The sequence below is a fragment of the Bradyrhizobium sp. S3.3.6 genome (assembly GCF_040546905.1).
Classification (GTDB): domain Bacteria; phylum Pseudomonadota; class Alphaproteobacteria; order Rhizobiales; family Xanthobacteraceae; genus Bradyrhizobium; species Bradyrhizobium cytisi.
Map to the genome: position 1 here is coordinate 1 of NZ_JBEPOT010000016.1, position 55,909 is coordinate 55,909.

Below are 55,909 nucleotides of genomic sequence, written 5' to 3' on the forward strand. Positions count from 1 at the left end.
CCGGTTTTTTCGTGCAGCTGCTGCCCCCCGCCGCGGGGCTTCGGGCGGGTGTGTGGGGGGCGCCCGGGGGGGCCCCCCCCGCCCCCCCCCCCCCCCCCCCCCCCCCCCCCCCCCCGCGCTGCTTGCCTGGGCCGGATCGTACTGGCCGGTGTCGCTCTACATCATCGCCCTGTCGATCATCACGATCGTCGCGACCTTGATTGCGCCGGAGACCGCGCGCAACTCGCTGAGATCCTGAGAGCGGCTAACGGCAGGCGGGATTCGCGGCTGCTGGAAATACCAGGAAGGTGATGGTCGCCGGCGCAAGCCGGATCGCGCCCGCCGATGCTGCGCGCGGCTCAAGCCCGGGCAGTTCATCATCGGCACTCAGCGCGAGCGTCTTGCCGTTCAGCTGCACGGTCGCGCCTTGCAGCTGTGTCGCATGCAACGTGTAACGCTCGGCCGGATGCGACAGCGTCAGGGCGAATGATGCATGCCGCGATGCGTTGATCGCGAGCACGGACACCGCGCCCCGCAGGCCCGGATGGCAATGCGCATAGAGATGGAGATCCGGCGCTGCGACCGAGCTCGCGTCGAGCACGATCGTTCCCATCAGCCGGTGCCAGAGCAGCGCAGCCCAGTAGTTCGGTCGCGGACGGAACGTCGCTTCGTCGAGCAGGCCGTAGTCGCTGGCGGCCAGCGTGTTGTGCATCACCACCTGGACTCCGGCTCTTGCCAGCCGCCCGAGCTGGTCGAGATAGCGGAATGCGTCGAGAAACGTCTTGTCCCAGCGATTGCCGCCGCAGGCGGCATCCGCGGTCTCGGTTAGCCAGATCGGCTTGCCCGGCTCGAATCTGTCGCGCAGCGCACTGTAGATTGCGAGAGTCGCGTCGGTGCGCGCCAGCCATTGCTCGGAAAGCGCCTGCGCCGGATCGTCGCGGCCACCGCAGCGCGGCGAGAGCGTATTGTAGTGATGATAGGAGAAGCGATCGAGGCCAGGGCCGGACGCGGCAAGCAGGTCGCGCGTGGTGAGGCCCGACCCGGATGGCGATGGCGCGTCGCCGATCGAACCCGGACCCACGATCAGCGTCTCGGGCGCCGGGCGCCGCATCCATTCGCGAAAGGTCCTGAAGTCGCGGCCATAGGCCTTCGCGTCATATCCGGGCGGTGCACCGTTCGTCGCGGCGAGTGTTGGCTCGTTCATGAACTCCACCGCCGCGATGTGGCCACCGAGCGACCGCGTCGTGTCGATCAGGCGCTCGGCCTGATCGGTCTTCCATGCGCCATCCGCCGCGCGGCTGCCCGGACTGATCGCAAAGGATGTCACGATCTCCGCATCGACCGCGCGCGCAAAGTCGATGACGCCGCGCCATTGGTTGCGGCCGAGCACGGAATCGAATCCCGGCGGGGGCTTGGCCGGCGCAGGATCCATGTCGGCAAAGAACGTCGCATTGGCCCAGCTGCCGCTGACGCGCAGATAGGCCGGCGCCAAGGCGGCGGCGAGCTTGCGCAGCCGCGCATTGGCAAGATCGATCGGCGGCCGCGTGCCGTAACGATCCCGCGCATCAAGCGCGCGCATTGTTGGCGGATAGGGCTTCCAGAACCGCCCGCCGGTCACTTCCGTCATCTCGATGTTGTAGGATTGAAAGCGCGCATCGATCGTGCCGATCGCTTTCAGCTTTGTCGGCGCAACGGACACATCGCCGGCGCGCGCCGCGCACAATGTTGCGGCACTCAATAGCGCAATCGTTGTTGCGCCTGTTGCGCCAACGAGCCCGCCCGATCGAAGCCATCGCCTTGTATGCACGTTCTGACGCCTTCTTATGCGCCGCTGCCAAAACCAAATGCAGCAGCCTGATCCATTAGCCGCATTTATACGGCGAATTTTTACTTCCAATTTTACTTCGCAAAGTTCCGCCCCTAGCCTTGCGCGTAATGATCACATCCGCAGCCGATCAATGGCGATCGGTGCGAGCGTTCACTGTAACCAACGAGGGTTGCCATGTCTGACGGGACTAAGGGGACGTTCACTTCCGATCCGGCGGGAACGGGGGCCAGAACGGACGTCAAGTCGACGAAAAAGCTGAGCCGGCGCACACTCTTGAAGGGTGCGGCGGCCGTTGCGGGCGCAGCCGCAGGATCGGATGCGATCCGCGGATTCCCGACCATCTGGGCGCAGGAGATCAAGGACATCGAGCTGCGCCATGTCGGCGTCTCCTATTCCGTGGTGAAGGCGATCGGCGACCAGGCCGCCAAGGATCTCGGCTTCAAGGTGACGATGCAGAACCTCGACACCTCTGCCGCCATCAACCGCTTCATAAGCCAGCCTAATACGGTCGATATCGCCGATCTCGAGGGCTGGCAGGCCAAGCTCGCCGCCAAGCGCAGCGTGATCCAGGGCATTGAGGTCAAGAAGATCAAGGAGTTCGACAACATCCTGCCGATCTTCACCAAAGGCGAGATCGACGGCCACAAGATCCCGCGCCAGGGCATCTCGCCCTACGAAGCCATGTACATCGCGAAGCCCGACTCGACCGATCTGAACGACGGCGTCACCGAATGGGCGACCTTCCTGCCGCAGGTCTACAACGCCGATTCCATCGGTTACCGCCCCGATCTCGTCGGCCACGAAGTGACCGAATGGAAGGATCTGATCGATCCCAAGTTCAAGGGCAAGGCCGCGATCCTCGACGTGCCCGCGATCGGCATCATGGATGCCGCACTCTGCTTCGAAAGTGCCGGACTGATCAAGTACGGCAACAAGGGCAACATGACCAAGGAGGAGATCGACTTCACCTGCAACAAGCTGATCGAGCTGAAGAAGCAGGGCCAGTTCCGCGCGACCTGGACCACTTTCGACCAGTCCGTGCAGCTGATGGCCGCAGGCGAAGTGGTGATCCAGTCGATGTGGTCGCCGGCAGTGGCCGCGGTCCGCGTCAAGGAAATCCCCTGCGTCTATGCGCCTGTCAACGTCAAGAACGGCAAGGAAGGCTATCGCGGCTGGTGCAATGGCATGGGCCTGATGAAGCACCTCTCCGGCAAGAAGCTCGACGCCGCCTATGAATATCTCAACTGGTATCTCTCGGGCTGGCAGGGCGGCTTCGTCGGCCGCTACGGCTACTACAGTCCGGTGCCGTCGACCGCGAAGAAGTTCCTGACCGCTGCCGAATGGGACTTCTGGTACGACGGCAAGCCGGCGCCGGAAGTGATTAACGATCCCTACGGCGTTGCGATGGAGAAGGCCGGCACCAAGCGTGACGGCGGCTCGTTCCTCGACCGCGTCAAGAACATCTCGTGCTGGAACACGCTGATGGACGAGGCGGCCTACATGAACAAGCGCTGGAACGACTTCAAGGTGGCCTGAAACCTGCTTTCCCTACCTGAAGAAGCACCGGCGCCGTCACGCGCCGGTGCGACAAGACCGACTTCGAGGCATTTGCTGATATGCAGCCAAGTTCGAGCTCAGCTCAAGCTCCATCGCGTTCCAATCTCGCCGGCTGGCTCTATGTCTCGCCGCTGGTCCTGGTGCTGGTGCCGTTCTTCGTGGCGCCGATCCTGGTCGTGCTGGCCGCAAGCTTCTTCGCCACTGACGGCTTTGGCGGGCTGACGCCGGGCTTCACGCTCGCAAGCTATGTCGAGGTGCTGCATTCGGCGCTGACGCTGAAGCTGTATCTCGCGACCATCAAGTTCACCGTGCTGACCTGGGTCTTCACCCTGATCATCGGCTTCTTCGTCGCCTACTTCCTGGTGTTTCACGTCCGCAACCAGTTGCTGGCGATCGGCCTGTTCCTGCTCTGCACGGTGCCATTCTGGACCTCGAACATCATCCGGATGATTTCCTGGATCCCGCTGCTCGGCAAGGAAGGCCTGATCAACCAGGCGCTGCTGGCATTGGGCGTGATCCATCAGCCGCTGGAGGTGCTGCTGTTCTCCGATCTCGCGGTGGTCATTGCCTATGTCCACCAGCTCACGATCTTCATGATCGTGCCGATCTTCAATTCCATGGCGCGGATCGACAAGAAGCTGATCGAGGCCGCGATCGATGCCGGCGCCAGCCGTTTCGACATCATGCGCCTGATCGTCGTGCCGATGTCCAAGAGCGGCATCGCGCTCGGCACCATCTTCGTGGTGTCAATCGTGATGGGCGACTTCTTCGTGGTCAAGGTGATGTCCGGCGGCGGCTCGGCCTCGGTGGTCAGCGCCTTCTACGAGGATGTTGGCGTGCTGCAATATCCGACCGCGGCGGCGAGCGCCGTGCTGCTGACGCTGGTGCTGGTCGCGATCGTCTCGCTGATCCTGCGCACCGTCGATATCAGGCAGGAGATCACGCGATGAGCGCTGTTCTCGCCGACATGCCCGAGAGGGTCGCACCCGCGACGACCAAGGCGATCGCGCCGAGCAAGGGCGGGCGTCCCTGGACGTTCTACGTGCTGGCGACGCTGTTCGGGCTCTACGTGATCGCGCTCTACGGCCCGATGTTCTGCATCTATGTCCTGTCGTTCCAGGACATTCGCGGCGGCCTCGTGTTTCCGATGAAGGGCCATTCGCTGCACTGGTTTGTCGACCTCTTCACTCAGGTCCGGACCGGTGACGTCAAGGGCTCGTTCGACCGCTCGATCAAGCTCGCCGTCATCGTCACTGTCATCACGGTGGTGGTCTCGTTTCTCGCCGGGCTCGGCTTCCGCAAGCGCTTTCGCGGCGACACCTTTGTCTTCTACATGATGATCGGCAGCCTGGTGGCCCCCGGCCTGGTGCTCGGCCTCGGCACCGGTCTGCTGTTCCAGGCGCTCGGGCTGAATGCGAGCTGGTACACCTCGGCGCTCGGTGCGCAGCTGTCCTGGACGCTGCCGTTCGGCGTGCTGGTGATGTTCGCGGTGATGTCGCGCTTCGATCACGTCTGGGAGGAGGCGGCTTACGATCTCGGGGCCAGCCGCTGGCAGTCGATCCGGCTGGTGATGATCCCGGTATTGGCGCCCGGCCTCGTCGCGGTCGCGCTGTTCGGGTTCACGCTCTCCTACGACGAGTTCGCGCGCAGCCTCCAGACCGCGGGCTCGCTCAACACGCTGCCATTGGAGATCTGGAGCATGACATTGAACGTCACCTCGCCCTCGCTTTATGCGCTGGGCACGGTGACGACCATCGTCTCCTTTATCGTCATCGGTGCGAGCCTCGGCAGCATCGTGCTGATTCAAAAGAGGCGCGGTAGCAGTGCAAAGGGTTGATTTGGGAATGAAGAACGATCGCGGCGATATTGAACTGGCAGGCGTCTGCAAGAGCTTTGACGGCGTGACCAACGTGGTCGACGGCGTCAATCTCAGGATCGCAGACGGCGCCTATTGCTGCTTCATCGGTCCCTCCGGCTGCGGCAAGACCACGATCCTGCGCATGATCGCGGGCCACGAGGACCCGACCGCGGGCGAGATCGTGATTGGCGGCCAGAACGTCGTCGGCCTCGCGCCGGTGCAGCGGCGCACCGCAATGATGTTCCAGTCCTACGCGCTGTTCCCGCATTTGACGGTCCGCGAGAACATCGCTTTTGCGTTGCGCGTGCGAGGCCAGTCCAAAACCGACCGCCTGCGTGCCGCCGACGCCATGATCGAGAAGGTGCGGCTGACGCAATTCGCAGATCGCCTGCCGGCGCAGCTCTCCGGCGGCCAGCAGCAGCGCGTGGCGTTGGCGCGCGCCGCGATCACCGAGCCGCGCGTGCTGCTGCTCGACGAGCCGCTGTCGGCGCTCGACGAGCAGCTCCGCGTGCAGATGCGCCAGGAATTGCGGCGGATGCAGCAGGAGCTCGGCATCACCTTCATCCACGTCACCCACACCCAGCTCGAGGCGATCGCGCTTGCCGATCTCGTGGTGGTGATGGAGCAGGGCAAGATCAAACAGGCGGGTGCCGCGCGCGACGTCTACGCCCATCCGCACGATCGTTATGTCGCCGAGTTCATGGGCGGCCAGAACGTGCTCTCCGGCCGGGTCGAAAAGGTCAACGGTGCAAGCTTTACGCTGGCACAGGCCGCGCCTGATGGCATCGAGGTGCCGCTTCAGGCGCGCCCGGCCGTCAGCGTCGGCGACAAGGTCGATATCGCCGTGCGCCGCGACGACGTCGCGCTGGTCAGGCCGGGCAGGGATCTGCCGCCGGGCTGCACCACTTCGCTGCCGAGCCGGGTGCTCGCGATCGAGTACCAGGGCTATTTCGTCAAGGTCATGCTCGACACCGTGCCGGACGACGAGTTCGTCGCCTATGTGCCGGAAAAGACCTTCTTCGCAGATCCCTTCACCGTCGGCGACGTCGTCATGGCCACATGGGCCACCGGCAGCGCGCTTCCACTCGCCTAAAGACCCGTCGCGCAGGAGCATGACCTTGCAGATATCCTTCACACTCAACGGCCGGCCCACCACCGTGGACGTCGAACCGGCGACGCTTGTCGCCGAGCTCTTGCGCGAGCAGCTCAATCTCACCGGCACCCATATCGGCTGCGACACCAGCCAGTGCGGCGCCTGCGTCGTCCATCTCGATGGCCTGCCCGTGAAGAGCTGCACGCTGTTGGCGCCTGCGCTCGATGGCGCGACGCTGCTCACCATCGAAGGTCTGCAAGGAGCGCCCGGCTCGAACCAGATGCATCCAATGCAGGAGGCGTTTCGCGAGCATCACGGCCTGCAATGCGGCTTCTGCACGCCCGGCATGCTGATGACGGCGATCGCGCTCGCCACCGGGAAACCGGATCTGACCGAGGCCGATGTCCGCCATGGCCTCGAAGGCAATATCTGCCGCTGCACCGGCTACCAGAACATCGTCATCTCGGTGTTGGCCGGCGCCGCCGCCATGAACGCCGCCAAGGGAGAGTGACCATGGGCAATGTGATCGGCATCGGCGCCTCACCGAAGCGGAAGGAAGACCAGCGCTTCCTCACCGGCCGCGGCAATTACGTCTCCGACATCAAGCGTCCGGCCATGACGGCCGGCGTGTTCGTGCGTTCTCCGCATGGCCATGCCGTGTTGCGGGGCATCGACAAGAGCGCGGCGCTGGCGTCGCCCGGCGTCATCGCCGTTCTGACCGGCGACGACGTCAAGGCCGACAGCCTCGGCTCTCTGCCCTGCGGCTGGGGCATCTCGGACGCCAAGGGCGTGCCGATGAAGGAGCCGCCATTCCCGATGCTGGCGCAGGGCAAGGTGCGCTTCGTCGGCGACATGGTGGCCTTCGTCATCGCCGAGACGCCGGGGCAGGCCAATGCCGCGGCCGAGCTGCTGACGGTCGATTACGAGGTGCTGCCCTCCGTGGTCGGCGTGCTCGAAGCCGTCAGGCCCGGCGCGCCGCAACTGTTCGACGACGTGCCGAACAACATCTGCTGCGACTGGGAGCTCGGTGACAAGGCCGCGGTCGAAACCGCGTTCCGCAAGGCTGCGCATGTCGCCAAGCTCAGCCTCGTCAACAACCGCCTGATCGGCAACCCGATGGAGCCGCGCGCGGCGATCGCCGAATACGAGCCGGGCACCGATCGCTTCACACTGTGGACCACCAGCCAGTTCCCGCACGTCGTGCGCTTCCTGATGGGCGCGCTGGTGCTGAACATCCCGCAGCACAAGCTGCGCGTCGTCGCACCCGATGTCGGCGGCGGCTTTGGCGTCAAGCAATTCCACTACGGCGAGGAGGCCGTGATCACCTGGGCCGCCAAGCGCGTGATGCGGCCGATCAAATGGGTCGCAAGCCGCTCGGAAGGCTACGTCTCCGATCGTCACGGCCGCGATCACGTCACCGAGGCCGAGCTGGCGCTGGATGAACACGGAAAGTTCCTGGCGTTCCGCGTCAATACGCTCGCCAATATGGGCGGTTATCTCTCGACTTTCGGACCGAACATCCCGACCAATCTCTATGGTCCGCTGCTCGGCGGCGTCTACACCACGCCCGCAATTTACTGCAACGTGAAGGTGGTCTTCACCAACACCGTGCCGGTCGATGCCTACCGCGGCGCGGGCCGGCCCGAGGCGACCTTCGTGCTGGAGCGCATCGTCGATGTCGCAGCCAGCGAGATGGGCATCGACCGCGTCGAGATTCGCCGGCGCAACATGATCCCGAAGGAGGCCTATCCGTATCAGACGCCGGTGCTGGTGCAGTACGATTCCGGCGATCCGATGGGATGCCTCGACGGCGCGCTCGTCGCCGCCGACGTCAAGAATTTCGGCGTGCGCAAGGCAGCGTCTGCCAGCAAGGGCAAATTCCGCGGGCTCGGCTATTCCACCTATGTCGAGGCGTGCGGCCTTGCGCCGTCGCGCTTCGCAGGAAGGCTCGGCGCACGCGGCGGTCTCTACGAGAGCGCCACGGTGCGCGTGCATCCGACCGGCCAGGTCACGGTCATGATCGGTACGCACAATCACGGCCAGGGCCACGAGACGACGTTTGCGCAGATCGTCTCGGAAAAGCTTGGCGTGTCCTTTGAGAATGTCGACATCGTGTTCGGCGATACCGATCGCGTGCAGTTCGGCATGGGCACCTATGGCTCGCGTTCCCTCGTGGTGGGCGGAGCAGCGTTGTCGAAGGCGACCGACAAGGTGATCGCCAAGGGCAAGAAGATCGCGGCGCATCTGCTGGAGGCCGCTGAAGTCGATATCCAGTTCGAGGCCGGAAACTTCTCAGTCGCGGGTACGGACCGCATCAAGTCGTTCGAGGAGATCGCGGGCGCCGCTTATGTGCCTCACAACTATCCGCTCGAGGTGCTGGAGCCGGGGCTGGAAGAGCAGGCCTATTACGACCCCGTCAACTTCACCTATCCCGGCGGCTGCCACATCGCCGAGGTCGAGGTCGATCCGGAGACGGGCACGGTGACGCTGGTCAATTACACCGCGGTCGACGACGTCGGCACGGTCATCAATCCGATGATCGTCGAGGGCCAGTTGCACGGCGGCATCGTGCAGGGCGTCGGCCAGGCGTTGTTCGAGAACGCGGTCTACGACGAAGGCTCGGGCCAGCTGCTGTCGGGCTCGTTGATGGACTACTGCATGCCGCGAGCCGATCACATGCCGATGATGAAGGTTGCGACCCATTCCACGCTCTGCACGCACACCCCGATGGGCGTGAAGGGCTGCGGCGAGGTCGGCACCATCGGCTCGCCGGCCGCCGTCATCAACGCGGTGGTCGACGCGCTCGCGCATCTCGGCGTCACCCATGTCGACATGCCGGCAACGCCGAACCGGATCTGGCGCCTGCTGCAAAACGCGTCGCTGCCGGTCGCCGCGGAATAGGGAGGACATCAACAATGAAACCATTTGCCTATCACCAGCCCGGCCAAATCCCGGATGCAGCCAAGCTGCTGACCTCGATCGAGGACAGCAAGCTCGTCGCCGGCGGCATGACGCTGATCCCGACGATAAAGCAGCGGCTGGCGAGCCCCGTCGCATTGGTCGATCTGTCAAAGCTCGGGTCTCTCAAAGGCATCACCGACGACGGCGCCACCATCACCATCGGCGCGATGACGCCGCATGCCGTGGTGGCTGCCTCCAGGCTTGTGCAGACGAAAATCCCCGGGCTCGCGGCACTGGCCTCGATGATCGGCGATCCCGCCGTACGCAACCGCGGCACAATTGGCGGCTCGGTCGCCAACAATGATCCTGCGGCGGATTATCCGGCCGGCGTGCTCGGTCTCGGCGCCACCATCGTCTCCAGCACGCGCGAGATCGCAGCCGACAAGTTCTTCCTCGGCCTGTTCGAGACTGCGCTCGAAGTAGGCGAGATCATCACTGCGATCCGTTTTCCCGTGCCGCTCAAGGCAGGTTACTCGAAGTTCAAGGCGCCGGCGTCGCGTTATGCGCTGGTCGGCGTATTCGTCGCGAAATTCGCCGATGGTGTCCGCGTCGCCGTAACCGGCGCGGGTCCCGGCGTGTTCCGCGTGCCGCCGATGGAGGTGGCGCTGTCGGAGAATTTTGATCCGTCCGCAATTGCGGCGATCAAGATCGACAACGACGGTCTCACCTCCGATATCCACGCCGAAGCCGATTACCGTGCGCATCTCGTCACGGTGATGGCCAAGCGCGCCGTCGACGCGGCGCTCAGCTAGCTCTTAGGGTTGATGATGACTGATGGTTCCGGCCGAGCGGCCTCCCCGCCGGCGCCGACTGGCCTTGGCGCGCTTTCTGCTAACGAGATCATGGCCGGCTACCGCCGCAAGGCGTTCACCCCGCGCGATGTCGTCGACGACACCATTGCCGCGCTCGAAGCCACGAATGAAGCCTGCAATGCGGTGGTGACACCGATGTACGAGCAGGCGAGGACGGAGGCCGACCGTCTCACCAGGGAGATGCGCGCGGGCGAGGCGAAGGGATCGCTCGCCGGCGTGCCTGTCACGATCAAGGATCTCGTGTTTGTCGCGGGCGTGCCGGCCTATGCCGGCTCACCGATGAACAAGGCGTTCGTACCCGATGTCGATGCTGCCGTGGTGTCGGCGCTGAAAGCGTCCGGCGCGATCATCACCTGCAAGACCACGACTTGCGAGTCCGGCTACAAGCTGACGGCGGACAGCCCCGTCACCGGCACCACGCGCAACCCCTGGAATCCCGGCCGAACCAGCGGCGGCTCGAGCGGTGGCGCGGCTGCGGGTGTGGCCGCGGGCTGCGGCCCGATCGCGATCGGCACCGATGGCGTCGGCTCGATCCGCGTACCGTCATCGTTCTGCGGCGTGTTCGGGCTGAAGCCGACCTTCGGCCTGGTGCCGCGCTCGCCCGGCTTCTCGCCGCCGTCCTGGGCCTCGCTCGCGCACACCGGCCCGATCACGCGGACGGTCGCGGATGCCGCGCTGGTGCTGGAGATCATCGCTGCTTACGATCCACGCGATCCCGCGAGCCTGCCGGTGTCGCCGCGCTGCTTCGATACGAACGCGGCCTCATTGAACGGCCTCCGCATCGGTGCGAGCGCCGATCTCGGCTACGCCCCGATCAACGCTGACGTCCGCGCGGCGTTCGGCAAGGCGCTTGCCATTCTCGATTCCTGCGGCGCGCAGGTCACCATGGATGGCCCGGGTCTCGACCCTGGCATTCTCGAGCACACGCTGAAGCCGATCGCCTTCACCGAGCAGGCGGCGGCGGTGGCGACCAGAAGCACGGCCGATCTCGCCAGCTCCGAAGCTGACTATCGCGACGTCGTCAGCGCCGGCCGCCACTACAGCGGCACGGATTATATCGAAGCCAGCTACCGGCGCGGCCAGGCCCGCAATGCGTTCTTGAAATTGTTCGAGCGCGTCGATGCGCTGGTGACTCCGACGGTCGCGGTGACCGCATTCGAGGCCGGCCGGATCGGCGTCGACACGATCGACGGCAGCAAGATCGATCCGCATCTCGGCTGGTCGCCCTTTACCTGGCCGATCAATCTTGCTGGTCTTCCGGCGGCGACGCTACCCTGCGGCTTCGATCGCGACGGTTTGCCGATCGGCCTTCAGATCGTTGCGCCATGGCTCGACGAGCCAACCATCTTCCGCATTGCGGCGGCGTTCGAGGCGGCGCAGCCTTGGGCTAAGTTCTGGCCCCCGCTGGCCTTGCGCGAACCGGACCGTGCCCACGCGAAGGCTTGAGGCAAATCCGGCCTGGAACTGACCGGCCGTCGTCTTGCCAGCACGTCCCCCCGCGCGCTCGAAATTTTTTCGACCGCCCTCTTGAAACCGACATCCCTTCTTCTAAGTCATTTTTCGCCGCGAGAGCGGTGTGCCGGGTGCCCGAGAGGGCCCGGCGCGGGCGCTGGGCCGGTGTCTTCGGATCCCGTCTGAAAACCCTGTCCCGCGTTCCTTCGTATCCATCTTGCTCTTTGGAGGACTTGGTTATGAGGACCAGCTTTGACTTCGCGCCCCTGTGGCGCTCCACCATCGGCTTCGATCACCTAGCCGACCTCGTCGACAGCACGCTGCGCCAGACGACCGAGGACAACTACCCCCCTTATAACATCGAGCGGTCCGGCGAAGACCACTACCGGATCAGCCTCGCCGTGGCCGGCTTCGGCGTCAACGACATCACAGTGACGGCCGAACAGAACGCGCTCACAATCGAAGGTCGGAAGCCCGACGACGCTGCGCGCGAATATCTCTATCACGGCATCGCTGCGCGTCCATTCCGGCGCGTGTTCAACCTCGCCGACTACGTCCAGGTGAAGCAGGCGTCTTTCCAGGACGGCCTCTTGATCGTCGATCTGGTCCGTGAGGTCCCCGAAGCCATGAGGCCGCGCCGGATCCAGATCGCGGGTGCGGCCCCTCCTGCATCTCAGATCGAGCAGAAGGAAGCAGCCTAACGCGCGGTCGAGGGATTGGCGGAACGCGGCGCTCAGATGCGCGCCGCGCTCCCAGATGCATGAAGGAGAGAACCATGGCTTTTCGTGATCTCATTCCCTGGTCAAAGAGCCAGGAGCTTGCGCCGGTCCGCGACAGCTTCGATCCGTTCCTGACGCTTCATCGCGAGATGAACCGTCTGTTTGACGACGTGTTTCGCGGTTTTGCCGGGAGCAACCTGTCGCCCATTATGGAAGGCCGTTTCGGCTGGCCCAAGGTCGAACTCAGCGAGACCGACAATATGCTGACCGTCACGGCCGAACTTCCGGGACTGACGGAGAAGGACGTCGAGGTCGAAATCGCCCACGGCGTCCTCACTCTCCGTGGCGAGAAGAAGGCCGAGCGCAACGGCGAAGGCAGGTACTTCACCGAGCGTTACTACGGCGCCTTCGAGCGGCAAGTCCCGCTCGAAGACGTCGAGGAAGACAAGGCCGAGGCGTCGTTCAAGAACGGCGTCCTGACCGTCTCGTTGCCCAAATCCGAGAAGGCGCGGGAAGGCATCAAGCGTATCGCGATCAACACGCATTAGCTTGAACGCGGATGGCGGCGGTGCCCGCCGCCATCCCATCATCAACCTACCATCCCTTCGAAAGGAGCGTAAAGGGAGGCACAACCGATGACCAACGTGAACACGAATTCGGACAATCTCAACCTACTGTTTCACCCGGCGGCGCACTACGGCTCGCCCGCTGATGTCCTGAACGCAGAAGAGCTATCTGCACCGGAGAAACGGATCATACTGTCGTCCTGGGCGTCCGATATGTACGCGGTCGAATCCTGTCCGGCCTTGCGCGAAGTCCCCGGCATGAGCCACACCGTCCGGCTCGCCGATATTCTCGCGGCCCTGCGCCGGCTCGACAGCGACAATGACGACGACGACCCGCCGCGTGGCGGCGGTGTCCCGATGCGTCTACGGCGGCCTTGGGCCGCCGCAGAGCGGCACGGCGCATGATGCCCGCCTCGTTCGCTAAGTCGATTGCCGGAGACCTGACCTTCAGCAACCGCCGACGGCGGAGCCTCACCACCGGACAGCTCATGCCGTCCGGCGATCGAGCTCGCCCTGGAAATCCCTGATCAACCGCCGCTCGCGCTCTATCCGTTGCCGATAGAGTTCGCGCTCATGCTCGGTCTTCGCGCTGGCAGGAAGAAGTTCGTCGTGCCCGATCACCTTCTCGCTGCCTCGAATGAGCAGGTCCCGGGCGACGTTCATTGCGCCGCTCCCGTATCGATCGGTGCCTTCGAGGCGAAGATGGAAACCGGAAAGGCCGCGGCGGCGAGGCTATCAAGGGCTGACTGCTCTTCTGCCAGGCGTCTCTCGATGTACTGGCGTTCTATCTCTGTCAGCCTGGTCTTCAGCAGTCGCCGATAACGGTGGATGTTATTCCTGTGCACGCGAATTTGAGGCAGAGATTCGTTGAGCATCATCGTCTCCGACGGTCGCATTGGGTCCTTGAATTTCGAGGGTGAGAGAGAGATCTCTAGATCTCTCGGCGCAAAAAATATGCAGCTGAAAGTCGCTGTCAAGACGTTCGTGATATTGCTGCGCTTGCGAACTTCGCGTGGCGGTTCAAGACAACTCGATCGGAGCACCGCGGCCGCTGAGCTCTTCGTCGAGGCGCAGATAATGCGCGAGATAGTCGTGCAGCGCAGTCGCCGCCTTCGAGGTGGCGCCGCTCGACTTGTAGAGCAGGAGCTCGATCTTCGGCAGCGGGGGCAGGCCCTCGTTCGGGCCGATCTCGCGCATCGCGGGCACCAGTGCGCTGCGGCCGAGCACCGTGACGGCCATGCCGGCAAAGGCTGCAGCCTGCAGGCCGCCGACGCTTTCGCTGACGCAGGCGATGCGCCAACGCAAATTGGCGCGCTCCAGCGTATCGATGGCGTAGTCGCGATAGATGTTGCCCGGTGGCAGCAGCGCGAGCGGGATCGGGCGCTCCTGATGCGCGGCGGATTGCTCGCCGGTCATCCAGACAAGCTGCTCGCGCCGCACCACCTGCCCGCCGGTGAAATCGTTCATGCGGGTGACGAGTGCTATGTCGACGTCGCCGCGCTTGACGAGACCGACCAGCGGCGTCGACAGCGCGCAATTGAGCTCGACCTGCACGCGCGGAAACGATTTGCGAAATACGCTGAGGATCGACGGCAGCATGAAGGCCGCGTAGAGGTCGGGCGTGCCGAGCACGACCTGGCCCTCGATCTCCTGTGACGCCAGCTGCGAAATCAACTCGTCATGCAGCCGCAGGATGGACTTGGCGTAGGTGAGAACCGTCGTGCCGTCGTCGGTCAGCATCAGCCGCCGGCCCACATGCTCGAACAATTGCTTGCCGGTGAGCTCCTCCAGCCGCTGCAATTGCAGCGTGATCGCCGGCTGGGTGCGGCCCAGCCGGCGCGCGGTCTCGGTGATGCTGCCGGTCTCGACCACCGAGATGAGCGACCGGAGCATGCGGATATCGAGACTGATGAGGTTCATGCGGCGTCCCTGTCGCCCAGAATTTATGCAAGTTCCATGCTAGGGCTCACTTGCCAGGGCTCGCTTGCCAGGGCTCACCTGCTAGGGCTCACTTGGCCCGAGACGCAGATGCGGCGGATTTCACGCCCGGCCGGCCCTTGCGCACCGAATTCCAGAAATTCTCGGCCGCCCGGGTCATGCGGGCGCGGGTGCGAAACAGCGACACGTTGATCGGAATGTCCCATTCGCCGCCGCCCGCACGCAGCAGGCGGCCGGTGTCGAGATCGGCGCAGACGAGGCTCATCGGCGCCCATGTCACGCCGCGTCCCTCGCGCGCCATGTCGATCAGCAGCATGACTGGCGCGGCGAAACCGGGAACGAGCCAGGCCACCGGATCCTTTGCCGCCAGGAACGATGTGACAAGCCGTCCCACACCCGAGCCCGGGTGATAGGCGAGATAGGGCAGCGGCGCGCCGGATGCGCCGGGCAGGGCGTAGCGCGGCTGCGTGCTCTTGCTGCGCCGTCCGCCGCGGCCCGGCTTTGCCGCCGGCGCGCTGATCGGGATCAGCACGTCGGTTGCGAGATCGATGCGCTGGAAGCGGTCCATGTCGAGCCGGCTCACCAATGACGGATGGTAATGCGCCAGCATGAAGTGGGCCTGCGCGTCCAGCAGCAGCTTCTCGCAGCCGGCGAAATTCGAAGCGACGAGCTGCACGGCCGAGCCGTCGCGCGCGCCGTCCGAGTTGCGGATCCATTCCGGGAAGAAGGTCTGCGACAGCGAATGCGTGGCGACGAAGGTGATGGTCTCGGCCTTCAGCCGTGCGACCTCGAGCGCTTCCTCGCGACCGACCAGGATCCGGCGCAGCACGTCCTCCGCGACGGGACGAAAGCTCTCGCCGGCGGCCGTCAGCGTGATGGTGTGGGTCGAGCGTTCGAACAGCTGCGTCCCCAGCCAGTCCTCGAGCGACTTGATGCGGCGGCTCAGCGCCGGCTGGGTCACGTGCCGTCGCTCGGCGGCGCGGGAGAACCCGCCCTCCTCGGCGATGGCAAGGAAGTCCTCCAGCCAGACCAGGTCCATAATAACGTTTTGTCCTCAAATCATACCGATACGGCATTAGCGCCTGACACGCCGCTGGTCCAATGTAAACGCCATCGAAAGACAAGAACGAAGCGCCCTCAACGCATGGCGCCAACGACGTTGGAGGAAAATACATTGCAGATTGCCGCGACGCCGCTGTCTGAACCCATATCGAGCTCCACGTCCGGCCGCCGCCGCAAGCCGCTCTGGCGCGAGCAGTATGTCCTGGTGGTTGCCGGTGCTGCGCTCGGGGCTCTGCTCGGCGCTCTGTTTCCGAATTTTGCGGTGGAGCTCAAGCCGCTCGGCGATGTCTTTATTTCCTTGATCAAGATGACGATCGCGCCGCTGATCTTCCTGGTCGTGGTCACCGGTATCGCGCAGGTCGGCGACATGAAGGCGGTCGGCCGCATCGGGCTCAAGGCTTTCGCCTATTTCGAGGTGGTGACGACGATTTGCCTCACGATCAGCTTCGTCGTGGTGCGCTGGGTCCAGCCCGGTGCCGGCGTGGCGCATGCCACCGCGCAGCAGGCCGAGACGGTCGCGCGCTATCAGCAGGCTCATGTCGGATCATTGTCCGCCTACATCCAGCACATGGTGCCGGAGAGCTTTGTCGGTGCGTTCGCGGCCGGCGACGTGCTTCAGGTACTGGTGCTGGCGCTGCTCTGCGGCATCGGCCTGTTGCTGCTCGGCGACAAGGCCGGTCCGTTGCGGACCGGCCTGGAGCGGGTGACCGAGCTCGTCTTCAGTGTCGTCCATGTCGTGGTGGCGCTGGCGCCGATCGGTGCGTTCGGCGCCATGGCGTTCACGGTGGCGAAGTTCGGTGCCGCGACGCTCTATGCGCTGGCGCTTCTGGTCGGCACTGCCTGGGCGATGATGGCGTTCTTCATCTTCGTCATCCTCGGCACCATCTGCCGCCTGGTCGGCATTCGCCTGATGGACCTCTTGCGCCTGCTGCGCACCGAGCTGCTCGTGGTGCTCGGCACTTCGTCGTCGGAGACCGCCATCCCCGGCATGATGGAAAAGTTGCCGAAGGCGGGCGTAGGGCGTGCTGTCGCGGGCCTCGTCATTCCCTCCGGCTATTCCTTCAATCTCGACGGTGTCGCGCTGACATTGCCGCTCTCGACCATCTTCATCGCCCAGGTCTATGGCGTCGAGCTGTCGGCCGCGCAGCAGCTCAGCCTGTTCGTGGTGATGCTGTTCACCAGCAAGGGCGCGGCCGGCGTCACCGGCGGCGCGTTCGCGGCACTTGCTGCGACCGTCGTCGCCGCAGGGCTGCCGGCGGAAGGACTGGCACTGCTGCTCGGCATCGACCGTTTCATGTCGCTGGCGCGCGCCATCACCAACACCATCGGCAACGCGGTCGCCGCGATCGTGGTCGCCAAATGGGACGGCGAATTCAATCGCGAGGACTGGGCGCAGTCCGCCGCACAAATCCAGCAAGCGAAGTAAGGATCCAAGGTCTCCAATATGGCTACCAGCACCAACGAACTTCCCGTCATCGCGCTGACTCCCGGTGACTGCACCGGCATCGGTCCCGAACAGGTCGCGCGCATCCTCTCCGACGACCGCCTCGCCGACGTCGCGCGCCTCGTCGTGGTCGGCGATGCCCGCGTGCTCGACATGGGCATGGATCATGCCGGCGTGAAGCTGAAGGTCGAGCGGATTGCCTCGCCCAAGGCCGCCAAATGGGGCCGCGGCACGGTGCAGCTCGTCGATCTCGGCAACACCGATCCCGCCAAAATCCCGCTCGGCAAGGCCAGCGCCGAGTCCGGCCGGTTGACCGGCGAGACGCTGTCGCGCGCGATCGATTTCTCCAGGGACGGCGAGGTCGACGCCATCACCTTCGCGCCGCTGAACAAGCGCGCAATGTTCGACGGCGGCTGGAAGTTTCCCGACGAGCACAAGATGTTCGCGAGCCTGCTCGGGCACAAGACCTATTTCTCCGAGATGAACGTGCTCGATGGCCAGTGGATGTCGCGCGTCACCGGGCATCAGTCGCTGCGTGAAGCGCTCGACGGCATCAATCCGGAGAGCATCACCGATGCGATCGAGCTGGTCGACCGCATGATGCGGCGAGCCGGCGTTGCCAAGCCGCGCATTGCGGTTGCGGCGCTCAATCCGCATGCCGGTGAGAACGGCCTGTTCGGCCGCGACGAGATCGAGATGATCCGCCCGACGGTCGAAGCCGCCGCCCAGACCGGCATCGCCTGCACCGGACCTTATCCCGCCGACACAGTCTATATCCGCGCCTTCGCCGGCGAGTTCGACAGCGTGGTCGCGATGTATCACGACCAGGGCCAGATCGCGACCAAGCTGCGCGGTTTCAACCGCGGCGTCACCGTCACCGCCGGGCTCGAGACCGTCTTCACCACGCCGTCACACGGCACCGCGTTCGATATCGCAGGCCAAGGCGTCGCCAACACCGGCGCGCTGGAGAGCGCGGTACGTCTGGCCGCCAAGCTGGTGTCGATCAAGGTCAAGGAGGCCGCCTATGCACACTGATCGCAGAACCCTGCTCCAGGCGGCAGCCGCGCTGCCCTTCGCAACTGTCGCCACCAACACGGCCTTTGCGCAAGCCTCGCCTGCGGCTCCTGCCGCGGCGCCGCCGAAGGACGTCACGCGCGCGCTCGCGCATTATCTCGTCACCGCAAGCTATGACGACCTGCCGGCCAATGTCCGGAAAGAGGGCATCCGCACGCTCCTGAACTGGGTCGGCGTCGCCATCGGCGGCTCGCATCACGAGACGGTCGATATCGCGGTGTCCGCGCTCGGCCCGTTCTCCGGGCCGCAGCAGGCTTCCCTGTTTGGGCGGCGCGAGCGGTTCGACATCATGAACGCCGCCTTCATCAACGGCGTGTCGAGCCACATCTTCGACTACGACGACACGCATCTGAAGACGATCATCCATCCGGCCGGTCCCGTAGCCTCGGCGATCCTCGCGCTGTCGGAAATGCAGCCGATCTCCGGCAAGGAGTTCTTGAACGCACTGGTGCTCGGCGTCGAGACCGAGTGCCGGATCGGTAACTCGGTCTACCCGAACCATTACGATGTCGGTTGGCACATCACCGGCACCGCCGGCGTGTTCGGCTCGGCCGCGGCCGTAGGCAAGCTGCTGAAATTGAACGAGCAGCAGATGACCTGGGCGCTGGGTCTTGCGGCGTCGCAGCCGGTGGGCTTGCGCGAATCCTTCGGCTCGATGAACAAGAGCTTCAATCCGGGCCGCGCGGCTTCCAGCGGCATCTTCGCCGCGATCCTGGCATCGAGGAACTTCACCTCGTCCGACGCGATGATCGAGGCCAAGCGTGGCTGGGCCAACGCGATCAGCACCAAGCAGGACTACAACGAGATCCTGGGTGACCTCGGCAAGCGTTATGAGGCGGCGCTCAACACCTACAAGCCGTTCGCCTGCGGTATCGTCATTCATCCCGCGATCGATGCGGCGATCCAGCTCCGCAACGAGAACAGGCTGACCGCCGACCAGATCGAGCGGGTCGATCTCAAGGTCCACCCGCTGGTACTGGAGCTGACGGGCAAGAGGACGCCAAGCCAGGGCCTCGAAGGCAAGTTCAGCATCTACCATGCGGTGGCGGTGGCCATTGTCGAGGGCGCTGGCGGCGAGAAGCAGTTCAGCGACCGCGCGGTGACCGACCCGACCATCGTTGCGCTCCGCGGCAAGGTCAATCCGATCATAACATCAGGCATCAAGCCGGAGCAGGTCGATCTCACCATCGTGCTCAAGGACGGCCGCAAGCTGAACCGCTACATCGAGCACGCGATCGGCAGCGTCGAGGTGCCGATGACCGACAAGCAGCTCGAAACCAAGTTCTCCGATCTTGCCGACGGCATCATTCCCGCTGCGACGATCCGGCGCGTGATGGACGCCTGCTGGAATATCGAGAACCTGCCGAGTGCGGCGGAGATCGCCAAGATGTCGGTCGCGGTCTGATCGCGAAGGAGGGAAGCATGCCATCGCGCCGCCATTTCCTGCGGTCCGCCGGCTCGGTTGCCGCTCTGGCCGCCACCGGCGGCCGCATGGCCGTCGCAGCCGGCCCGGGCGTGACGGAGCGTCTCGCCCGCTACATGGTCGCCGCACGCGATCAAGAGTTGCCCGAGCAGGTGCTGCGCGAATGCAAGCACCGCATCCTCGATACGCTCGGCGCGATGATCTCGGGCTCGCGGATGAAGCCGGGCGAGATGGCGTTGAAATATGTGCGCACACTCGGCGGTGACGCCCAGGCCTCCGTGGTCGGCTCCGACTTCCGCTCCACGGCGGTCAACGCAGCGCTGGCCAATGCGATGTGCGCCCATGCCGACGAGACCGACGATTTCGAGCCTGTCACCAAGGCGCATCCGGGATGCTCGGTCGTGCCGGCCGCGCTCGCTATCGGCGAGCGGGAACATCGCAGCGGACAGGATGTCATTCGGGCCGTCGCGCTGGGCTACGATTTGACCTGCCGCCTGCTGATGGCACTGGGCCCCGATCTCGTGCGTGGCGCCCACCGGAGCGCCGAAGGAACGTCATCGACCTTCGGCGCGCTCGGTGCGGCTGCATCACTGGCGCGGCTTGACGAGAAGGGGATGCGCTATGCGATCTCCTATTCGTCGCAACAGGTCTCCGGCCTATGGAGCTGGGTCAAGGACCACGATCACATCGAGAAGGCTTTTGACTTCGCCGGCATGGGAGCCCGCAATGGCGTCATGGCTGTTGACATGGTGCTCAGCGGCCTGACCGGCGTCGACGACGTGCTCGACGGCACCCATAATCTCTTCATCGCACTCTCGACCGATCCGAAGCCGGAGGAGATGGTGAAGGATCTCGGCAAGCTCTTCTATGTCACGGAAACCGCGATCAAGACATTCTCGGTCGGCTATCCCATCCAGTCGCCGCTGGATGCGATGCTGACGCTGCGCAAGCAGTATAGCCTCACGCCGGATAGCGTCCGTAGCATCCTGGTCAGGTTGCCGACCGATGCGATGGGGATCGTGGGCGAAAGCGCGATGCCTGATGTCAATTGCCAGCACCTTGTGGCGGTCGCGCTGGTCAAGGGCGGGGTGTCGTTCAACGACAGCCACGATGTCGCGCTGATGCGTGATCCGAAGATCCTGGAGCAGCGTGCCAAGGTGACGCTGGCCGGTGACAAGACGCTGATGGATCCGGTCGCGCCGCGCGGCGCTGTCGTCGAGGTGACATTGACCGATGGCAAGAAGATCGAGCACTTCACGAAATATCCGCCGGGCACCAAGGAGAATCCGCTCAGCACGGAAGCCGTCGCGGCGAAGACGCGGGATCTGATTGCGCCGGTGCTGGGCAGTGACAGGGCCGAGAAGCTGATCGACCAGATCGGCAATCTCGAACGGCTTGATGACGCTGCGAGGTTGGGACCATTGCTCAGCGCGTAATGCAAGGCTAACAATAAGGTAAAATCGTCGTGCCGTTCCCGTCCGGCGGCTCAAACGAAATCATCGCCCGCATCGTCGCGACGCAATATAACGAATGGGAGGAATGATGCGCTTGAAGCGAATGCTTGCTGGCTATCTCGGCGCGATGGCGCTGTTGTATGCCGGCGTCGCGATGGCGGCGAGTGTCGAAATATCCGCCAGTGATATTGGCGGACAGGTGACCAGCGACAAGGGCGCCGAGGCGGGCGTCTGGGTGATCGCCGAAACCAAGGATCTCCCCACCAAATACGCCAAGGTGGTGGTGACCGACGATCAGGGTCGGTTCGTCATCCCGGATCTTCCCGCAGCCGGCTACAAGGTCTGGGTGCGCGGCTATGGCTTGCAGGACACGGCGCAACAGGACGCACGTCCGGGCAAGATCCTCGACTTCAAAGCGGCCCAGGCCTCGCCGAAGAAAGACGCTCAGAACTATCCGGGCATGTATTGGTATTCGATGCTCGACATCCCCAGACCTGAGGAGTTTCCCGGCACCGGCGACAAGGGCAACAAGATGCCGGATACCATGAAGTCGCAGGCCCAGTGGGTCGATACGGTCAAGAACATGTGCCAGTCCTGCCACGCGCTCGGCACGCGCGGCATCCGCGAGATCCCGAAGGTGTTCACCGATGGGTACGATTCCCACACGGCATGGGCCGTCCGCACCCAGGCCGGACAGGCCCAGGAATACATGGCGACGGTGCTGGCCAGCATGGGTCCGGAAAAGGTCTATGACCTGTTCTCGAAATGGACCGATCGTATCGCAGCCGGCGAGTTACCGTTCGCCAAGCCCGAGCGGCCCAAGGGCATCGAGCGCAACGTCGTCTTCACGATGTGGGATTGGGCGACGCCGACGCACTATCAGCACGATGCGATCTCGACCGACAAGCGTAACCCGCGGGTCAACGCCAACGGCCTGATCTACGGATCGTCGGAGGAGAGTTCGGATCTCGTGCCGACGCTCGACCCGGTCAGGAATGTCGCCGGGACCATCAAGCATCCCTATCTCGATCCTAACACGCCATCCTCGACCGACGCGCCGCGCGGACCGTCGGCCTATTGGGGCGACGAACCGATCTGGGATGGCCACACCAGTATCCACAACGTCATGATGGACGAGCAGGGCAAGGTCTGGTTCACGGCGCGGCTGCGCCCGCCGGCCAACCCTGACTACTGCAAGCAGGGCTCGGATCTGCCGTCGGCGAAGGTGGCGCCGCAGGCGACCTCGCTGCGCCAATTGTCGCGCTACGATCCCGCGACCGGCAAATGGGACCTGATCAACACCTGCTTCACGACCCATCATCTCTACTTCGACGACGATGCCAACCAAACGCTGTGGACCAGCTCCGGTGGTCCGGGCCTCGGCGGCGGCATTGTCGGCTGGCTCAACACCAAGCAGTATCGCGAGACTCTCGACAACGTAAAATCGCAGGGCTGGACGCCGCTGATCATCGACACCAACGGCAACGGCAAGCGCGATGCCTATGTCGAGCACAAGGATCCCGTCGATCCGGCCAAGGACAAGCGCATCGCCGCGTCCTTCTACGGCATCATGCCGAGTCCGGTCGACGACACGATCTGGGGCCAGGCGATGGATCGAGGCTTCTCCCGCATCGATCAGCCCGGCTACATCGTGCGCGTGGTGCCGGGACCAGATCCCGCCAATACCGCGCTCGCCGAAGTCTATCAGCCGCCGGAGGGCACGTTCGGCCCGCGCGGTCTCGACATCGGGCTTGATGGTGTGGTGTGGACGGTCTTGTCCAGTGGTCATCTCGCAAGCTTCGATCGCAAGCTCTGCAAGGGCCCGCTGAACGGCCCGACCACGGCGGAGGGCAAGCAGTGTCCCGAGGGATGGAAGACCTGGCGCATGCCCGGGCCGCAGTTCAGGGGGCTCGACGCCAGCGGCAGCGCCAATCATGCCTATTATGTCTGGGTGGACCGCTACAACACGTTCGGCCTCGGCGCGAACGTGCCGATCGCGAGCGCCAATGGCAGCGAGTCCCTGCTGGCCCTTGTCAACGGCGAGCTGGTGAATCTGCGCAATCCATACCCGCTCGGCTTCTTTACCAAGAATGTCGACGGGCGGATCGACGACCCCGATACCGGTTGGAAAGGTCGTGGCCTGTGGAGCACGACCGGAACGCGGGCGAGCTTCCATGGGGAAGGCGGCAAGGAGGCTTCACCTAAGGTCTACAAAGTGCAGATGCGGCCTGATCCATTAGCCCATTGACCCTTTCGCCCCAAGAATAGCGCCGCTGCAAACCAGCGGATAAGCCAGGGAACAGAATCATGACGAAAACTTCTCGACGTGACGTGCTCACCGCCGCAGCCGCGATGACCGCGGCGGGCCTTGCCGATACGGCGCCGGCCGCAGCGCAGGCCGCACCCAAGCCGATCTTCCCGGTGCCGATGGTCGCGATCCCGATCGTTGGCGAGACTCAGGTGTTCCAGGTCCGCCGCATCTATTGTATCGGTCGCAACTACGCCGCGCATGCGATCGAGCGCGGCTCGGATCCGAATCGCGAGCCGCCATTCTTCTTCCAGAAGCCGACGGACGCGATCCAGAACGTCGCGATCGGTGAGGTCGCCGATCATCCCTATCCGTCGCTGACCAAGAACTACCACCACGAGGTCGAGCTGGTCGCCGCATTGAAATCCGGCGGCGCCAACATCCCGGCCGAGAAGGCGCTCGACCACGTCTATGGTTACGCGCTCGGCCTCGACATGACCCGGCGCGATCTCCAGAACGGCATGGCCGCGGAGAAGAAGCCGTGGGAGATCGGCAAGAGCTTTGACCATGCGGCGGTGCTCGGTCCGATCCATCCCGCGAGCAAGACCGGCCATTTCGAGAGGGGCGCCATTTCGCTCGCGATCAACGACACCGTGAAGCAGAGCTCGGATCTCAGCAAGATGATCTGGAGCGTTGCCGAGCAGATCGCAAAGCTCTCGGAAGCGTTCGAGTTGAAGGCCGGCGACATCATCTATTCCGGAACGCCGGAGAATGTCGGGCCGGTCGTGAAGGGCGACGTGCTGTTGTGCAAGCTCGAGGGCCTCCCGGATATGTCGATCAAGATCGTCTAATGGCGGCAGTACGGGTGAGGGGGACTCTCCGCGAGTCCAGTCCTCACCGTGATTGCGGATGCAGCCCCTCACCCCAACCCTCTCCCCGTAAGAACGGGGCGAGGGAGAAGACTGCAGCTTGTCGGTGAGGCGTCCGAGGGGCCGAGCGACATCGCACCATGATGGCGGCGAAGGTCTTTGAATTGCCGGAGTTCCATCGGCCATTGCCCTCCGTTGGGCAACGAACAAACCTCGTGCGGCCATATTTGAGTAAGAGTGATCTCCCCTGAGGGAGGCGCTACAATGAAGAAAGCTCTGATCACTGCCGTCGTCATGCTGGCTGGCGTGCCCGCAAGTGCCGTTGCGCAGGAGCGCGCTGGCGCTGCGGCGCTCGGCGCCGTGTCCGGCGCCGTCGTGCTGGGCCCGATCGGTGCGGTCGCAGGCGCAGTTGTCGGCTACACCGCCGGACCTTCGATCGCGAGGTCATGGGGCGTGAGAGGTTCGCGGTCGGCACGATACCGGCAGCCGCAGCGACGTCAGGCGAACCGCTTGGCCACTACCAGCGCTCCACAGTCCACGCGCGCGGCGATCGAATCCAACGGCCAGATGAGAGCTGCCAGCAATCCGCCGGTTCAAGCCGTGCCTGCGGTGCAGGCCGTTCAAGCCGCTCCGGCGGCGCCGGCAGAGACCTCGACGCCGCCCGTTCAGGGATTCGACTGAGGCTGTGGCTTACGCCGCAGACTTCGGTCGCAGCCGGTCGACCGTCCGCGCGATCAGCGACGCGACGTCTGCCACCTTCGGCCCAATCCGAAACTCCGGCCCTGCGACGACAACCGACAGGCGGCGGTCGCCGATCGGCAGCGGGATCGCGGCGCCGGCGAGGTCGCGGCTGTAGTCGGCAAAGCTCTGGCAGTAGCCGCGCTCGATCGAATTGCGCAGCTCGGCTTCCACCGCCTCGATGCTGATCGGCGTCGACGGGCCGTATTGCTTGAATTCGATCTTGCGATAGACGGAGTCGCGCTCCTCCGGCGAATATTGCAGCAGCAGCGCGCGGCCGCTGGCAGTGGCGTGAATCGGCACGCGGTGCCCGATGGTCGCGAAATAGCGGATCGCGGCTTGGGACTCGACGACGTCGATGAACACCGCCATCACGCCCGCCGGCGCCACGATCGACGCGGTCTCGCCGGTCTCGGCGGAGAGATCGGCGATCAGCGTATGCGTCCAGGGCGGCAGCGGTTCGACCTCGGAGATCATCCGCGCCATCGCGAGCCATCGCGGCGTCGGATAGAATCCGGCGCGCGGACGCGGTTCGTAGAGATAGCCCTTCTCCGACAGCGTCGCGAGCAGGTTGAAGGTCGACGAGCGCGGCCAGCCGAAATGATCGGCGATTTCGGCAAGCGTCGCCGGCTTCCTCGTTTGCGCGAAGAATTCCATGATCTCCAGGACGTTTGCGGCTTGGCGAACGATCATGGCGGGGCTTTGCGTCCTAATTTAGGGCTGGCCGAGGATCTTCTTCGCGGCGCGAAGATGCGGCTTGTCGATCATCTGGCCGTCGAGCCGCAGCGTGCCGGAATTTGGATTGCTCGCGAACGCCGCGATCACCTTCTCCGCCCATGCGCGCTCGGCGTCCGTCGGCGCGAACGCCGCGTTGACGACGTCGACATGTTTCGGATGGATCAGCGCCTTCGCTGAAAACCCGTCGCGCCGCGCCGCGCGCGTTTCCTGCTCGAGGCCTGCGAGATTGTCGATGTCGGTATAGACCGTGTCGATCGGCGCCACTTCCGCCGCGGCCGCCGCCATCAGACAGAGATCGCGCGCGAGGCGATAGGGGCTGTGGAACACACCGCCCGAACCCTTCTCGGTCGCGCCGAGCGAAGCCGAGAGATCTTCCGCGCCCCACATCAATCCGGCGAGGCGAGGGGAGCAGCCCTTGTAGCTGCCGAGGCCGAAGATCGAGCCGGCGGTCTCCGTTGCGACGCAGACGATGCGCGTCGTGCCGACCGCGATGCCGGCCGCTGCTTCCAAAGCTTCCAGCCAGGTCGCGACCTGCCGCACGTCGTCGCCACCTTGCGATTTAGGCAGTACGATACCATCGGGCTTGCCCGGCATCACCGCGGCGAGATCGGTCAGCGTCACGCCGGTGTCGAGCGCATTGACGCGGACATAGAGCTGATGCGGGCCGCGAGAGCCTTTCAGCATCGCCAGCGTCAGCCCGCGTGCCTCCGGCTTCTTGTCGGTGACGACGGAATCCTCGAGATCGATGATCAGCGCGTCGGCCTTGCCTTCGCTCGCCTTCTCAAATTTGCGCGGGGAATCGCCCGGCACGAACAGCATCGAACGCATCAGACCGGCCTCTTGTGCATCATCGCCATGCGGCGGCATTTGCCGACGATCTCGTTGTTCTGGTTCAGTGCGTGGTGCTCGAACTCGACGATGCCCGCTCTCGGGCGCGATTTGGATTCTCTCAACGAAAGCACCTTCGTCGTCGCCCGCAGGGTGTCGCCATGGAAGACCGGTTTTGGAAAAGTCACGTCGGTCATGCCGAGATTGGCAACGGTGGTGCCCATGGTCGTATCATAGACCGTCATGCCGATCATGATGCCGAGGGTGTAAAGGCTGTTGAAAATGCGCTGGCCGAACTCGGTCTTTTCGGAGAAATGCGCGTCGATGTGCAGCGGCTGCGGATTGAGCGTCAGCAGGCTGAACATGGTATTGTCCATCTCCGTGACGGTCCGGGTCAGCGGATGCCTGAACTCCTGGCCCACGGAAAAGTCTTCGAAATAAAGTCCGGCCATCGCGGTTTCCTCCCGGTATTGTTGCGATTTGGCCAGCGCCTGCCGCTAGGGCGGCGGCGCCAGGTGAACTGCCTTCTGCTCTGCGAGCCGCTCGATCTCGTCGGCCGAGAAGCCGGCCTCGCGCAGTATGTCGCGGCCATGTTGGCCGAGTGTCGGTGCCGGGCCAGCAGCCTCCGGCTGGGTCACGCTCCAGGTCGAGGGTACGCGCATCTGGCGGATGCGGCCTTCCACGGGGTGGTCCACCGTCCTGAAGAAGTCGATGGCTTTGAGATGCGGGTCATCGAGGATCGTCTCCAGCGTATGCATCGGCATCACCGGAATGTCGGCGCTCTCCAGCAACTCGCGCCATTCGGCAGTGGTGCGGGTGAGGAAAATGTGCCCGATCTCCTCGTAGATCTCGTCGATGTGTTTTGTGCGCGCGGCGTGGTTGGCAAAGCGCGGCTGCTCGAGGAAATGCGGCTGCCCGATTGCCTCGAAGAAGCTGCGCCAGTGCTTGTCGTTGTAGATGAGGACGCAGAGATAGCCGTCGCTGGTCTTGTAGGGACGGCGATAGCGCGACAGCAGGCGGGCATAGCCGCCATGGTCGAGCGGCGGATCGTAGGTGAGGCCGCCCAGATGATCGACCAGCACGAACTCCGTCATCGATTCGAACATCGGCACGTCGATGCGCTGGCCCACACCGGTGCGCTGCTGGTGCATCAATCCGCCCATGATCGCATTGACCATCATCAGCCCGACGATGCGGTCGGCAATGGTGACGGGAACGTAGCGCGGCGTGCCGTCGCCGGCGGCCGCAAGCAGCGTCGGAATCGTGGCGGCGCCCTGGATCAGATCGTCATAGGCGGGCTTGGCGGCGTAGGGGCCTGACTGGCCGTAGCCGAACGCGCCGACATAGACCAGCGACGGATTGATCGAGCGAAGCGTCTCGTAATCGAGGCCGAGCCGCGCCATCGCCTGCGGGCGCACATTATAGACAAGCGCGTTGGCGCTTTTCGCCAGCCGCAGCAGCGTATCGCGTCCTTCGGGCGTCTTGAGGTCGAGCACGATGCTGCGCTTGCCGCGATTGGCATTGTGGAACATCCCGCCCATGCCGGGTGTGCGCCCGGGGCCGATCTGGCGAACGATGTCGCCTTCGGGGCTTTCGACCTTGATGACGTCAGCGCCCATGTCCGCCAGCACCTGGGTGCCATAGGGGCCCATCAGCACCGAAGTCAGGTCGAGAATGGTGAAGCCGGCGAGCGGTCCCATGGGGCCTCGTGGGATTAATTCATATATGTGGAGTTAGAATTCATAAACCGGCGATGTCAATCGGCTGGGCCCGGCGAGCAACGCATAGCTCCATGCATAGTTCATATACTTGACAGATAAATTCACATATATGTACTTTTTCCTCAAGCAAGAAATGGAGCGTGGGGCCGAACGGCTTGGCAGCAAACGGCTGCCGCCTTCGGCGTGGGACGCGTCAGGGAGAATGAAATGAAGACAAATCTGGTCCGGGCTGCAGCCGTGCTCGCTTTGTCGCTGCCGGTCTCGACACTGTCGGCGCAGGCGCTTGAGCTCAAAGTCGCCGACAGCTTCCCCGCCGGACATTATCTCGTCCGTCTGATGCTCAAGCCCTGGATGGACGACGTCACCAAGCGCACCAACGGCGCGGTGACCTTCACCTATTACCCGAACCAGCAGATCGGCAAAGCCGCCGACATGCTGCGGCTAACCCAATCGGGCGTGGTCGATATCGGCTACATCGGGCCGTCGTATGTTTCGGACAAGATGCCGCTATCGGAAGTCGCGCAGTTGCCGGGTGCGTTCGCGACCAGCTGCCAGGGCACGCTTGCTTATTGGAAGTCCGCGCGCGAAGGCGTGCTGGCCAAGCAGGAATACGCGCCGAACAAGATCAAGCTGCTGATGGCCGTGGTGCTGCCGCCCTACCAGGTGTGGACCGTCAAGTCGAAGGTCGAGACCACCAAGGACATGCAAGGCCTGAAGCTGCGCACCACCGGCGGCGCGCAGGATCTCACGCTGCGGGCGCTCAACGCCGTGCCGGTGCGCATGGCCGCGCCCGATGCCTATGAGTCGCTGTCGCGCGGCACGATGGACGGGCTGCTGTTCCCGCTCGACAGCGTCGTCGCCTATGGCCTCGACAAGCTGGTCAAGCACGCGACCGAAGGCGTCAGCTTCGGCAGCTTCATCGTCGCCTATTCCATCAGCCAGTCGGTCTGGGACAAGCTGCCCGACGACGTGAAGACCGCGATGAACGAGGCCTCGGATGCCATCACGCCGAAGGCTTGCGCCGATGTCGACAAGGAAGGCGAAGTCACCAAGAAGCACATGCAGGACGAAGGCGTCAGCTTCGATCCGCTGCCGGAAGCGACGCGCGCCGAGATGAAGGACAAGCTCAAAGGCGTCGGTCATGAATGGGCAGCCGGTCTCGACAGCCGTGGCAAGCAGGCGTCTGCCGCGCTGAAGGAATTCGAAGATCTGCTTGCCGCCGGCAGCAAGTAATCCGCAAATCGAACAGGGAGGCGCGAAATGATCGAACGAGCAGGCCATATGCTCGGCGCGCTGGAGCGCGCGCTGACGGTGATCGCGGTGCTATTCATGTTTGTGATCATGGTGCTGGTCGTGACCGACGTGTTCATGCGCTACGCGCTGAACAGCCCATTCTCCTTCACCTATGATCTGATCGGGCTCTATCTGCTCGCGGGCGTGTTCTTCTTCACGCTGTCGGATGCCTTGCGCGAGCATGTCCATGTCGGCGTCGACATCCTGTTGTCGCGCTTCTCGCCGGCGGGGCGGCGGCTGTCCGAGATCGTCACCGCGCTGGCAGGCCTGTTCGTGTTCGTCCTGATCTGCAAGGTCGGGTTCGCGCGCGCGCTGGAGAATTACGAGCAGCATGACGTGCTGTCAGGCGCTATTCCCTGGCCGACCTGGATTTCGGCGGCGCTGGTGCCGTTCGGCTGCGGCGTGCTGGTGCTGCGGCTGGCGCTGCAGCTGGTCGGCAATGTGCTGAGCCTCGTCAGCGGACGCGACCTCTATCCGCTGCCGCCGGTCACCGGCGTCGGCGAAGCGCGCGGCTTCGAGTAACGGCGGATATCCATGACACCTCTCATCGTTCTCGCTCTGCTGTTCGGCCTGCTTGCGCTCGGCACGCCGGTCGGTTTTGCCATGGCCTTTTCCGGCTCGGTCGGCCTCGTGATGGTCGGCGGCTTTCCGACCTTGTTCGGCATCCTGGAGACCGCGCCGCTCTCGACCGTTTCCTCCTACGAGCTGATCACCATTCCGATGTTCCTCCTGATGGCGGACCTCGTGCTGCTGTCCGGCGTTGCGGATGATCTGTTCAAGACAGCCTCTGCTTGGGTCGGGCGTGTTCCTGGCGGCCTTGGCATGGCGACAGCGCTTGCCGGCGCAGGCTTCGGCGCGATCTGCGGCACCTCGACGGCATCGGCTGCGACGCTGTCCTCGACCAGCCTTCCCGCGATGATCCGCCAGGGTTATGAGCCGAAGATGGCTGCCGGCGTGGTCGCGATCTCGGGCACGCTGTCGATGCTGCTGCCGACCAGCGTCGCGCTCGTCATCTTCGGCCTGCTCGCCGAGGTGAACATCGGCAAGCTCCTGATCAGCGGCATCATCCCCGCGATCCTCGTCACCTTCACCATCATGGCCACGATCTACTTCTTGGTCTGGCAGGATCCCTCGCGCGCGCCGGCCGCGAAATCGGTGCCGTGGCGCGAGAAATTCGCGCTGCTGTGGCAGGTCTCGCCGATGGTGGTGCTGTTCTCGATCGTGACGGGCACGATCTATCTCGGCGTCGCGACGCCGACGGAGGCATCCGCCTTCGGTGCGTTCGGCGCCTTCCTGCTCGCGATCGTCAAGGGCAAGATCACGCCGTCCTCGCTCTACAAGACGCTGCTGCGCGCCTGCCATGGCACCTGCATGATCATCATGATTCTGGTTGGCGCCTCGATCTTCGGCTATTTCTTCACGCTCACTCATGTGACGCAGGACCTCGTCGCCTGGATCGGCTCGCTGCCGGCCTCGCGCTGGGTCATCATTACGTTGATCCTGTGCGGGTACATCGTGCTCGGCTCGTTCATGGACCAGATCGCGATCCTGGTGCTGACCGTGCCGATCGTGCTGCCGCTGATCAAGACGCTCGGCTTCGATCCGATCTGGTTCGGCGTCATCAAGATCGTCACCGCCGAGGTCGGCATGATCACGCCGCCGGTCGGGCTGAATTGCTTCATCGTCGCACGCTACGCCAAGCGGCCGGTGGCGGAGGTGTTCCACGGCACCTTTCCGCACTTCATCGCCCACCTGATTGCGATCGCGATTCTGGTGGCGTTTCCGTCTATCATCCTCTGGCTGCCGTCGCAGATGGGGCGCTAGGCACAACGAGCCTCCACAAGGAGACCACCATGGATTTCGCGCTAACCGATCAGCAGGAAGCCATTCGCGACGCCATCGCCAAGATCTGCGAAGGCTTTCCCGATGCCTATTGGCTGAAAAAGGACCACGACGGCGGTTTCCCGCATGACTTCCACAAGGCGCTGGCTGACGCCGGCTGGCTCGGCATCTGTGTGCCGGAGGCCTATGGCGGCTCGGGGCTCGGCATCACCGAAGCCGCGATCATGATGCGCACGATCGCGGAGTCGGGCGCCGGCATGTCGGGCGCCTCCGCGGTGCACATCAACGTGTTCGGTCTCAATCCCGTCGTCGTGTTCGGCACCGAGGAGCAGCGCAAGCGCATGCTGCCGCCGATGGTCGAAGGCCGCGAGAAGGCCTGCTTCGCCGTCACCGAGCCCAACACCGGCCTCAACACCACCCAGCTCAAGACCCGCGCGGTCGCCAAGAACGATCGCTACATCGTCAACGGCCAGAAAGTGTGGATCTCGACCGCACAGGTCGCGCACAAGATATTGCTGCTGGCGCGCACCACGCCGCTGGAGGAGGTGCGCTCGCCGACCCATGGTCTCAGCCTGTTCTACACGGATTTCGATCGCAAGAAGATCAAGGTCCATGAGATCGAGAAGATGGGCCGCAAGGTCGTCGATTCCAACGAGCTGTTCTTCGAGGATTTCGAGATCCCGATGGAGGACCGCATCGGCGAAGAGGGCAAGGGCTTCCAGTACATCCTCGAAGGCATGAACCCCGAGCGCATCCTGATCGCGGCGGAAGCCGTCGGCCTCGGCAAGCTCGCGCTGTCGCGCGCGACCGAATACGCCAAGACGCGCGTCGTCTTCAATCGTCCGATCGGCAAAAATCAGGGCATCCAGCATCCGCTCGCGGTGAATTGGGTCGAGCTCGAGGCGGCCTGGCTGATGGTGATGCAGGCGGCCTGGCAATACGACAAGGGCTTGCCGTGCGGCGCCGGCGCGAATGCTGCGAAATATTTTGCAGGTGAAGCCGGTTACCATGCCTGCGAGCAGGCGGTAATGACTCATGGCGGTTTCGGCTACGCCAAGGAGTTCCACGTCGAGCGTTATTTGCGCGAGGTGCTGATCCCGCGCATCGCGCCGGTCAGCCCGCAGCTCGCGCTCAGCTTCATTGCGGAAAAGGTGCTGGGCCTCGCGAAGTCGTATTGAGGCGGCAATGCCCGGGGACACCGCGCCAATCGGCTTCTCCGGCTTGGTCCGTGAGGGCGATCTCGTGGTGTGCGGCCAGGCGACGGCAGAGCCGGTCACCTTGACTGAAGCGCTGATGGCGCAGGCCGGAAATCTGCCGGCATTCCGGATGATGGTCGGGCCGATCTTCTCGGAAACGTTCTTCGCGGCCTGCGCGCCCAACGTGTCGTTTAAGAGTTATGGCGTGATCGGCAATACGCGGCGGCTCGCCAGGGCTGGGCGGCTCGAAACGATCCCGAGCAACTACAGCGCCTTCTGTGCCGACTTCGCCTCGCGGCGCCATCAGGCCGATGTCGTCCTGGTGCAGCTCGCCGAGTCCGGGGGGCGGCTCAGTGCCAGCCTCTCCAACGATTACGTCATCGATGCCGCGCGTGGTGCGCGCCTCGTGATCGCGGAGATCAACCGGGATGGACCTTTCACATTCGGAGCCGAATGGCCGGGCGACGTGCCGATCCACATCCGGGTGGCGGCCCTACGCCCGCCGGTCGAATTGGTGTCACCGCCGCTCGATGATATTTCACGGCGCATCGCCGCGCACGCGGCGAGCCTGATCGTAGATGGCAGCACGCTCCAGTTCGGTGTGGGGCGCATTCCGGACGCGATCCTCTCGTCGCTCTCCCACGCACGCAATCTCGGCATTCACTCCGGCCTGATCAACGATGCCGTGGTCGACCTGATCGAGCGCGGCGCGGTCACGAATGCGGAGAAGGGAATCGATGCGGGGGTCACGGTCACCAACCAGGTGATCGGCACGAAGCGGCTCTATCGTTTCGTGCACGAGAACAAGGCGGTCGCAGTGCGGCCGACGTCCTACACGCACGGCCACGGTGTGCTGGCGCGGATCAACCGGCTGGTCGCGATCAATTCGGCGCTTCAGGTCGGGCTCGACGGCAGCGTGAACTCCGAGACGCTGAATGGCATTGCGATCGGGGCGATCGGCGGGCAGCTCGATTTCGTGCGTGGGGCCAATGCGTCTCCCGGCGGGCGGGCGATCATCGCGCTGCCGGCGACGGCATCGGATGGCACCAGCCGGATCGTCGCCCATGTCGAGACGGTGACGACGCCCCGCGCCGATGTCGATGCCATCGTCACCGAATGGGGCATCGCCGAGCTACGCGGCTGCAGTCTCGCCGAGCGCGCGCGGCGGATGATCGCGATCGCGGCACCGGAGCAGCGCGATGTGTTGTCGGAGCAGCTCCGCAGCCCTGTGCGCTAGCTCAGTTCATCATGGCCAGCGTCGGCCGCTCGCTCTCCGCAGATCCGATGATCCCGGGGAGATCGGTCACTTCGCCCGCGATCATGATCGACATCCGCCAGAACAAATGGGCCAGGCGCGAGAACACCAGCCGCTCGCGCTCGGCGGCAACGGTGCCGTCCGGGATCGTCACGGTCTCCAGTCCGACCACTTTCTTAAAGTCGGGCCAGATCATCATCGATTGCGCGATGACGGAGTAGCAGTGCGGATTCTCGTCGCTTTCGTCGGGCGCAGGCGGCAGCCCCGGATATTGCGTCGCCGCGGCGTAGAACTTGTAGGCACCGTAGCCGAGCTGCAGCAGGAATCTTTCGGGGACCGCAACGTCGGCGGCGAAAGACACCAGACGTGCCTCGCTCAGGATCTCCGGCTCGATGGCTCTGAGGTCCTGGGCGCGGAGCGCGGAGCAGAACGCGAGCTCGCGATTGTGCTCGCGCAGCAGGTTGGCCAGCGGTTGCTGCTGTTGCACGGTGTCGGTGAGCAGGATGATGGTCTTGAGCATCGCGTGATGTCCCTCAGAGGAAGAGATGGCGGGCGGTCATGACGGCGTCGTCGGCTGCGCAGTGTGCAAAGAAGTCGTTGGCGATGCGCTGTCCCGGCGCGATCTCCAGGATGCGGTAATGCGCCAGCGCCGCCGCATCACGCGCCGCGCCGACATCGTCCTGCCAGGCGCAGAGCGACAGTTCGAGGCGGCCATAACCACCGCAATCGGTGGCATAGGCGCCAGTCACGGCTTCGACGGTGGCGGCGACCGCGCCGGCGTCGCTGGCCGAGATATCGCGCAGGATCACCGCGATGCCTTTGCCGGCCTCGGCCTTCGACGTCATGACCATGAAGGCATCGCGCGCGCCGGTACGGCCGGCCCGGCGTGCGGTGCGCACGAGGCCGGCGAAGGTGGGATCGGGCCCGAGCTCCAGCGTCGTCGTCTGCTGGTGATGCAGAACCGTGGCGCGCATCGCGCCGAGATCGCCCGCCAGCGCGTGATAGGACCGCGGCAGCCACACCGTGTCGAGCGGCACCTGCGACGAGGTCAGGCTCCAGGCCTGGTCGAGCAGGTAGCCCTCCCAGATCGCGGGATAGGACGCGGCGAGATGCTGCCAGGTGCGCAGCAACATCTCGGCAGCCCCGGTGCGGCCGAGATAGAGCGTGCGGGCCGACATCTCCCAGCGATTCCACTTGTGGAGTGCGACATCGCAGCCGAGGAAGGACGGCAGCAGCGGCGCCTCGCGGAGCACGGCGCCGGCTTCGATGAAGAGCAGCGGCTCGCGATACTTGTTCCACATCCGCAGCATGAACTCCGCCTTCTCGAAGCAGAGCAGGCGGTCGCCGAACTGGGTGTCGATCGGCTCGATATGACAGGCGAGATCAAATCGTTCGAGCGAGTGCCGGAGCTCGAACGCGGCGGTCGCGTCGCCGCCGCGCGGGTAACAGGAGACGATCCGCGGGCGGGCGGTGGATGTATCGGCGGCCGCCAGGAATTTCGACCAGCCGATGCCGCCCCACCACATCTCGTGCGGGCCGTCCGCGCCGCAGGGGCCGACCGTGCCGAACTCGGTCAGCTTGGACTTGAGGAAATCGAATCCGGGGTTCTCGCTGGCCGGAATGACGACGGCACAGCCGGGATTGAGCGAGCGGTAGAACAGATCCGCGGCCGCGCCGCTCGGCGGCTCCTTGAGGATGACAACGCCGCTGCGCCCGCTCCCGGCGTCCAATGTCCGGGCGCCATATTGGTCGGTCAGCCAGTCCAGTCGATCGCGCTGGGCCCGGCCGAGCCGGATGCCGCCGGATTGCAGGAGGTCATCAAGGTTTGCGTGCATCCCGTCCGTCAATTCCGTGCCCCTCGCCTCGCCAGTCAGCCCTTGGACTTGAACGGCCGGGGCGGCGCGATCAGGCGCGCTATTTGGGGCTGGAACCGAGCGGGGTGATCGCGACCGAATAGATCGCGATGTCATGCGCCATGGGGCCGACGGGGATCAGCAGGCAGGCATCGTCGTTCTCGGTGCGATAATGGGCACCGTTGTGCCGCACGCCGGCTGAGATAAGGCTATCGGCGGCGATACCGGCCACATCCTGGCTCTCGGCGGCGTCGCGAATGTCGTCGGCCGATTGGACGGTCACGCCATGAAGGAGACCTTCTGCGGCGAATTTCGGTAGCGGCAGCGCGATCATGGCGATGGCCATCGTGCGCGAGAGGGGAATGCGCAGGCGCAGCTCACCGAAACCAGTGCGATAGAGGGTCACGGTGTCCAGCGTGGCTGGCGAATTGGCGCGGAATAGTCCGATCTGGACCTGACCACAAGGGCTCTCTTCGAAGACGTCGGCCGGCAGACGGTTGGCCCCGAACAGCGTGTAGAGATATGCGTTCGACGGTGACAGCCGGGCAAAGCTGCCGGCGAGCCACATCGGCGGGGCGGCTGACGCGCAGGCGGCGGAAAAACCGCGGGCGGTGATCTGCCGGCGGAGGAAGTCGCTGTCGATCATCGGCGCCAACGCATGCGTGCCGAGATTGACGTCGTGTTTCAGCCCGCCGAGCAGCGCCAGCTCGTCCTCATCAGGGAGCAGCAGGAAGCGCGCCAGTGTCGCCGTGCACCAGCGCGCAGCGATATCAGGCGCAGCATTGGGGTCGAGACAGAAGTCGAGCGCGGCGTCCTCGGCGCTCTTCGCAAAGGCCAGCGCGCCGGCCTGAATCTCCGCGGCGAGCGCGATCTGGCTGGCCGGACGCGGATTGATCTCGCGCAGCACCTGGTCGCCGTCATAGTCCCGGACCGAGCCATCGGCGGAGCAGCAGATCTGCTCCAGCAGCGCGATGTTGCGGGTCAGCATGCGCTTGATATGCGGCGTCACCACGAGGTCCGAGATGAAGCCCGCCGCGGTGTCCTGTTCGGCGACATCATCGAAGGCATCGTCGAGCGAGATCAGATAGGCGCCGTGGAGACGGATCTTGATGCCTTCCATGTCGAACACGCGACGCAATGCCTTCTGCACGCTCCCGGAATAACCGAGATCGGCGAGCACCAGGTCGGTACAGTCGTCGAAATCCGGGATCGCGTGACGCAGGTAGGCGAGCAATCGCGCGCGCAGTGCCGTGGCGAGATCGACGATCTCGCCGGCATCCATCAGCTTCGGCAGGGCTTCGGCGAGATCCTCGCCGGGAGCAATTCCGTCAGGATAAGCCGCGAAGAACGCGGCGACCTCCGGCGGCAAAGTCTTGATCATGTCGCGGAAGGTCGGCGCGTCGATCTTCAACACCTTGCCGAGAAGGTCAATGAGCGGCTGCATGGTATCGGCCGAGGCGATCAGGCTGACGCGCCGGTTGATCTCGAGATAGACCGATGTGGTGCCGTGCAAGTCCTGCCAGATCCGGTGTGGCAAGAAGCCGTCGCGACCGAGGAAGGCGAGCGCGACCTTCCGGCCGGAGCCGGTAACCTCCCGGCAGCGCAGGGCGATGAAGGCATCGAAGGCCGTCATCACCGGACCGAGCACACTCAAGCCGAGATGAAAGGCGGGAGACTTCTCGGCGTTGCGCGCGGCGACCATGCGCCGCAAGGTCCGCGCGCCATGATCGAGCCGCACCGGCGCGCCGGCGCACAACAGCTCGAGCAGCGCGGTCTCGCGCTGGAATTTCGAGGCCAGTTGCGGCGTCGCCTGCGGATAATAGCGCGGCCGAATGCCGTGGCGCTTCGCGCCCCTGATATCGGCCTTGTCGTTGTCGCCGACGTGAAAGGAGACGCCCGCGTCGATACCCTGCTCGGACAGGTATTTGGCGAAAAGCGTCTCGCTTTTGCCGCTGCCGTGGTCGCAGGAGGCGTAGAGGAAGTCCCATGTCAGCCCGGGGCGGCATGCCCGCAGCAACCGCGCCAGCGAAGCGGAATCCCAATAGGTGTCGGAGATGAAGCCGACGCGATGGCCGGCCTGCTTCATGTCCATATATTGCCGAAGCATGTCCGGATTGGCGCGGCAGAGCTCGAGCTCGGCTGCGAACTCTGATTCGGCGAGATCGCTCAGATGATGACGCGTGAGACCGAACAGCTTGAATGGAAAACAGGAATAGATTTCATCGATGCGAATTTCGCTGCCGCCGCGCTTCTCTTTCGCGGTCCTCCGCGCGCGTGCTTCGGCCTGGATACGATGCTGAACGAAACTCGCGGAAACATTCGGACAAGTCCGTGAAATGCCGGAAAGCTCGTAAGTCCTTTCAAATACGCCATCCGGCGTCGTGCAGGTGCGCAGCAGAAATGTATCGAAAACATCGAATGACCAAGCAGAAACAATTTGCGCGCGGCGCTTCGTGCCGGCCGTTGCGATCGTCATGTGAAGATTCCCCGCCAATCAGATCAATTAACGCGCACGTTCACCATGTCAGGCGCCACAAGCGCGAAAATAATTCACGCGCGATTCAAAAACGCATTCGTCGCGACTGACAGATTCAAAAAAATCGCTAGGTTCGAAAAGGTGATTCGGAAAAAATTGCCGGGTGCGGAAGTCGTCTCGCGTTCATTCACACTCGGAAACAATCGCTTCCTGATGCGCAAGGCGCGCGTCGCGCTTGATCACCTTAGTGCTGCGTAATGTCAGCGTTTTCTCTCAATGACATCTGGTCAGGATGGATGATCCGCCATGGCGCGAGACGATCTGATGATTGCGGAATTGATGCGCGGGAGTAGCGCGCGCTCGGCAATAATTGCCCGATACTCGGCAAAAGATACCGGCTAACATCTTGAAAAATAACAAAAATTATCCGCCTGGATTGTTTTTGCCCCGCGTTCAACGCCTGGAAGCCGTGTGGCATGTGCGCCGCCGGCATTGCGGGTTGGAGATTGCGGGATGAGTTACGCTGCTGATGTCTGGGCTCCCGCCGAGGCCGGGATCACGACGACGCTGCCGGCTGAAGAGATCGTGCCTGTGATGCCGTCGGTGCCGCTGGCGCCGGACAGCACGCCGGTCGCTGCCGAAATCGTCTTCGATGAGGACAGCGAACTTCTCGACAGACTTGCCACCGGCGACGAGGCTGCGTTCCGCATGCTGGTCGAGCGTCACATCGATCGCGCCTATGCGATCGCGCTGCGTATCGTCGGCAATGCTGCCGATGCCGAAGACGTGGTGCAGGACACCATGCTCAAGATCTGGAGCCATCGCGGGCGCTGGCAGCACGGCCGCGCCAAATTCTCGACCTGGCTCTACCGCGTCATCTCCAATCGCTGCATCGATCTGCGCCGCAAGCCGCGCAACGAGAATGTCGAGACCGTGCCGGAGGTCGCCGACGGCCAGCCCGGCGCCGTCGAGATCATCGAGCGCAATGAGCTGAACGGCATGCTGGAACTCGCAATGCAGCGCCTGCCCGAGCAGCAGCGCATCGCGGTGATCTTCTCGTACCACGAGAGCATGAGCAACGGCGAGATTGCCCAGGTGATGGACACCACGGTGGCCGCGGTGGAGTCCTTGCTCAAGCGCGGACGTCAGCAACTGCGTCAGTTGCTGCGCAAGCACGAGCGCGATATCCGCACCGCGTTTACCGATTGCTAACCATAAAACTGGGCTCGCGAAAATTTTCGCGCCTGATCTCCGTGCGCTCCGCCGTTTGAGCGAACGGACGGGGCTGCGGTCCGCGTCGTCAATCGTCTTCAACGATGCGGCACGCCATGCCCATCAGCACAGGAGTTTCCAATGCCTGCAATTTCCACCAATAGCGCGGCGAACTCTGCAGTCCGCTACCTCAACATCAATTCCGCGCAGGAGAGCAGCGCGCTCGCCAAGCTGTCGAGCGGCTCGCGCATCACCTCGGCCTCCGACGACGCCGCCGGTCTTGCGATCTCGACCCGCATCTCGTCGGACGTCACCACGCTGCAGCAGGCCGCGACCAACGCCTCGCAGGCGACCGCGATCCTCCAGACCGCCGACGGTGGCGCCTCCAACATCTCGGACATCCTGGCGCGCATGAAGTCGCTGGCCTCCGAGTCGGCCTCAGGCACCACGACCGACTCCAGCCGCGCCTACATCAACTCGGAATTCACGCAGCTGACGAGCGAAATCGATTCGATCGCGACCGGCACCCGCTATTCCAGCCAGAGCCTGCTTGATGGCTCCAGCGTGTTCGCCTCCGGCGTCTCGGTGCTGGTCGGCTCCTCCGGCTCGGACAACATCACAATCACGCTGACGAGCCTGACAGCATCCTCGCTCGGCGTGTCCTCGCTCGACGTCAGCTCCCTTTCTGACGCGACCTCGGCACTGACCACGCTTGATACCGCGATCGACACCGTCTCCGCCGCCCGCGCCAGCATCGGCGCGCAGGAATCGCGGTTCAACTTCTCGTCGGACTCGATCTCGACCCAGACCCAGAACCTGCAGTCGGCGAACTCCGCGATCAAGGACGTCGATATTGCGGCCGAGCAGGCCACGCTGTCCTCGGCCGAGGTGAAGACCCAGGCCGCGGTGTCGGCGGAATCCGCGGCGAACCAGATGCCGCAGTACCTGCTCAAGCTGCTCGGCTAAGCGCTGAGGCTAGCGATCGCCGGGCCGGCTTGATGCCGGCCCGGTTTACCCTGGGATGGATCGGGCAGCACAGTGACGTCAGTCAGTTCGAGCACCAGCAGCACTGCGAGCACCAGCACATCGAGTGCGTCCACGGTGACTACGACCGGCACCACCACATCGACCAGCGTGGACTGGAGCGCGCTGATCACCGCGGCGGTGAACGCCAAGCTGACGGCAGCGACCACGATCTCGACCTCGATCACCAGCAACGAAGCCAAGATCTCCGCCTACAAGACGCTCCAGACCGATCTTTCGACGCTCTCCAGCGGCCTTTCCTCGCTCGCGACGGCCGTCGTCAATTCGCTCGCGACCAACGCCTTCGCCACGCGGGCGGCGACCATCAGCTCGTCCGGCGACGTCAGCGCCTCCTCCGCGCTCTCGATGTCCGTCAGCAACGGTGCTGCGACCGGCGACCACACGCTGACCATCAGCCAGGTCGCGACCGCGCAGAAGGTGATCGGCACCTCGCAGTCGAGCCAGACCAGCGCGCTCGGCTATTCCGGCACCTTCTCCCTTGGTCTCGGTAGCGGCAACACCGCCGACATCACCGTCACCAGCACGATGTCGATGCAGGACGTGGTGGACGCCATCAACGCCCAGACCTCGACCACCAACGTGCAGGCCTCGATCGTCCAGGTGTCGAGCGGGTCGTACGAGATGGTGCTGTCCGGCACCGAGGATGCCGCCGACATCAGCTATTCCAGCACCTCCGGCGACGATATCTTGAACAAGCTTGGCGTGACCGACAGCACGGGCGCCTTTGCCGACGTGCTGCAGACGTCGCAGGCGGCTGATTTTTCTCTCGATGGCATCTCGATGACGCGGGATACCAACGACATCACCGACGTGCTCACGGGCGTGACCTTCAACCTGCTCCAGGCGACGCCCAGCGGAACATCGCTCAGCATCAGCATCGAGCCCGACACCAGCCAGATCGAAACGGCGGTCGAGAGCCTCGTCACCAACTACAACACGTTCCGCGATGCGGTGATCGCGCAGCAGGCAACGGCTTCCGACGGCACGGCGGATTCGAGCGCGGTGCTGTTCGGCGACGGCACCATGCGCGACATCATGGATTCGCTCCAGAACGCGCTCAACAGCACGGTGGGCGGCCTCACCATGGCGGACCTCGGCCTGTCCTTCAATGAGAAGAACGAGCTCGAGCTCGACTCCTCGACGCTATCCAATGTTCTCAGCACGAACCTGAGCGGTGTCACCACGCTGCTGTCGGCACAGACCAAGACCTCGTCGAGCCAGCTCAGCGTCGTCAATACCGGAACGTCGCCGCAATCCTTCACCTTCGACCTGACCGTCGACTCGTCCGGAAATCTCAGCTCTGCGTCGGTCGGCGGCGATTCCTCGCTATTTACGGTGACCGGCACGACGATCCTTGGCGCGGCCGGAACGGCCTATGCGGGCATGGCCTTCACCTATTCGGGATCAACGTCGCAATCGATCACGGTGACCTCGACCTCCGGCATTGCCACGCAGCTCTATCAGCTGTCCAAGACCTATTCGTCGACCTCGGGCTCGTTGCAGACGCTGATCACGAACCTGACGGACCGCGACACCGACCTCCAGCAGAAGGTCGACGACATCGAGAGTGCAGCGTCCGCCTACCAGACCCAGCTCCAGACCCAATACGCGAATTACCAGGCCGCGATCACGAGCGCGAACAACACGCTCACCTATCTCAAGGCCTTGCTTAACTCCAGCTCGAGTGGTTGATAATGCATAATCCGATGGCGTACATGGCCAATCAGGCCTATCGGGGCGCGGCCACCAGCGTGCCGCCGCTGAAGGCGATCTCGATGCTGCTTGGCGGCGCGATCACCTTCTTCCAGAAGTCGCTGGCCGCACAGGAAGCGCGGCGCTTCGAGGAAGGGCACGAATATCTGCTGAAGGCGACCGCGATCCTGCGCGGGCTCAGCCACAATCTCGACTTCACCAAGGGCGGGGCGGTGGCCGAGCGGCTGTTCCAGACCTACAACAGCCTGATCGTGGCGAGCCACAAGGCGTTCGGCCGGCCGCATGCCCCGACGAGTTTTCGGCGGATCATCGCGGCCGTGACCGAGTTGCGGGAGGCCTGGGAGCACGTCGACGCGACGGCGCGGGGCGGCAAGATCGCGCCGTCCGATTCGGCCCGCACGGGCTGAAACCACGACCGCCGCGGACCGCAGTTTGGCCCGTTCCCGTAGTGCTCCGGGCGCTTTTGGCGCGCGAAGCGGCGGGAAATCGGTTTTCGACGCGCTTGCAATGCTTTATGAGGGGCCTGACCGAGGCGGGATCGGCGGGCGATGGACGTCACCGAGTTTGAAGAACTGATCGACCGGCTGGGCGAGGATCTCTCCCTCTGGCCCGAAGATCGGCGCTTGCCCGCTGAAGAGCTGTTGAAACGTTCCTCTGCTGCCCAGGCACTGCTTGAAGAGATGCGCGCCCTGCGCCAGGCGCTCGCGGCACCTCCAGTGCGGGCACCCGCCGGCCTCGCCGACCGTATTGCCGCCGCCGCTGCGAAAATGAAGACCGACACCGCCGAGCCGCGCACCGAAGGCGAGACCGCGGGGAGCTGATCGGCTCTTCGAATTCTTCATATCTCCACTTGCTCCAAGAGATCGTCATGCCCGGGCATAGCCGTCTGAAGGACGGCGTCGCTTCCGCTCGCCTATGTCCCGGGCATCCACGTTCTTAAGCTCGCAAGCATCGCGTGGATGGCCGGGACAAGCCCGGCCATGACGTCGTGGAAGCGTTCGCGCCTCCACGCGGCAGATTTTGCCGCGTCGAAAGCGAATTTCGCAGCCGTGAATCCGCGCCTGAATCCGCGCGGCCACGCGTTTCATCAGCACACAGATTTCAAGCGCGCTGACCGACATCGCTGTCGCCGGTTGCGCGAGAAAGCCGGAGTTTCTGATGACAGTTTCCGCAACGAGTTCTGCAACGACTGCGACCACGACGACGTCGTCCTCGTCGAGCACCTCGTCCAGTTCGACGCTGACCTCGAGCGATTTCCTGAGCCTGCTCGTCAGCGAGCTTCAGAACCAGGACCCGCTGAACGCGACCTCGACCACCGACTTCATCAATCAGCTCACGTCTTACGCCAACTTCAGCCAGCAGCAGTCGATCAACTCCAACCTGACGTCGCTCTCCAGCTCCTTCTCGAGTCTCGTGACGCTCAACTCGGTCAACTATATCGGCCACACCGTCGAGGCGAAGACCGACACGTCGACCTTGAGCAACGGCTCGGCGACGTTCGGCTATTCGCTGTCCTCGGCCGCTTCCGACGTCGCGGTCACCATCAAGGACGCCTCGGGTAACACGGTCTACACCGGCACCGGGACCGGCAATTCCGGATCCAACACCTTCACCTGGGACGGCAAGAATTCCAGCGGCACCCAGCTCACGGACGGCGGCCAGTACACAATCTCGGTGACCGCGACGGATTCCGCCGGCAACTCGGTGCTCAACTACACCACCATCTCCGGCACGGTGACGGGCATCGACACCTCAACATCAACGCCTTCGCTCACGGTGAACGGTGTCTCCGTCAGCGCCGCCGACATCATCGGCGTCACGTCCTGATCCTGCGTCCTGATCCCTCTGGAGTTTCATCATGAGTCTCACCGGTGCACTCTCTTCGGCGATCTCCGCGCTCAGCGCGCAGAGCCAGTCCCTGTCGATGATCAGCGACAACATCGCCAATACCAGCACGACGGGGTACAAGACGACGTCGGCGATGTTCGACGACCTCGTCACCGCATCGAGCAACGCGACCTCCTATGCCTCGGGCGGCGTCACCGTTTCGGGCCGCGCCAACATCACCCAGCAAGGCCTGCTCGCCGCGACCTCCAACGCGACCGACGTCGCGATCCAGGGCTCGGGCTTCTTCGTCGCGACCAGCGCCACGTCGGGCGGCACCACGTCCTATACCCGCAACGGCGCCTTCTCGACCGACAACGCCGGCTATCTCGAGAACAATGGCAGTTACCTGGAGGGATGGCGCACCGATTCGGACGGCAATGTCGTCGGCAATGAATCGGCGAGCAATCTCGAGGCCATCAACACCCAGGTCGCCTCGACCAGCGGCAGCGCCACCACCAAGACCACGATTGCGGCGAACCTGCCGTCGGATGCCGCGACCGGCGACACCTACACCAGCTCGATGACCGTCACCGATTCGCTCGGCGCGGCGAACTCGATGCAGGTCACCTGGACCAAGACCGGGACCAACACCTGGAGCGCGAGCTTCGCCAATCCGACCTCGACCTCGGATACCACGACCGCGACAGGCACGGCTTCGGGGACGATCGCGATCACCTTCAACAGCGACGGCTCGCTGGCGAGCACCAGCCCGAGCCCGGCGACCGTCGCGGTGACGGGCTGGACTGATGGCGCGGCGGACAGCACGATCACGATGAGCCTCGGCACCGCCGGAGGCACGGACGGTCTGACACAATATGCTTCGGGCGAGACGACGCCGACCGTCAACGTCACCAGCATCTCCTCGGACGGCCTCTCCTACGGCAAGCTGTCCAGCATCTCGATTGGTAAGAACGGCATCGTCGACGCCACCTATTCCAACGGCCAGACCATCGCGATCTACAAGATAGCGGTGGCGACCTTCGCCGATCCAACCGGGCTTTCCGCAGCCAGCGACGGCCTCTATTCCGCGACCGTGACGTCGGGGAATGCCGCGCTGCAAGCGTCCGGCGAGAACGGTGCGGGCACGATCTACGGCAGCGAGCTGGAATCCTCGACCACCGACACCTCCAGCCAGTTCTCGAGCATGATCTCGGCGCAGCAGGCCTATTCGGCGGCGTCCCAGGTCATCTCCACCGTCAGCAAGATGTACGACACCCTGATCTCGGCGATGAGGTGAGCGATGCGCGGCGAGGAGGCCAAGGCCGCCGGAGAAGCGCTGCTGCGCCGGGTGCGACGGCTGGTGGCACGAGCCGCTACCGTGACGGACAGTGACCACAAGCAGGTGCTTGCCTTGCTCGACGATCTCGAGACGACCCGCCGCGGCTTGTTGAAGGAATGCGCAGCGGTCGAGGGCGAAATGAGACAGGCGACCGTCAGGACGACCGCGATCGGCGCTTATTTGCGCAACTCGCAAGTCCATCGCGGCAAACGGCAAAATTAGAAGAAGGCGATGACCATGAGTGTAGCCCAAGCCAATAGCCAAGCCACGCGGACCAACGCCGCAAATGGCGACGCCCGGATCAAGTCGCTGATCGGACTGATCGACGTTCTGACCGCGCTGGTGGCGGAAGAGAATGCCGAGCTCGCCCAAGGTCTGCCGGCCTCACGCCTGAAGCAGGTCGACGAAAAAAATCGCCTGGCGGAGATCTTCGAACGATCCGTCGCCGAATGTGCGGTGGGCGGGACCACCCTGAACGTGCGGGACCGGATCCTACGCGAACAGTTGCTGGATCGGATCCTGAAGCTGCGCGCGGCAATGGACGAAAACCTGGTGCGGCTGCGTGCGGCGATCGAGGCCAGCAACCGCCGGATCGAGGCCGTCATGCAGGCGATCCGCGAGCAGATCGCTGCGGTATCGCCCTATGGCGCCTCCGGCCGGGTCGCTGCGCGCGCCGTCTCCAGCGGCACCAGCCGCAGCGCCTGACGAGCAGGAGAGCCCGCCGTGTCGCTCGATATCGCACGATCGATCGCCTTCAGCGGCCTGTCGTCCACGTCGGTGCAGATCAGCGTGACGTCGTCGAACATTTCGAACGCCGACACGACGGGCTATACCAAGAAGACCGCAAACCAGTCGAGCAGCGTCACCAACGGCGTCGGTACCGGCGTCACGGTGACGGGCATCACCTCGACGGTCGACAAGCTGCTGCTGAAGTCGCTGGTCAGTGCCGACTCCGACCTCGGTTCGGCCGACACGGCCAATACCTACCTGACCTCGCTGGAGAAGCTCTACGGCTCGACCAGCAGCACCGACAGCTCGTCGACCGGGACCTCGCTGGCCAACGGCATCGCCTCGCTGGAATCGGCGCTGTCGTCGCTGGCGAGCACGCCGAGCAGCGCCTCGCTGCAATCCAACGTCGTCAGCGCGCTCGACGACGTCACGAGCCAGCTGCGCGAGACCTCGAGCGGCATCCAGAAGCTCCGCTCCAATGCCGACCAGGACATCTCGTCCTCGATCGACGACGTCAATACGGACTTGCAGACCATCGCGGATCTGAACGCGGAGATCAAGCAGACGGCGGCGACCGGGCAGTCGACCGCGGACCTGGAGGACCAGCGCAACACCGCGCTGCAGGACGTCGCCTCCAAGATGAACGTCAGCTACTACACGGCGTCGAACGGCGATCTTCAGGTCTACACCACGACGGGGCAGGCGCTGGTCGACAGCTCCGCACACAAGATCAGCTATACCGCCGCCGCCAACGTGTCGTCGTCGACGACCTACACGGCGGGCTCATCGTCGAGCGGTTTCAGCGCGATCACGGTGAATGGCGTCGACATCACCTCGCAGATCACCGGCGGTGACATCGGCGCGCTGATCTCACTCCGCGACAAAACCCTGCCGGCGGCGCAGTCCCAGCTCGACCAGCTCGCAACGCAGCTTGCCTCTGCGGTCAACACGGTCTCGAACAGCGCCTCCTCGGTACCGGCGCCGACCAGCCTGACCGGAACCACCAGCGTCACCAGCAGCACGGCGCTGTCCGCCACCGGCGCAGTGCGCCTCGCCGTGACCGACCAGAGCGGCAATCTGGTCTCCTACAGCGATCTCGACCTGTCGTCCTACTCCACGGTCGGCGATCTCGTCACTGCCATCAATGGCATTTCCGGGATGTCGGCATCGGTCGATGCGGACGGGCATCTCTCGATCACGGCGACAGGCTCGGGCAATGGTGTCGCCATCAATGAGATGACCAGTTCGGTCGGTAGCTCGAGCGAGGGATTTTCCGACTATTTCGGCCTCAACGACCTCGTGACTGGAACAAGCGCGTCGGATATCGCGGTCAACAGCAAGATACTGTCCGGCACCAGCGCATTGCAGCTTGCAACACTGGACTCCTCCTCGAGCCTTACGGTCGGCAGCAATGTGCTGACGTCCGGATCTGCGACCGTGGTCAATGCGCTCTACAGCGCATTGACGGCCTCACGGACGTTTTCCTCCACCGGGGGGCTCGCCGCCACCACCGGCTCCTTTGCCGACTATGCCTCGACAATCGTGGCCGATGTTGCGAGCAAGGCCTCGCAGGCGTCCACCAATTACACTGCCAAGGAGACCGCGCAGTCGACCTATGCGAGCTCGCTGTCGTCGCAGTCGGGCGTCAACCTCGACGAGGAATCCGCCAATCTGAGCACGCTGCAAAACCAATACTCGGCAGCATCCGCGCTGATCTCGGCTATCAACAGTATGTACTCGGCGCTTATCACCGCCGTGCAGTCGTCGTAAAGCGCGCGGGAGCAGCTCCATGGTCGCGATGCGGATCGCCACCTTCGCCCAGTCGAGCAAGATGATCGCCGACGCGATGCGCGTGGAGTCGGTCATGGCGAACGAGCAAGTTCAGGAATCGTCGGGCGTCGTCTCGACCGATTTCGGCGGCTACGGCTCGAACGCGCAGCATGTCGTCAATCTCCAGGTGTCGGTGGCGCGCGCGCAATCCTATATCGATGCGGCCACGCTGGCCGACAGCAAGGTCCAGGTGATGTATTCGGTCGTCGGCTCGGTGACGGACATCATCACCCAGCTCCGCTCTCAGCTCAGCGCGGCTTCAACCGGAAGCTCGACCGAAACGAATTCGGTGATCTCCTCCGCCCAACAGATGCTGGAGCAGATGGGCTCGCTGATGAACACGCAGTATGACGGCCAGTATGTCTTTGCCGGTGGCAAGACCGACACGGCGCCGGTCGACCTCACCAGCTTTTCGCCGGGTACCGGTTCCATCACCACGGCGGACACCAGCTATTACACGGGCGATGACGAGATCGCCTCGGTACGCGTCGCCGCCGACAACACCGTGTCGTATGGTGTTACCGCCGACAATTCGGCGTTCGAGGAAGTCATGCGCGTGCTGAAGTTCGTGGCCAACAGCACCTCGTTGTCATCCTCCGACATTTCCAGCGCGCTCAACCTCGCCAGCACGGCGCTCGACGACACCGCGGCGGTGCAGGCAAAACTCTCGAGTTCGTCGTCCTCGATCGAGTCGGCGAGCACGCAACAGACCGATTACAAGAGCTACGCCGAAAGCCTGTCGAACGACCTCACCGGCGTCGATGTCGCCGCCATCACCGCCCAGCTCTCCACCTACCAGGCGCAGCTGACGGCTTCCTATTCGGCAATGTCCAAGATCCTCGGCATGAATCTCGCGAGCTACCTGAAATAGGAGCGGTCTATTCGGCCGCTATCCGCTCCATCGCCATGGTGCGAAGCCGGGCGCGCTGGATTTTCACGCCGTTGGCGCTGTCGGTCACGGGGAAGGCGTCCACGACATAGATCCGCGCCGGAACCTTGTAGCCGGCGAGCCGCTCGCGCAGGCGTGCCGTCAGCACCTCCTGTTGCGGCGAAGTGCCGGCCGGGATGACAAAGGCGACGCAGCGCGCCTGGCCCTTCAGGTCGACCGCGACGACCTGGGCATCGGCGACGCCGGCACAGGACTTGAGCTCGTCCTCGATCTCGCCGGGTGCGACCAGGAAGCCGCCGAGCCGCATCGCGTCACCCGCGCGGGTCTCATACACGAAGGCGCCATCGCGAAGCCGGCCGATGTCGCCGGTGCGGAAGAAGCCGTCCGCGGTGAACGCATCGCGCGTCGCATCGGGGTTGTTGAAATAGCCGAGGAAGCGCGACGGCGCGCTGATCTCGATCTCGCCGGAGACGCCTTGCGCTGCAAGCTCGCCGGTCTCGGTGTCGCGCACGCGGACCTTGGCCTCGGGGGACATTGGCCAGCCACCGCCCTCGATGCGATCGGCGAAGGCGTCGCCGGGACGGGCGATCGAGAACAATGCCTGCAGCTCGCTCGAGCCGTAGAGGCCGAATAGCGGCAGGCCGCGCGCCTCGGCCTCCGCAGCCAGCTCGCGCCAGCCGGGCTGGAACGCGGCGAAGCCGCAGACCTCGAGATGCGGGAAGGGACGTGGCTCATCGGTCAGCGCAAGGATACGGCGGAACATCTCGTCGGAGCCGAAGCAGTGCGTGATCTTGTGCTCGCTGAGGATTTTCAGCGCCGGTGCCGCCTCGAAGGCGTCTGGCACGTGGATAGTCGCGCCGGCTGCGATGAAGCCAAGCAGGCTCGTCATGCCAAAGGTGCCGCAGAATGGCAGCATCGCCAGCAGCGAGTGACGCTGCGGCGAGAGCTTGAGCGTCTTGGCAACGGAGTTGGCGTGGGTCGCCAGCGTCCGCTGCGAATGCGCGACCAGCTTGGGCCCCTTGGTGGTGCCTGATGTGGTGTAGAGCAGCACCGGCAGGTCGACGTCATCTTGGATGGGGCCCGCCGGATAGGGTTTCTCGAACGCATCGAAGCGAATGCAGGGCCATTGCGCGGGGATCGCATCCGCGCCGACCACCGCGAGCTTTTGCAATGCGGGCACATCGGCCTTGGCAATGTCGGCGAGAACAGCGGCGAAATCGATCGAGCGGAACGCCGCCTCGAGCACCAGCAGCCTGGCGCCCGACACTTTCAGGAGATGCGCGACTTCCGCGCCGCGGTAGCGCGTGTTGACGGCGGCAACGACCGCACCCAGCCGGGCGGCGGCGAACAGCAACGCGATCCATTCGACCCGGTTGACCAACCAGACCGCCACCACGTCGCCCTTGCCGATACCCTGCGCCGCGAGCCAGGCCGTGGTCTGCTCGACCATCCTTGAAAACTCCGTGCGCGACACGGGCGTGCCGTTGAACACGAAGGCAGGATCGGCAGCTGTCTCCGATCCGATCAGCGAATGCAGTGAAACATCGTCGGCATGCATGGCGACCGGAGTAGCCCGATCGCGCAAACCTGTCTACTTGGTGCCGAACATCCGGTCGCCGGCATCGCCCAGGCCTGGCACGATGTAGCCGTGGTCGTTGAGCCGTTCATCGATCGCGGCGGTCCAGACCGGCACGTCGGGATGCTCGCTCTGGAACTTTGCGATGCCCTCGGGCGCGGCCAGGAGGCAGACGAAACGGATGTCGCGGGCGCCGCGATCCTTCAGCAGCGATGCGCCGGCGCAGGCTGAATTGCCGGTTGCCAGCATCGGGTCCATCAGGATCACGGTGCGGTCGGACAGGTCCTGCGGCGCCTTGAAGTAATATTCCACGGCCTGCAATGTCTCGGGGTCGCGGTAGAGCCCGATATGGGCGATGCGGGCCGAGGGCATCAGCGCCAGCATGCCGTCGAGGAAGCCGACGCCGGCGCGCAGGATCGGCGCCAGCGTGAGCTTCTTGCCGGCGATCTTCGGCGCCTGCATCGGCGAGATCGGTGTCTCGATCTCGACCAGCTCCAGCGGCAGGTCGCGCGTCACCTCGTAGGCCAGCAGCATCCCGATCTCGTTCAGGATTTCGCGAAAGCTCTTGGTCGAGCGGTCCTTCTCCCGCATCAAGGAAAGCTTGTGCTGGACCAGGGGATGGGCGACGACGTTGACGCTGCTTGTGCTCATGAAACCGATCTACACGGTTCCGTGAAACAGCGCCAGATCGGCCGGGCGTTTTCCGACCGGATAGAAGGACTATCCCGGGAGCGCGACCACGGCTCGTGCACGGTTGCTCGCCCGATGGGCAGTCATGGTCAATTTGCGGTCGAGGTGCTAGATTCCAAGCCCGCGGGCTGCGAGCGTGATCACGATCGTGAGGACCGCACCCCAGACCAAGCTCAGCGTTATGGTCAGGATCGTCGTCGTGACGGCGTGCTCGAGATGTCCCTTGAGGAAATGCATGCTACTTGTCCGCGGCAGGAGCCGCGCCGAAGCGCATGCCAAGCAGCAATGCACCCAGTAAAGCGACCAGGATGGCGATCTTGAACTCGATCATGTCCTTGGCCTTGTCGTCACGCGTGCAAGAAGCTGCCTGGCTGCCGCCGCCAGCACGATCAGGAAACTGCCGCGGTTCTCGACATCGAGCTCGAAACTCTCGGTGGGGAACACCAGCGCGCACCGCGTTGGCGCGCTCTGACGCTGCGCGAAATCCACCGCCGAGCTCTTGAACAGGAACAGGCCGCCGACCTGTCCACTCGCTTCGCGCGCGACCCAGAGGCCGGCGTTGTTGCGCCCGATGAAGAAGACGGGGATGGCGGTACTGATGACATCCGGATCGAGTGGCTTGAGTGCCGCCGCCTGTTTGGCGTCGGCCTGGCGACGAGGGGCCTGAAGGGCAATTGCGGCCATGGCGGCCTCTTCACACATCTGCAAGGTCATGGGAGCCTCCCGCTGCTCAGACGTTCAGGTGCCAGACATAGATTGCGGTCTTCAGCGCGATGAGCGCAGTGAGCACGCTGCCCATCGAGAGCAGAGTGAGCGCGCCGAGAGCGAGATCCTTGAGCTGCGCCTTGCGCGCCCCGGAGATGCGCGCCGGAAGCTCGGACCCGAGGGGCCGGTCAAAGCCATGTGTCAGGATCGACATTTTGTAAGTCCTTGCCTCATGCGGCGAGACGGCCGCTCCGATCTGTCTCGTATGATGGCCACCGCCGCGTAAGATTGCGAGATGACCGCTGGCGCCGCCGCATAGGAATGTCATAAAGACGCCGTTCCACGCGCTGGTAGCCCTCTGAAGAGATCGGAGTTCCGCTTCGAGGGAGCCCGAGACGGTGCATGATTGGAATGTGGCATGCCGATCGCTGCGGCAAAGGCGAGCCGCAGCCGCGGTTCCTCGATTTGCCTGCAGAAGCATTCCAGCGTCGCTTCCGCATCCTGCAGCTGTCCCCTGAGGGCCGCACAGAGCTGCCAGCTGGTCCGCCGGAAGAAGTGGAGGGATTCGCCGCCGAGACAATCGAGCTCGGCCGCCAGCGCCACCACGTTGAGCCTGTCGGATTCATCCCGCGTCACGGCGAGGCGCAGCAGCGCTAGCTGCCAGGCGCGGAGCAGCCTGTGAGGTCCTTCGGGTGACTGCAGCATGAAATTGCCTCTTGACGCCTCAGGCACCTACGCCGTCGATCAGCACCTCGTCGGCGATGGCGGCGAGTGCCCTAACCACCTCCCTCTGCGCGGCCGCGTCCAGCGGCACGATCGGTAGCCGTGTGGCCGGCGACATCAGACCTAGGACGCTCAGGGCGCTCTTGAGCGCCGCGGGGCTGTCCTTGGAGAGACAGGCGATGAGTGGCATCAGGCGCTTTTGCAGATAGCGCGCTGTTTGCAGGCGACCTTGCCTGACCTGTGAGAAGATCGTCCGGCACAGATCCGGTGCGATGTTGGAAACTTCCGAGATCGCTCCGTCGCCGCCGCTGGCGATATAGCCGAAGGTGGTCGCATCCTCGCCGGACAGCAGGCGAAAGCCTGCCGGCAGCAGTCGGTTCAGCCGCATCGGGCGGGTGATGTCACAGCTCGCATCGCGCAGGCCGACGAACTGGCGAGACTCGACCAGGCGCAAAAGTGTCTCGTCGGCAAGTGGGCGCAGCGTGCGGGCGGGAGCGTCGTGCAGGATCACCGGAAGTCCGGTTGAACCGGCAATGGTGCGGAAATGCGCGAGCATCCCCTCCTGCATCGGCTTGTTGTAGGCGGGCACCACCGCCATGATGGCGTCCGCGCCAGCCGCTTCTGCGCGCCGCGCAAGTTCGACAACGCGGCCGGTGGCATTCGACATCGCGCCCGCGACGACCCGCGACCGGCCGTGGGCGACGTCGACTGCGGTGCGAATAACGAGCTCCTGCTCGGCGGGCGAGAGTGTCGGTGCCTCGCCCGCCGTCTCGCAGACCACGAGCGCGGGAACGCCGGCCGCGACCTGGCGCTCGCAGAGTGCGGCGAACGCCTTGAGGTCAATCGTGTCAGCCGCATCGAACGGCGTCGGCAGATCCGGAATGAAGCCGGTGAACCAGGCTGAGGGGGGAATGAACATGGCTTGCTCGCCGAAAGGCGCCGGCTCAGGCGGCGCGCTGCGAGAGGTCGGGGTGTTTACCCATGTCGAGCTCGATCTCGCGCGGCAGCTCGACGATGGTCTCGGGATGCTGTCCGTTCTCGAACAGTGCGTATTTGATGGCCTGGGCGCGGCTGACGAACAGGCCGCCATAGAGACCGCTCTGCTGTTGCGCGATCCACTGGCCCCGATGGTTCTGGCCGATGAAGACGATGGTCGAGGGCGCGCTGCACGAGGGAGGTTCGACGAGTTTCACGGATGGTATCCTTCCAATTGACGCGGGGGGCGGGATCTTCTCCCACATCGGCCGGATCAATATCTTTTCGATTGGATAGGATTTCGAGAGAGGGCGCGCGGCGATCTCATAGGAGCGCCATAAGGCCTCGCATCAAGGCTCGGCGTTCGATCAGCTGAAATTCTCGCACGCGGCCGGCTCATAGAGCGGATCCGGGGCGGGCCGCACGTTGGGGACGCTCGGTCGCGGCGCTTCCACGGCCAATGCCTGGACTTCGACGAACGCCGACAGCAGCGCGAGCGCGAGGTCGCCGTGGCATCCCTCGACAGCCGCGTCGAGCCAATCCGGCAGCTCGCGTTCACGCGAGAGCGCGCAATGCCATTCACCTTCGTCATAGGCGATCCGGCGGACGTGCCACAGCGGCAGTTCGAGTTCCATCAACGCCAGCGCGGCGTCGGCCCAGGCCTCCGCGTCGATCAGGCGCATGAGGCGAGCGGTGCGCTCGGTCTGTCCGAGCGAGTGAAAGCGGCGGCAGGCCTTGTCGATGATCTCGAGCATCAACGGCCGCGTCATGCCCAGTGCATTGCGCAGGGGCTCGCTGAGGGCCGGGGCATCGTAGTGCCGATAAGCGACGGTCATGTCAGGCCTCCTGGAATTGGCGTCGGTCAGTCGGCCGGCGTCTTCAGGATGGCGAGAAGGACATTGGAAAACGAGATGGGAAGGGGATGGGAGATATAAGGATTTCATAAATGCGGGCGATGCGATGCGCCGTCAACCGTCCCACCCTTTATGAGATTCCTATAACTTCGTCATAGCCCACGTCTCGAAAACCTATGCCCGCGGTGGCACTTCAGCCCGGTCAAAAGTCCCGCTTGGGCCGTGGAAATGCGTCGCGCTTTTCTCCACGGGCTCCGCCGGGACCCCGAGAAAGTGTTGCTCCCGATAGAGGGATGCAACGAGGAGCAATTCCATGATGGACATTCTGATGCTGGCGCTGGGCTTCGGCTTCTTCGCCCTTGCGATCGGCTACACCTACGCCTGCGAACGGTTGTGAGGGAGCGAACCATGATCTTCGATTATGCGCTCGCCGGTGCCGTCTCGTTCGGCCTCCTGTTCTACCTCACCTACGCGCTGCTGCGGCCGGAACGGTTCTGACCCTTGCTGCTGCTTGTCGAATTGCTGCTGGCGGACGTTGCGCTCGTCGGCTGCCTGCTTGTGGTGCTCCTGCCGCTGCTGCGGCGGACACCAAGCCTGAAGGGTTGATGCCATGACTGTGATCGGCTGGCTCCAGATCATTCTTTTCTGCCTTATCATCGTCGCGCTCACAAAGCCGCTCGGCTGGTACATGACGCGCGTGTTCAACGGCGAGCGGACGTTCCTCTCGCCCGTGCTGCGTCCGATCGAGGCCGGCATCTACTGGATCTCCGGCGTCGACGAGAAGCGCGAGCAGCATTGGCTGACCTACACGGTCGCGATGCTGCTGTTCCATGTCGGCGGTTTCCTCATCATCTATGGCGTGATGCGCTTGCAGGCGGTGCTGCCCTTCAATCCGGCCGGGCAGGGCGCGGTCGCTGAAGACCTCTCCTTCAACACCGCGATCTCCTTCATCACCAACACCAACTGGCAGAACTACGGCGGCGAGAGCACGCTCTCTTACCTCGTGCAGATGGTCGGCCTGACGCACCAGAATTTTCTGTCGGCGGCCACCGGCATTGCGCTCGCGGTCGCGCTGATCCGCGGCTTCTCGCGCGCTTCGGTGCGCACCGTCGGCAATTTCTGGGTCGATGTCACCCGTTGTACGCTTTATGTGCTGCTGCCGATCTGCGTCGTCTACACGCTGTTCCTGATCTCGCAGGGCATGCCGCAGACGCTCGGCGACTATGTCGAGGCCACCACGCTGGAAGGCGCCAAGCAGACCATCGCGGTCGGCCCGGTCGCATCGCAGGTCGCGATCAAGATGCTGGGCACCAATGGCGGTGGCTTCTTCAATGCCAACGCCGCGCACCCCTTCGAGAACCCGACCGCGCTGTCGAACTTCGTGCAGATGCTGTCGATCTTCGCGCTCGGCGCTGCGCTGACCAACGTGTTCGGCCGGATGGTCGGCAACCAGCGCCAGGGCTGGGCGATCCTGGCCGTGATGGGCGTGCTGTTCGTCGCAGGCGTCGCCGTCACCTATTGGGCGG

The 55,909-nt window shown here is 64.2% G+C and carries 58 protein-coding genes (1 of these 58 cut by a window edge); 37 read left to right on the top strand and 21 right to left on the bottom strand.

Annotated elements, in window-relative coordinates:
• Positions 1 to 244: 244 nt before the first annotated feature.
• Positions 245 to 1,717, bottom strand: a complete 1,473-nt coding sequence (locus ABID59_RS32855; RefSeq protein WP_354086112.1) for a glycosyl hydrolase family 79 N-terminal domain-containing protein — start codon at positions 1,715 to 1,717, stop codon at positions 245 to 247.
• A gap of 264 nt (positions 1,718 to 1,981) precedes the next feature.
• Between ABID59_RS32855 and ABID59_RS32860 the strand changes: the two genes are divergently transcribed.
• The 11 genes from ABID59_RS32860 to ABID59_RS32910 all read left to right on the top strand — a co-directional run bounded on the left by ABID59_RS32860 (position 1,982) and on the right by ABID59_RS32910 (position 13,230).
• The gene (locus tag ABID59_RS32860) at positions 1,982 to 3,343 is read left to right on the top strand and encodes an ABC transporter substrate-binding protein (RefSeq protein WP_148754820.1); all 1,362 of its coding nucleotides are present in this window, start codon (positions 1,982 to 1,984) and stop codon (positions 3,341 to 3,343) included.
• Positions 3,344 to 3,423: 80 nt separating this feature from the next.
• Complete coding sequence (locus ABID59_RS32865) at positions 3,424 to 4,314, top strand: ABC transporter permease (RefSeq protein WP_354033060.1); 891 nt, start codon at positions 3,424 to 3,426, stop codon at positions 4,312 to 4,314.
• Positions 4,311 to 5,201 (top strand): ABC transporter permease, encoded by an 891-nt coding sequence (locus ABID59_RS32870; RefSeq protein WP_148754818.1) that lies wholly within the window; start codon positions 4,311 to 4,313, stop codon positions 5,199 to 5,201. The genes ABID59_RS32865 and ABID59_RS32870 overlap by 4 nt, the downstream gene beginning before the upstream one ends.
• Before the next feature lie 7 nt (positions 5,202 to 5,208).
• Positions 5,209 to 6,315: an ABC transporter ATP-binding protein gene (locus tag ABID59_RS32875; protein WP_354086113.1), complete on the top strand. Its 1,107-nt coding sequence runs from the start codon at positions 5,209 to 5,211 to the stop codon at positions 6,313 to 6,315.
• A 19-nt stretch (positions 6,316 to 6,334) separates the two neighbouring features.
• Positions 6,335 to 6,826 carry a (2Fe-2S)-binding protein gene (locus ABID59_RS32880; RefSeq protein ID WP_354086114.1) on the top strand — a complete coding sequence of 164 codons (492 nt, stop codon included), beginning with the start codon at positions 6,335 to 6,337 and terminating at the stop codon, positions 6,824 to 6,826.
• Positions 6,827 to 6,828: 2 nt separating this feature from the next.
• Positions 6,829 to 9,216 (top strand): xanthine dehydrogenase family protein molybdopterin-binding subunit, encoded by a 2,388-nt coding sequence (locus ABID59_RS32885; RefSeq protein ID WP_354086115.1) that lies wholly within the window; start codon positions 6,829 to 6,831, stop codon positions 9,214 to 9,216.
• A gap of 14 nt (positions 9,217 to 9,230) precedes the next feature.
• Entirely contained in the window at positions 9,231 to 10,028 is a 798-nt protein-coding gene (locus ABID59_RS32890) for an FAD binding domain-containing protein (protein ID WP_354086116.1), read from the top strand.
• Between the two features lie 15 nt (positions 10,029 to 10,043).
• A complete protein-coding gene (locus ABID59_RS32895) occupies positions 10,044 to 11,534 on the top strand; it encodes an amidase (RefSeq protein WP_354086117.1) in 1,491 nt (496 codons plus the stop codon).
• Positions 11,535 to 11,779: 245 nt separating this feature from the next.
• Positions 11,780 to 12,241: an Hsp20 family protein gene (locus ABID59_RS32900; RefSeq protein ID WP_354086118.1), complete on the top strand. Its 462-nt coding sequence runs from the start codon at positions 11,780 to 11,782 to the stop codon at positions 12,239 to 12,241.
• A 74-nt stretch (positions 12,242 to 12,315) separates the two neighbouring features.
• A complete protein-coding gene (locus ABID59_RS32905) occupies positions 12,316 to 12,807 on the top strand; it encodes an Hsp20/alpha crystallin family protein (protein WP_148754811.1) in 492 nt (163 codons plus the stop codon).
• Positions 12,808 to 12,894: 87 nt separating this feature from the next.
• Entirely contained in the window at positions 12,895 to 13,230 is a 336-nt protein-coding gene (locus ABID59_RS32910; protein ID WP_354086119.1) for a hypothetical protein, read from the top strand.
• A gap of 81 nt (positions 13,231 to 13,311) precedes the next feature.
• Here ABID59_RS32910 and ABID59_RS32915 read toward each other — a convergent pair whose 3' ends face one another.
• From ABID59_RS32915 to ABID59_RS32930, 4 genes are all read right to left on the bottom strand, one after another.
• Positions 13,312 to 13,488, bottom strand: coding sequence for a hypothetical protein (locus tag ABID59_RS32915; protein ID WP_354086120.1), 177 nt, complete (start codon positions 13,486 to 13,488; stop codon positions 13,312 to 13,314).
• The gene (locus ABID59_RS32920; RefSeq protein WP_354033051.1) at positions 13,485 to 13,703 is read right to left on the bottom strand and encodes a hypothetical protein; all 219 of its coding nucleotides are present in this window, start codon (positions 13,701 to 13,703) and stop codon (positions 13,485 to 13,487) included. The genes ABID59_RS32915 and ABID59_RS32920 overlap by 4 nt, the downstream gene beginning before the upstream one ends.
• A gap of 142 nt (positions 13,704 to 13,845) precedes the next feature.
• Positions 13,846 to 14,745 carry a LysR substrate-binding domain-containing protein gene (locus ABID59_RS32925; protein WP_148754809.1) on the bottom strand — a complete coding sequence of 300 codons (900 nt, stop codon included), beginning with the start codon at positions 14,743 to 14,745 and terminating at the stop codon, positions 13,846 to 13,848.
• 88 nt (positions 14,746 to 14,833) lie between these two features.
• Positions 14,834 to 15,802 carry a LysR family transcriptional regulator gene (locus ABID59_RS32930; RefSeq protein WP_354086121.1) on the bottom strand — a complete coding sequence of 323 codons (969 nt, stop codon included), beginning with the start codon at positions 15,800 to 15,802 and terminating at the stop codon, positions 14,834 to 14,836.
• A gap of 135 nt (positions 15,803 to 15,937) precedes the next feature.
• On the opposite strand from ABID59_RS32930, the gene ABID59_RS32935 reads away from it, so the two are divergent.
• The 7 genes from ABID59_RS32935 to ABID59_RS32965 all read left to right on the top strand — a co-directional run bounded on the left by ABID59_RS32935 (position 15,938) and on the right by ABID59_RS32965 (position 25,018).
• On the top strand, positions 15,938 to 17,251 hold the full coding sequence (locus ABID59_RS32935; protein ID WP_354086122.1) for a cation:dicarboxylate symporter family transporter: 1,314 nt from the start codon (positions 15,938 to 15,940) through the stop codon (positions 17,249 to 17,251).
• Positions 17,252 to 17,269: 18 nt separating this feature from the next.
• Complete coding sequence (locus ABID59_RS32940) at positions 17,270 to 18,304, top strand: PdxA family dehydrogenase (RefSeq protein WP_354086123.1); 1,035 nt, start codon at positions 17,270 to 17,272, stop codon at positions 18,302 to 18,304.
• Positions 18,294 to 19,748, top strand: coding sequence for an MmgE/PrpD family protein (locus tag ABID59_RS32945; RefSeq protein ID WP_354086124.1), 1,455 nt, complete (start codon positions 18,294 to 18,296; stop codon positions 19,746 to 19,748). Before ABID59_RS32940 ends, ABID59_RS32945 begins: the two co-directional genes overlap by 11 nt.
• Before the next feature lie 17 nt (positions 19,749 to 19,765).
• Positions 19,766 to 21,202 (top strand): MmgE/PrpD family protein, encoded by a 1,437-nt coding sequence (locus ABID59_RS32950; protein ID WP_354086125.1) that lies wholly within the window; start codon positions 19,766 to 19,768, stop codon positions 21,200 to 21,202.
• A 106-nt stretch (positions 21,203 to 21,308) separates the two neighbouring features.
• A complete protein-coding gene (locus tag ABID59_RS32955) occupies positions 21,309 to 23,468 on the top strand; it encodes a carboxypeptidase-like regulatory domain-containing protein (protein WP_354086228.1) in 2,160 nt (719 codons plus the stop codon).
• A gap of 59 nt (positions 23,469 to 23,527) precedes the next feature.
• Positions 23,528 to 24,319 carry a fumarylacetoacetate hydrolase family protein gene (locus ABID59_RS32960; protein ID WP_148754802.1) on the top strand — a complete coding sequence of 264 codons (792 nt, stop codon included), beginning with the start codon at positions 23,528 to 23,530 and terminating at the stop codon, positions 24,317 to 24,319.
• A gap of 282 nt (positions 24,320 to 24,601) precedes the next feature.
• Positions 24,602 to 25,018, top strand: a complete 417-nt coding sequence (locus ABID59_RS32965) for a hypothetical protein (protein WP_354086126.1) — start codon at positions 24,602 to 24,604, stop codon at positions 25,016 to 25,018.
• Between the two features lie 9 nt (positions 25,019 to 25,027).
• Here the strand turns inward: ABID59_RS32965 and ABID59_RS32970 are convergent, their stop codons facing one another.
• Genes ABID59_RS32970 through ABID59_RS32985 form a run of 4 tightly spaced genes read right to left on the bottom strand, consistent with a single transcriptional unit; the run spans position 25,028 to position 28,341 of the window.
• Positions 25,028 to 25,768, bottom strand: coding sequence for an IclR family transcriptional regulator (locus tag ABID59_RS32970; protein ID WP_148754800.1), 741 nt, complete (start codon positions 25,766 to 25,768; stop codon positions 25,028 to 25,030).
• A gap of 21 nt (positions 25,769 to 25,789) precedes the next feature.
• Entirely contained in the window at positions 25,790 to 26,641 is an 852-nt protein-coding gene (locus ABID59_RS32975; protein ID WP_354086127.1) for an HpcH/HpaI aldolase/citrate lyase family protein, read from the bottom strand.
• On the bottom strand, positions 26,641 to 27,129 hold the full coding sequence (locus ABID59_RS32980; RefSeq protein ID WP_354086229.1) for a MaoC family dehydratase: 489 nt from the start codon (positions 27,127 to 27,129) through the stop codon (positions 26,641 to 26,643). Before ABID59_RS32980 ends, ABID59_RS32975 begins: the two co-directional genes overlap by 1 nt.
• A 9-nt stretch (positions 27,130 to 27,138) precedes the next feature.
• Entirely contained in the window at positions 27,139 to 28,341 is a 1,203-nt protein-coding gene (locus ABID59_RS32985; protein WP_354086128.1) for a CaiB/BaiF CoA transferase family protein, read from the bottom strand.
• A 228-nt stretch (positions 28,342 to 28,569) separates the two neighbouring features.
• Between ABID59_RS32985 and ABID59_RS32990 the strand changes: the two genes are divergently transcribed.
• From ABID59_RS32990 to ABID59_RS33010, 5 genes are read left to right on the top strand one after another with little or no spacing between them, the layout of a single operon-like run.
• Positions 28,570 to 29,595: a TRAP transporter substrate-binding protein gene (locus tag ABID59_RS32990; RefSeq protein WP_354086129.1), complete on the top strand. Its 1,026-nt coding sequence runs from the start codon at positions 28,570 to 28,572 to the stop codon at positions 29,593 to 29,595.
• Between the two features lie 27 nt (positions 29,596 to 29,622).
• Positions 29,623 to 30,177: a TRAP transporter small permease gene (locus ABID59_RS32995; RefSeq protein ID WP_354086130.1), complete on the top strand. Its 555-nt coding sequence runs from the start codon at positions 29,623 to 29,625 to the stop codon at positions 30,175 to 30,177.
• 12 nt (positions 30,178 to 30,189) lie between these two features.
• Positions 30,190 to 31,479: a TRAP transporter large permease gene (locus ABID59_RS33000; RefSeq protein WP_148754794.1), complete on the top strand. Its 1,290-nt coding sequence runs from the start codon at positions 30,190 to 30,192 to the stop codon at positions 31,477 to 31,479.
• 29 nt (positions 31,480 to 31,508) lie between these two features.
• Entirely contained in the window at positions 31,509 to 32,675 is a 1,167-nt protein-coding gene (locus ABID59_RS33005) for an acyl-CoA dehydrogenase family protein (RefSeq protein WP_028174522.1), read from the top strand.
• Between the two features lie 7 nt (positions 32,676 to 32,682).
• Positions 32,683 to 33,930 (top strand): acetyl-CoA hydrolase/transferase family protein, encoded by a 1,248-nt coding sequence (locus ABID59_RS33010; RefSeq protein ID WP_354086131.1) that lies wholly within the window; start codon positions 32,683 to 32,685, stop codon positions 33,928 to 33,930.
• Position 33,931: 1 nt separating this feature from the next.
• Here the strand turns inward: ABID59_RS33010 and ABID59_RS33015 are convergent, their stop codons facing one another.
• From ABID59_RS33015 to ABID59_RS33025, 3 genes are all read right to left on the bottom strand, one after another.
• Entirely contained in the window at positions 33,932 to 34,468 is a 537-nt protein-coding gene (locus tag ABID59_RS33015; RefSeq protein WP_354035292.1) for a hypothetical protein, read from the bottom strand.
• A 13-nt stretch (positions 34,469 to 34,481) separates the two neighbouring features.
• Positions 34,482 to 35,795 carry a hypothetical protein gene (locus ABID59_RS33020; protein WP_502916843.1) on the bottom strand — a complete coding sequence of 438 codons (1,314 nt, stop codon included), beginning with the start codon at positions 35,793 to 35,795 and terminating at the stop codon, positions 34,482 to 34,484.
• A 67-nt stretch (positions 35,796 to 35,862) separates the two neighbouring features.
• Complete coding sequence (locus tag ABID59_RS33025; protein WP_354086133.1) at positions 35,863 to 38,277, bottom strand: HAD family hydrolase; 2,415 nt, start codon at positions 38,275 to 38,277, stop codon at positions 35,863 to 35,865.
• A 513-nt stretch (positions 38,278 to 38,790) separates the two neighbouring features.
• Between ABID59_RS33025 and ABID59_RS33030 the strand changes: the two genes are divergently transcribed.
• Positions 38,791 to 39,489, top strand: coding sequence for an RNA polymerase sigma factor (locus tag ABID59_RS33030; protein ID WP_354086134.1), 699 nt, complete (start codon positions 38,791 to 38,793; stop codon positions 39,487 to 39,489).
• Positions 39,490 to 39,630: 141 nt separating this feature from the next.
• Positions 39,631 to 40,455, top strand: a complete 825-nt coding sequence (locus ABID59_RS33035; RefSeq protein WP_148754787.1) for a flagellin — start codon at positions 39,631 to 39,633, stop codon at positions 40,453 to 40,455.
• On the opposite strand, the gene ABID59_RS33040 is transcribed toward ABID59_RS33035, so the two are convergent.
• On the bottom strand, positions 40,452 to 40,607 hold the full coding sequence (locus tag ABID59_RS33040) for a hypothetical protein (RefSeq protein WP_354086135.1): 156 nt from the start codon (positions 40,605 to 40,607) through the stop codon (positions 40,452 to 40,454). The genes ABID59_RS33035 and ABID59_RS33040 overlap by 4 nt on opposite strands.
• Here ABID59_RS33040 and fliD point away from each other — a divergent pair.
• The 9 genes from fliD (at position 40,591) to ABID59_RS33085 (ending at position 48,842) form a co-directional block, all read left to right on the top strand.
• Positions 40,591 to 42,225: a flagellar filament capping protein FliD gene (fliD, locus tag ABID59_RS33045; RefSeq protein ID WP_354086136.1), complete on the top strand. Its 1,635-nt coding sequence runs from the start codon at positions 40,591 to 40,593 to the stop codon at positions 42,223 to 42,225. The genes ABID59_RS33040 and fliD overlap by 17 nt on opposite strands.
• Positions 42,226 to 42,239: 14 nt before the next feature.
• Complete coding sequence (locus ABID59_RS33050; RefSeq protein WP_246230260.1) at positions 42,240 to 42,653, top strand: flagellar export chaperone FliS; 414 nt, start codon at positions 42,240 to 42,242, stop codon at positions 42,651 to 42,653.
• A 141-nt stretch (positions 42,654 to 42,794) separates the two neighbouring features.
• Positions 42,795 to 43,067: a hypothetical protein gene (locus ABID59_RS33055; protein WP_354035286.1), complete on the top strand. Its 273-nt coding sequence runs from the start codon at positions 42,795 to 42,797 to the stop codon at positions 43,065 to 43,067.
• 337 nt (positions 43,068 to 43,404) lie between these two features.
• Positions 43,405 to 44,073, top strand: a complete 669-nt coding sequence (locus ABID59_RS33060; RefSeq protein WP_354086137.1) for a flagellar hook assembly protein FlgD — start codon at positions 43,405 to 43,407, stop codon at positions 44,071 to 44,073.
• 31 nt (positions 44,074 to 44,104) lie between these two features.
• On the top strand, positions 44,105 to 45,370 hold the full coding sequence (flgE, locus tag ABID59_RS33065) for a flagellar hook protein FlgE (RefSeq protein WP_354086138.1): 1,266 nt from the start codon (positions 44,105 to 44,107) through the stop codon (positions 45,368 to 45,370).
• Between the two features lie 3 nt (positions 45,371 to 45,373).
• Positions 45,374 to 45,634, top strand: a complete 261-nt coding sequence (locus ABID59_RS33070; RefSeq protein ID WP_148754781.1) for a hypothetical protein — start codon at positions 45,374 to 45,376, stop codon at positions 45,632 to 45,634.
• A gap of 9 nt (positions 45,635 to 45,643) precedes the next feature.
• Complete coding sequence (locus ABID59_RS33075; RefSeq protein ID WP_354086139.1) at positions 45,644 to 46,117, top strand: flagellar protein FlgN; 474 nt, start codon at positions 45,644 to 45,646, stop codon at positions 46,115 to 46,117.
• An 18-nt stretch (positions 46,118 to 46,135) separates the two neighbouring features.
• Positions 46,136 to 47,911, top strand: a complete 1,776-nt coding sequence (gene flgK, locus ABID59_RS33080) for a flagellar hook-associated protein FlgK (RefSeq protein ID WP_354086140.1) — start codon at positions 46,136 to 46,138, stop codon at positions 47,909 to 47,911.
• A 19-nt stretch (positions 47,912 to 47,930) separates the two neighbouring features.
• Entirely contained in the window at positions 47,931 to 48,842 is a 912-nt protein-coding gene (locus ABID59_RS33085; RefSeq protein WP_354086141.1) for a flagellin, read from the top strand.
• A 7-nt stretch (positions 48,843 to 48,849) separates the two neighbouring features.
• Here ABID59_RS33085 and ABID59_RS33090 read toward each other — a convergent pair whose 3' ends face one another.
• The 5 genes from ABID59_RS33090 to ABID59_RS33110 all read right to left on the bottom strand — a co-directional run bounded on the left by ABID59_RS33090 (position 48,850) and on the right by ABID59_RS33110 (position 52,045).
• Positions 48,850 to 50,418, bottom strand: coding sequence for an AMP-binding protein (locus ABID59_RS33090; protein ID WP_354086142.1), 1,569 nt, complete (start codon positions 50,416 to 50,418; stop codon positions 48,850 to 48,852).
• 33 nt (positions 50,419 to 50,451) lie between these two features.
• A complete protein-coding gene (upp, locus tag ABID59_RS33095) occupies positions 50,452 to 51,087 on the bottom strand; it encodes a uracil phosphoribosyltransferase (protein ID WP_148754776.1) in 636 nt (211 codons plus the stop codon).
• A 147-nt stretch (positions 51,088 to 51,234) separates the two neighbouring features.
• Positions 51,235 to 51,363: a hypothetical protein gene (locus ABID59_RS33100; protein ID WP_283812780.1), complete on the bottom strand. Its 129-nt coding sequence runs from the start codon at positions 51,361 to 51,363 to the stop codon at positions 51,235 to 51,237.
• 90 nt (positions 51,364 to 51,453) lie between these two features.
• Entirely contained in the window at positions 51,454 to 51,840 is a 387-nt protein-coding gene (locus ABID59_RS33105) for a hypothetical protein (protein ID WP_148754775.1), read from the bottom strand.
• Positions 51,841 to 51,856: 16 nt separating this feature from the next.
• Positions 51,857 to 52,045 (bottom strand): hypothetical protein, encoded by a 189-nt coding sequence (locus ABID59_RS33110; RefSeq protein ID WP_148754774.1) that lies wholly within the window; start codon positions 52,043 to 52,045, stop codon positions 51,857 to 51,859.
• Between the two features lie 197 nt (positions 52,046 to 52,242).
• On the opposite strand from ABID59_RS33110, the gene ABID59_RS33115 reads away from it, so the two are divergent.
• Positions 52,243 to 52,488, top strand: a complete 246-nt coding sequence (locus tag ABID59_RS33115) for a hypothetical protein (protein ID WP_354086143.1) — start codon at positions 52,243 to 52,245, stop codon at positions 52,486 to 52,488.
• A 67-nt stretch (positions 52,489 to 52,555) separates the two neighbouring features.
• Here ABID59_RS33115 and dapA read toward each other — a convergent pair whose 3' ends face one another.
• The 3 genes from dapA to ABID59_RS33130 all read right to left on the bottom strand — a co-directional run bounded on the left by dapA (position 52,556) and on the right by ABID59_RS33130 (position 54,365).
• The gene (gene dapA, locus ABID59_RS33120) at positions 52,556 to 53,473 is read right to left on the bottom strand and encodes a 4-hydroxy-tetrahydrodipicolinate synthase (RefSeq protein ID WP_354086144.1); all 918 of its coding nucleotides are present in this window, start codon (positions 53,471 to 53,473) and stop codon (positions 52,556 to 52,558) included.
• A 25-nt stretch (positions 53,474 to 53,498) separates the two neighbouring features.
• Positions 53,499 to 53,747: a hypothetical protein gene (locus tag ABID59_RS33125; RefSeq protein WP_354035271.1), complete on the bottom strand. Its 249-nt coding sequence runs from the start codon at positions 53,745 to 53,747 to the stop codon at positions 53,499 to 53,501.
• A gap of 150 nt (positions 53,748 to 53,897) precedes the next feature.
• Complete coding sequence (locus ABID59_RS33130; protein WP_354086145.1) at positions 53,898 to 54,365, bottom strand: hypothetical protein; 468 nt, start codon at positions 54,363 to 54,365, stop codon at positions 53,898 to 53,900.
• Between the two features lie 426 nt (positions 54,366 to 54,791).
• Between ABID59_RS33130 and ABID59_RS33135 the strand changes: the two genes are divergently transcribed.
• Complete coding sequence (locus ABID59_RS33135) at positions 54,792 to 54,881, top strand: K(+)-transporting ATPase subunit F (protein WP_038965694.1); 90 nt, start codon at positions 54,792 to 54,794, stop codon at positions 54,879 to 54,881.
• A 112-nt stretch (positions 54,882 to 54,993) separates the two neighbouring features.
• On the top strand, positions 54,994 to 55,909 hold the 5' portion of the coding sequence (gene kdpA / locus ABID59_RS33140; protein ID WP_354086146.1) for a potassium-transporting ATPase subunit KdpA. 788 nt of this gene lie beyond the right edge of the window; 916 of the gene's 1,704 nt are visible here — the first part of the coding sequence; its start codon is at positions 54,994 to 54,996; the stop codon falls past the right edge of the window.

Coding starts and splice junctions, on each gene's coding strand:
- ABID59_RS32890 (WP_354086116.1), top strand. CDS start 9,231: ATGAAACCATTTGCCTATCACCAGCCCGGCCAAATCCCGGATGCAGCC.
- ABID59_RS32860 (WP_148754820.1), top strand. CDS start 1,982: ATGTCTGACGGGACTAAGGGGACGTTCACTTCCGATCCGGCGGGAACG.
- flgE (WP_354086138.1), top strand. CDS start 44,105: ATGAGTCTCACCGGTGCACTCTCTTCGGCGATCTCCGCGCTCAGCGCG.
- ABID59_RS33110 (WP_148754774.1), bottom strand. CDS start 52,045: ATGTCGATCCTGACACATGGCTTTGACCGGCCCCTCGGGTCCGAGCTT.
- ABID59_RS32975 (WP_354086127.1), bottom strand. CDS start 26,641: ATGCGTTCGATGCTGTTCGTGCCGGGCGATTCCCCGCGCAAATTTGAG.
- ABID59_RS32940 (WP_354086123.1), top strand. CDS start 17,270: ATGGCTACCAGCACCAACGAACTTCCCGTCATCGCGCTGACTCCCGGT.
- ABID59_RS33075 (WP_354086139.1), top strand. CDS start 45,644: ATGACCATGAGTGTAGCCCAAGCCAATAGCCAAGCCACGCGGACCAAC.
- ABID59_RS32880 (WP_354086114.1), top strand. CDS start 6,335: ATGACCTTGCAGATATCCTTCACACTCAACGGCCGGCCCACCACCGTG.
- ABID59_RS32965 (WP_354086126.1), top strand. CDS start 24,602: ATGAAGAAAGCTCTGATCACTGCCGTCGTCATGCTGGCTGGCGTGCCC.
- ABID59_RS33115 (WP_354086143.1), top strand. CDS start 52,243: ATGTGGCATGCCGATCGCTGCGGCAAAGGCGAGCCGCAGCCGCGGTTC.
- ABID59_RS33105 (WP_148754775.1), bottom strand. CDS start 51,840: ATGACCTTGCAGATGTGTGAAGAGGCCGCCATGGCCGCAATTGCCCTT.
- ABID59_RS33085 (WP_354086141.1), top strand. CDS start 47,931: ATGGTCGCGATGCGGATCGCCACCTTCGCCCAGTCGAGCAAGATGATC.
- upp (WP_148754776.1), bottom strand. CDS start 51,087: ATGAGCACAAGCAGCGTCAACGTCGTCGCCCATCCCCTGGTCCAGCAC.
- ABID59_RS32930 (WP_354086121.1), bottom strand. CDS start 15,802: ATGGACCTGGTCTGGCTGGAGGACTTCCTTGCCATCGCCGAGGAGGGC.
- ABID59_RS32950 (WP_354086125.1), top strand. CDS start 19,766: ATGCCATCGCGCCGCCATTTCCTGCGGTCCGCCGGCTCGGTTGCCGCT.
- ABID59_RS33070 (WP_148754781.1), top strand. CDS start 45,374: ATGCGCGGCGAGGAGGCCAAGGCCGCCGGAGAAGCGCTGCTGCGCCGG.
- ABID59_RS32885 (WP_354086115.1), top strand. CDS start 6,829: ATGGGCAATGTGATCGGCATCGGCGCCTCACCGAAGCGGAAGGAAGAC.
- ABID59_RS33135 (WP_038965694.1), top strand. CDS start 54,792: ATGATCTTCGATTATGCGCTCGCCGGTGCCGTCTCGTTCGGCCTCCTG.
- ABID59_RS33090 (WP_354086142.1), bottom strand. CDS start 50,418: ATGCATGCCGACGATGTTTCACTGCATTCGCTGATCGGATCGGAGACA.
- ABID59_RS33005 (WP_028174522.1), top strand. CDS start 31,509: ATGGATTTCGCGCTAACCGATCAGCAGGAAGCCATTCGCGACGCCATC.
- ABID59_RS32865 (WP_354033060.1), top strand. CDS start 3,424: ATGCAGCCAAGTTCGAGCTCAGCTCAAGCTCCATCGCGTTCCAATCTC.
- ABID59_RS33050 (WP_246230260.1), top strand. CDS start 42,240: ATGGCGTACATGGCCAATCAGGCCTATCGGGGCGCGGCCACCAGCGTG.
- ABID59_RS32920 (WP_354033051.1), bottom strand. CDS start 13,703: ATGATGCTCAACGAATCTCTGCCTCAAATTCGCGTGCACAGGAATAAC.
- ABID59_RS33000 (WP_148754794.1), top strand. CDS start 30,190: ATGACACCTCTCATCGTTCTCGCTCTGCTGTTCGGCCTGCTTGCGCTC.
- ABID59_RS32945 (WP_354086124.1), top strand. CDS start 18,294: ATGCACACTGATCGCAGAACCCTGCTCCAGGCGGCAGCCGCGCTGCCC.
- ABID59_RS33025 (WP_354086133.1), bottom strand. CDS start 38,277: ATGACGATCGCAACGGCCGGCACGAAGCGCCGCGCGCAAATTGTTTCT.
- ABID59_RS32990 (WP_354086129.1), top strand. CDS start 28,570: ATGAAGACAAATCTGGTCCGGGCTGCAGCCGTGCTCGCTTTGTCGCTG.
- ABID59_RS33100 (WP_283812780.1), bottom strand. CDS start 51,363: ATGCATTTCCTCAAGGGACATCTCGAGCACGCCGTCACGACGACGATC.
- ABID59_RS32970 (WP_148754800.1), bottom strand. CDS start 25,768: ATGATCGTTCGCCAAGCCGCAAACGTCCTGGAGATCATGGAATTCTTC.
- ABID59_RS32960 (WP_148754802.1), top strand. CDS start 23,528: ATGACGAAAACTTCTCGACGTGACGTGCTCACCGCCGCAGCCGCGATG.
- ABID59_RS33010 (WP_354086131.1), top strand. CDS start 32,683: ATGCCCGGGGACACCGCGCCAATCGGCTTCTCCGGCTTGGTCCGTGAG.
- ABID59_RS32955 (WP_354086228.1), top strand. CDS start 21,309: ATGCGCTTGAAGCGAATGCTTGCTGGCTATCTCGGCGCGATGGCGCTG.
- ABID59_RS33060 (WP_354086137.1), top strand. CDS start 43,405: ATGACAGTTTCCGCAACGAGTTCTGCAACGACTGCGACCACGACGACG.
- ABID59_RS33130 (WP_354086145.1), bottom strand. CDS start 54,365: ATGACCGTCGCTTATCGGCACTACGATGCCCCGGCCCTCAGCGAGCCC.
- ABID59_RS33035 (WP_148754787.1), top strand. CDS start 39,631: ATGCCTGCAATTTCCACCAATAGCGCGGCGAACTCTGCAGTCCGCTAC.
- ABID59_RS32895 (WP_354086117.1), top strand. CDS start 10,044: ATGACTGATGGTTCCGGCCGAGCGGCCTCCCCGCCGGCGCCGACTGGC.
- ABID59_RS32985 (WP_354086128.1), bottom strand. CDS start 28,341: ATGGGACCGCTCGCCGGCTTCACCATTCTCGACCTGACTTCGGTGCTG.
- ABID59_RS32870 (WP_148754818.1), top strand. CDS start 4,311: ATGAGCGCTGTTCTCGCCGACATGCCCGAGAGGGTCGCACCCGCGACG.
- ABID59_RS33015 (WP_354035292.1), bottom strand. CDS start 34,468: ATGCTCAAGACCATCATCCTGCTCACCGACACCGTGCAACAGCAGCAA.
- ABID59_RS32900 (WP_354086118.1), top strand. CDS start 11,780: ATGAGGACCAGCTTTGACTTCGCGCCCCTGTGGCGCTCCACCATCGGC.
- ABID59_RS32875 (WP_354086113.1), top strand. CDS start 5,209: ATGAAGAACGATCGCGGCGATATTGAACTGGCAGGCGTCTGCAAGAGC.
- ABID59_RS32925 (WP_148754809.1), bottom strand. CDS start 14,745: ATGAACCTCATCAGTCTCGATATCCGCATGCTCCGGTCGCTCATCTCG.
- ABID59_RS32915 (WP_354086120.1), bottom strand. CDS start 13,488: ATGAACGTCGCCCGGGACCTGCTCATTCGAGGCAGCGAGAAGGTGATC.
- ABID59_RS32995 (WP_354086130.1), top strand. CDS start 29,623: ATGATCGAACGAGCAGGCCATATGCTCGGCGCGCTGGAGCGCGCGCTG.
- ABID59_RS33055 (WP_354035286.1), top strand. CDS start 42,795: ATGGACGTCACCGAGTTTGAAGAACTGATCGACCGGCTGGGCGAGGAT.
- ABID59_RS32910 (WP_354086119.1), top strand. CDS start 12,895: ATGACCAACGTGAACACGAATTCGGACAATCTCAACCTACTGTTTCAC.
- dapA (WP_354086144.1), bottom strand. CDS start 53,473: ATGTTCATTCCCCCCTCAGCCTGGTTCACCGGCTTCATTCCGGATCTG.
- ABID59_RS33030 (WP_354086134.1), top strand. CDS start 38,791: ATGAGTTACGCTGCTGATGTCTGGGCTCCCGCCGAGGCCGGGATCACG.
- ABID59_RS32905 (WP_148754811.1), top strand. CDS start 12,316: ATGGCTTTTCGTGATCTCATTCCCTGGTCAAAGAGCCAGGAGCTTGCG.